The sequence below is a fragment of the Actinoplanes utahensis genome, from assembly GCF_016862455.1.
Classification (GTDB): Bacteria; Actinomycetota; Actinomycetes; order Mycobacteriales; family Micromonosporaceae; genus Actinoplanes; species Actinoplanes utahensis.
This window is the reverse complement of sequence record NZ_BOMZ01000003.1, coordinates 1-57,330: the sequence shown is the minus strand read 5'-3', so window position 1 is coordinate 57,330 and position 57,330 is coordinate 1. Positions and strand designations below refer to the sequence as shown.

General features: G+C 71.0%; 50 protein-coding genes and 2 pseudogenes (1 of these 52 only partly in view). 20 read left to right on the top strand and 32 right to left on the bottom strand.

Annotated elements, in window-relative coordinates; translation table 11 throughout:
* Positions 1-100, bottom strand: the 5' end (the start) of a protein-coding gene (locus tag Aut01nite_RS01550; protein ID WP_173476674.1) for a DoxX family protein. It extends 335 nt beyond the left edge of the window; only the first 100 of its 435 coding nucleotides appear in the window; it begins with the start codon at positions 98-100; its stop codon lies off the left edge, out of view.
* Positions 101-157: 57 nt separating this feature from the next.
* On the opposite strand from Aut01nite_RS01550, the gene Aut01nite_RS01545 reads away from it, so the two are divergent.
* Entirely contained in the window at positions 158-754 is a 597-nt protein-coding gene (locus tag Aut01nite_RS01545) for a TetR/AcrR family transcriptional regulator (protein ID WP_043524855.1), read from the top strand.
* Positions 755-901: 147 nt separating this feature from the next.
* The gene (locus Aut01nite_RS01540; protein WP_043524856.1) at positions 902-1,435 is read left to right on the top strand and encodes a hypothetical protein; all 534 of its coding nucleotides are present in this window, start codon (positions 902-904) and stop codon (positions 1,433-1,435) included.
* Positions 1,436-1,467: 32 nt separating this feature from the next.
* Here the strand turns inward: Aut01nite_RS01540 and Aut01nite_RS01535 are convergent, their stop codons facing one another.
* The 3 genes from Aut01nite_RS01535 to Aut01nite_RS01525 form a co-directional block, all read right to left on the bottom strand.
* Complete coding sequence (locus Aut01nite_RS01535; protein ID WP_043524857.1) at positions 1,468-2,481, bottom strand: sensor histidine kinase; 1,014 nt, start codon at positions 2,479-2,481, stop codon at positions 1,468-1,470.
* Positions 2,478-3,188 (bottom strand): response regulator transcription factor, encoded by a 711-nt coding sequence (locus Aut01nite_RS01530; protein ID WP_043524858.1) that lies wholly within the window; start codon positions 3,186-3,188, stop codon positions 2,478-2,480. Before Aut01nite_RS01530 ends, Aut01nite_RS01535 begins: the two co-directional genes overlap by 4 nt.
* A 381-nt stretch (positions 3,189-3,569) precedes the next feature.
* Positions 3,570-4,085, bottom strand: a complete 516-nt coding sequence (locus tag Aut01nite_RS01525) for an ester cyclase (protein WP_043524859.1) — start codon at positions 4,083-4,085, stop codon at positions 3,570-3,572.
* Positions 4,086-4,146: 61 nt separating this feature from the next.
* Between Aut01nite_RS01525 and Aut01nite_RS01520 the strand changes: the two genes are divergently transcribed.
* Positions 4,147-4,785 carry a TetR/AcrR family transcriptional regulator gene (locus tag Aut01nite_RS01520; protein WP_043524861.1) on the top strand — a complete coding sequence of 213 codons (639 nt, stop codon included), beginning with the start codon at positions 4,147-4,149 and terminating at the stop codon, positions 4,783-4,785.
* 233 nt (positions 4,786-5,018) lie between these two features.
* Here Aut01nite_RS01520 and Aut01nite_RS01515 read toward each other — a convergent pair whose 3' ends face one another.
* The 3 genes from Aut01nite_RS01515 to Aut01nite_RS01505 all read right to left on the bottom strand — a co-directional run bounded on the left by Aut01nite_RS01515 (position 5,019) and on the right by Aut01nite_RS01505 (position 9,052).
* Positions 5,019-7,055, bottom strand: coding sequence for a sensor histidine kinase (locus tag Aut01nite_RS01515; protein ID WP_043524862.1), 2,037 nt, complete (start codon positions 7,053-7,055; stop codon positions 5,019-5,021).
* Between the two features lie 23 nt (positions 7,056-7,078).
* Positions 7,079-7,408 carry a hypothetical protein gene (locus Aut01nite_RS01510; protein ID WP_043524864.1) on the bottom strand — a complete coding sequence of 110 codons (330 nt, stop codon included), beginning with the start codon at positions 7,406-7,408 and terminating at the stop codon, positions 7,079-7,081.
* Between the two features lie 105 nt (positions 7,409-7,513).
* Positions 7,514-9,052, bottom strand: a complete 1,539-nt coding sequence (locus tag Aut01nite_RS01505; protein WP_063958764.1) for a DUF1349 domain-containing protein — start codon at positions 9,050-9,052, stop codon at positions 7,514-7,516.
* 110 nt (positions 9,053-9,162) lie between these two features.
* Between Aut01nite_RS01505 and Aut01nite_RS01500 the strand changes: the two genes are divergently transcribed.
* The 6 genes from Aut01nite_RS01500 to Aut01nite_RS01475 all read left to right on the top strand — a co-directional run bounded on the left by Aut01nite_RS01500 (position 9,163) and on the right by Aut01nite_RS01475 (position 16,453).
* On the top strand, positions 9,163-10,359 hold the full coding sequence (locus tag Aut01nite_RS01500; RefSeq protein ID WP_063958765.1) for a sensor histidine kinase: 1,197 nt from the start codon (positions 9,163-9,165) through the stop codon (positions 10,357-10,359).
* Complete coding sequence (locus Aut01nite_RS01495; RefSeq protein ID WP_043524865.1) at positions 10,356-11,012, top strand: response regulator transcription factor; 657 nt, start codon at positions 10,356-10,358, stop codon at positions 11,010-11,012. The genes Aut01nite_RS01500 and Aut01nite_RS01495 overlap by 4 nt, the downstream gene beginning before the upstream one ends.
* 111 nt (positions 11,013-11,123) lie before the next feature.
* Positions 11,124-14,039 carry a M36 family metallopeptidase gene (locus Aut01nite_RS01490; protein ID WP_043524867.1) on the top strand — a complete coding sequence of 972 codons (2,916 nt, stop codon included), beginning with the start codon at positions 11,124-11,126 and terminating at the stop codon, positions 14,037-14,039.
* 461 nt (positions 14,040-14,500) lie between these two features.
* Entirely contained in the window at positions 14,501-14,914 is a 414-nt protein-coding gene (locus Aut01nite_RS01485) for a RidA family protein (RefSeq protein WP_043524868.1), read from the top strand.
* Positions 14,915-15,008: 94 nt separating this feature from the next.
* Positions 15,009-15,623: a dihydrofolate reductase family protein gene (locus Aut01nite_RS01480; RefSeq protein WP_043524869.1), complete on the top strand. Its 615-nt coding sequence runs from the start codon at positions 15,009-15,011 to the stop codon at positions 15,621-15,623.
* A 101-nt stretch (positions 15,624-15,724) separates the two neighbouring features.
* Entirely contained in the window at positions 15,725-16,453 is a 729-nt protein-coding gene (locus tag Aut01nite_RS01475) for an RlpA-like double-psi beta-barrel domain-containing protein (protein ID WP_043524871.1), read from the top strand.
* A gap of 76 nt (positions 16,454-16,529) precedes the next feature.
* On the opposite strand, the gene Aut01nite_RS01470 is transcribed toward Aut01nite_RS01475, so the two are convergent.
* A complete protein-coding gene (locus tag Aut01nite_RS01470; protein WP_152628677.1) occupies positions 16,530-17,306 on the bottom strand; it encodes a zinc metalloprotease in 777 nt (258 codons plus the stop codon).
* Positions 17,307-17,376: 70 nt separating this feature from the next.
* A complete protein-coding gene (locus tag Aut01nite_RS01465) occupies positions 17,377-18,375 on the bottom strand; it encodes a hypothetical protein (RefSeq protein ID WP_152628678.1) in 999 nt (332 codons plus the stop codon).
* A 389-nt stretch (positions 18,376-18,764) separates the two neighbouring features.
* On the opposite strand from Aut01nite_RS01465, the gene Aut01nite_RS01460 reads away from it, so the two are divergent.
* Both Aut01nite_RS01460 and Aut01nite_RS01455 read left to right on the top strand, forming a co-directional pair.
* A complete protein-coding gene (locus tag Aut01nite_RS01460) occupies positions 18,765-21,227 on the top strand; it encodes an ATP-binding protein (protein WP_152628679.1) in 2,463 nt (820 codons plus the stop codon).
* A 95-nt stretch (positions 21,228-21,322) separates the two neighbouring features.
* Entirely contained in the window at positions 21,323-22,156 is an 834-nt protein-coding gene (locus Aut01nite_RS01455) for a PfkB family carbohydrate kinase (RefSeq protein ID WP_043524874.1), read from the top strand.
* A gap of 6 nt (positions 22,157-22,162) precedes the next feature.
* Here Aut01nite_RS01455 and ctaD read toward each other — a convergent pair whose 3' ends face one another.
* Positions 22,163-23,920: an aa3-type cytochrome oxidase subunit I gene (ctaD, locus tag Aut01nite_RS01450; RefSeq protein WP_043524876.1), complete on the bottom strand. Its 1,758-nt coding sequence runs from the start codon at positions 23,918-23,920 to the stop codon at positions 22,163-22,165.
* 134 nt (positions 23,921-24,054) lie between these two features.
* Here ctaD and Aut01nite_RS01445 point away from each other — a divergent pair, with 134 nt between their 5' ends.
* A complete protein-coding gene (locus Aut01nite_RS01445; RefSeq protein WP_043524877.1) occupies positions 24,055-24,303 on the top strand; it encodes a DUF3040 domain-containing protein in 249 nt (82 codons plus the stop codon).
* A 129-nt stretch (positions 24,304-24,432) separates the two neighbouring features.
* Positions 24,433-25,608 (top strand): endonuclease, encoded by a 1,176-nt coding sequence (locus Aut01nite_RS01440; RefSeq protein WP_043524879.1) that lies wholly within the window; start codon positions 24,433-24,435, stop codon positions 25,606-25,608.
* Positions 25,609-25,632: 24 nt separating this feature from the next.
* Here Aut01nite_RS01440 and Aut01nite_RS01435 read toward each other — a convergent pair whose 3' ends face one another.
* Complete coding sequence (locus Aut01nite_RS01435; protein ID WP_043524881.1) at positions 25,633-25,971, bottom strand: hypothetical protein; 339 nt, start codon at positions 25,969-25,971, stop codon at positions 25,633-25,635.
* A 145-nt stretch (positions 25,972-26,116) separates the two neighbouring features.
* Here Aut01nite_RS01435 and Aut01nite_RS01430 point away from each other — a divergent pair, with 145 nt between their 5' ends.
* The gene (locus tag Aut01nite_RS01430; RefSeq protein WP_043524983.1) at positions 26,117-28,249 is read left to right on the top strand and encodes a transglycosylase domain-containing protein; all 2,133 of its coding nucleotides are present in this window, start codon (positions 26,117-26,119) and stop codon (positions 28,247-28,249) included.
* A 55-nt stretch (positions 28,250-28,304) separates the two neighbouring features.
* Here the strand turns inward: Aut01nite_RS01430 and Aut01nite_RS01425 are convergent, their stop codons facing one another.
* Complete coding sequence (locus Aut01nite_RS01425) at positions 28,305-29,771, bottom strand: MFS transporter (protein ID WP_052163671.1); 1,467 nt, start codon at positions 29,769-29,771, stop codon at positions 28,305-28,307.
* A gap of 73 nt (positions 29,772-29,844) precedes the next feature.
* Positions 29,845-30,333: a MarR family winged helix-turn-helix transcriptional regulator gene (locus tag Aut01nite_RS01420; protein WP_043524882.1), complete on the bottom strand. Its 489-nt coding sequence runs from the start codon at positions 30,331-30,333 to the stop codon at positions 29,845-29,847.
* A gap of 165 nt (positions 30,334-30,498) precedes the next feature.
* Between Aut01nite_RS01420 and Aut01nite_RS01415 the strand changes: the two genes are divergently transcribed.
* On the top strand, positions 30,499-33,654 hold the full coding sequence (locus tag Aut01nite_RS01415; protein WP_043524883.1) for an AfsR/SARP family transcriptional regulator: 3,156 nt from the start codon (positions 30,499-30,501) through the stop codon (positions 33,652-33,654).
* A 53-nt stretch (positions 33,655-33,707) separates the two neighbouring features.
* Here Aut01nite_RS01415 and Aut01nite_RS01410 read toward each other — a convergent pair whose 3' ends face one another.
* Positions 33,708-34,490, bottom strand: coding sequence for an ABC transporter permease (locus tag Aut01nite_RS01410; protein WP_043524884.1), 783 nt, complete (start codon positions 34,488-34,490; stop codon positions 33,708-33,710).
* Between the two features lie 44 nt (positions 34,491-34,534).
* Positions 34,535-35,236, bottom strand: a pseudogene (locus Aut01nite_RS01405) (ABC transporter ATP-binding protein); the annotation flags it as partial.
* 229 nt (positions 35,237-35,465) lie between these two features.
* On the opposite strand from Aut01nite_RS01405, the gene Aut01nite_RS01400 reads away from it, so the two are divergent.
* A complete protein-coding gene (locus Aut01nite_RS01400; RefSeq protein ID WP_052163672.1) occupies positions 35,466-35,813 on the top strand; it encodes an STAS domain-containing protein in 348 nt (115 codons plus the stop codon).
* Positions 35,814-35,819: 6 nt separating this feature from the next.
* Here Aut01nite_RS01400 and Aut01nite_RS01395 read toward each other — a convergent pair whose 3' ends face one another.
* Genes Aut01nite_RS01395 through Aut01nite_RS01380 form a run of 4 tightly spaced genes read right to left on the bottom strand, consistent with a single transcriptional unit; the run spans position 35,820 to position 40,899 of the window.
* Entirely contained in the window at positions 35,820-36,296 is a 477-nt protein-coding gene (locus Aut01nite_RS01395) for a (2Fe-2S)-binding protein (RefSeq protein ID WP_043524885.1), read from the bottom strand.
* Positions 36,289-38,520 carry a molybdopterin cofactor-binding domain-containing protein gene (locus Aut01nite_RS01390; RefSeq protein ID WP_043524886.1) on the bottom strand — a complete coding sequence of 744 codons (2,232 nt, stop codon included), beginning with the start codon at positions 38,518-38,520 and terminating at the stop codon, positions 36,289-36,291. Before Aut01nite_RS01390 ends, Aut01nite_RS01395 begins: the two co-directional genes overlap by 8 nt.
* Positions 38,520-39,692, bottom strand: a complete 1,173-nt coding sequence (locus tag Aut01nite_RS01385; RefSeq protein ID WP_043524887.1) for an oxygenase MpaB family protein — start codon at positions 39,690-39,692, stop codon at positions 38,520-38,522. The genes Aut01nite_RS01390 and Aut01nite_RS01385 overlap by 1 nt, the downstream gene beginning before the upstream one ends.
* Entirely contained in the window at positions 39,685-40,899 is a 1,215-nt protein-coding gene (locus Aut01nite_RS01380) for an oxygenase MpaB family protein (protein ID WP_043524888.1), read from the bottom strand. Before Aut01nite_RS01380 ends, Aut01nite_RS01385 begins: the two co-directional genes overlap by 8 nt.
* Positions 40,900-41,112: 213 nt before the next feature.
* On the opposite strand from Aut01nite_RS01380, the gene Aut01nite_RS01375 reads away from it, so the two are divergent.
* A complete protein-coding gene (locus Aut01nite_RS01375) occupies positions 41,113-41,742 on the top strand; it encodes a TetR/AcrR family transcriptional regulator (protein WP_043524889.1) in 630 nt (209 codons plus the stop codon).
* Between the two features lie 55 nt (positions 41,743-41,797).
* On the opposite strand, the gene Aut01nite_RS01370 is transcribed toward Aut01nite_RS01375, so the two are convergent.
* From Aut01nite_RS01370 to Aut01nite_RS01360, 3 genes are all read right to left on the bottom strand, one after another.
* Positions 41,798-42,241, bottom strand: a complete 444-nt coding sequence (locus Aut01nite_RS01370; RefSeq protein ID WP_043524890.1) for an acyl-CoA thioesterase — start codon at positions 42,239-42,241, stop codon at positions 41,798-41,800.
* Between the two features lie 472 nt (positions 42,242-42,713).
* Complete coding sequence (locus Aut01nite_RS01365) at positions 42,714-43,664, bottom strand: ATP-binding protein (RefSeq protein ID WP_275409667.1); 951 nt, start codon at positions 43,662-43,664, stop codon at positions 42,714-42,716.
* Between the two features lie 44 nt (positions 43,665-43,708).
* Positions 43,709-44,086, bottom strand: coding sequence for an STAS domain-containing protein (locus Aut01nite_RS01360; RefSeq protein WP_161790630.1), 378 nt, complete (start codon positions 44,084-44,086; stop codon positions 43,709-43,711).
* Between the two features lie 203 nt (positions 44,087-44,289).
* Between Aut01nite_RS01360 and Aut01nite_RS01355 the strand changes: the two genes are divergently transcribed.
* Both Aut01nite_RS01355 and Aut01nite_RS01350 read left to right on the top strand, forming a co-directional pair.
* A complete protein-coding gene (locus Aut01nite_RS01355; protein ID WP_043524893.1) occupies positions 44,290-45,126 on the top strand; it encodes an alpha/beta fold hydrolase in 837 nt (278 codons plus the stop codon).
* Complete coding sequence (locus tag Aut01nite_RS01350; RefSeq protein WP_043524894.1) at positions 45,119-45,706, top strand: TetR/AcrR family transcriptional regulator; 588 nt, start codon at positions 45,119-45,121, stop codon at positions 45,704-45,706. The genes Aut01nite_RS01355 and Aut01nite_RS01350 overlap by 8 nt, the downstream gene beginning before the upstream one ends.
* Positions 45,707-46,116: 410 nt before the next feature.
* Here the strand turns inward: Aut01nite_RS01350 and Aut01nite_RS01345 are convergent, their stop codons facing one another.
* The 10 genes from Aut01nite_RS01345 to Aut01nite_RS44720 form a co-directional block, all read right to left on the bottom strand.
* Positions 46,117-46,626, bottom strand: coding sequence for a DUF4240 domain-containing protein (locus tag Aut01nite_RS01345; RefSeq protein ID WP_161790631.1), 510 nt, complete (start codon positions 46,624-46,626; stop codon positions 46,117-46,119).
* Positions 46,627-47,211: 585 nt separating this feature from the next.
* Entirely contained in the window at positions 47,212-48,354 is a 1,143-nt protein-coding gene (locus Aut01nite_RS01340) for an RNA polymerase sigma factor (RefSeq protein WP_043524896.1), read from the bottom strand.
* Positions 48,355-48,357: 3 nt separating this feature from the next.
* Positions 48,358-48,765, bottom strand: a complete 408-nt coding sequence (locus Aut01nite_RS01335) for a YciI family protein (RefSeq protein WP_043524898.1) — start codon at positions 48,763-48,765, stop codon at positions 48,358-48,360.
* Between the two features lie 250 nt (positions 48,766-49,015).
* Complete coding sequence (locus tag Aut01nite_RS01330) at positions 49,016-50,491, bottom strand: serine/threonine-protein kinase (protein WP_052163673.1); 1,476 nt, start codon at positions 50,489-50,491, stop codon at positions 49,016-49,018.
* 51 nt (positions 50,492-50,542) lie between these two features.
* Positions 50,543-51,154 carry a DUF305 domain-containing protein gene (locus Aut01nite_RS01325; protein WP_052163674.1) on the bottom strand — a complete coding sequence of 204 codons (612 nt, stop codon included), beginning with the start codon at positions 51,152-51,154 and terminating at the stop codon, positions 50,543-50,545.
* 65 nt (positions 51,155-51,219) lie between these two features.
* Positions 51,220-52,563, bottom strand: coding sequence for a copper amine oxidase (locus tag Aut01nite_RS01320; RefSeq protein ID WP_063958766.1), 1,344 nt, complete (start codon positions 52,561-52,563; stop codon positions 51,220-51,222).
* A 17-nt stretch (positions 52,564-52,580) separates the two neighbouring features.
* Positions 52,581-53,255, bottom strand: a complete 675-nt coding sequence (locus Aut01nite_RS01315; protein WP_236642685.1) for a hypothetical protein — start codon at positions 53,253-53,255, stop codon at positions 52,581-52,583.
* Positions 53,256-53,613: 358 nt separating this feature from the next.
* Positions 53,614-54,378: a DUF4253 domain-containing protein gene (locus Aut01nite_RS01310; protein WP_052163675.1), complete on the bottom strand. Its 765-nt coding sequence runs from the start codon at positions 54,376-54,378 to the stop codon at positions 53,614-53,616.
* 164 nt (positions 54,379-54,542) lie between these two features.
* Complete coding sequence (locus tag Aut01nite_RS01305; protein ID WP_373871429.1) at positions 54,543-56,573, bottom strand: cellulose binding domain-containing protein; 2,031 nt, start codon at positions 56,571-56,573, stop codon at positions 54,543-54,545.
* Positions 56,574-56,629: 56 nt separating this feature from the next.
* Complete coding sequence (locus Aut01nite_RS44720; RefSeq protein ID WP_373871431.1) at positions 56,630-57,001, bottom strand: GTP-binding protein; 372 nt, start codon at positions 56,999-57,001, stop codon at positions 56,630-56,632.
* A gap of 59 nt (positions 57,002-57,060) precedes the next feature.
* On the opposite strand from Aut01nite_RS44720, the pseudogene Aut01nite_RS44715 reads away from it, so the two are divergent.
* A pseudogene (locus Aut01nite_RS44715) lies at positions 57,061-57,189 on the top strand (hypothetical protein); the annotation flags it as partial.
* Positions 57,190-57,330: the final 141 nt, after the last annotated feature.

The window sequence follows — 57,330 nt, the reverse complement described above, 5'->3', positions numbered from 1 at the left end:
GGGCCAGGAACTCCTGGCGCGCCACGGTCAGGTGGGTGATCCCGGCGAACGCGAGGGTACCGCCGAGAAGTGCCTGTGCCACGGCTTTCACGATTCTCATGGGCGGCATCATAACTGATGGCATCATCAGTTTCAGGGGTCGCCTAAACTGGCCGCCATGACCGTCGGACGACTCGATCGGCGCAAGGCGCAGACCCGCGCCGCGCTCCTCGACGCCGCCCGGACCCTGCTGACCAGCCGGGACCCGGCCGGCGTCAGCATCCAGGAGATCACCGACGCGGCCGACGTCGGGTTCGGCAGCTTCTACAACCACTTCCCGTCGAAACAGGAGCTGTTCGACCTGGCGGTGGCGTCCGCCGCCGAGGAGCACCGGGAGACCGTGCGGCAGGTCACGGCCGAGCTCACCGACCCCGCCGAGGTGCTGGCCGTGGCGGTGCGGCTCACCGCCCGGCTGCCCCGCACCGACCCGGGCCTGGCGCGGATCATCGACCGGGTCGGCGTGCGCTACCCCGGCGCCTACCCGATCGACGACCTGCGGCACGCGCACGCCGTCGGCCGGCTCTGCTTCGACGACGCCGAGGTGGCACACGCGTGCATCGGTGGCGCGCTGCTCGCCGTCCTGCACCGCGGCCTGCGACTCGACGACCCGCACGAGATCGACGAGGCCGCCGACCACCTCGCCTTCAGCCTGCTGCGTATGTTCGGCCTGGTCGACGGGGATGCCCGGAAAGTGGTGTCCCGCCCGCTGCCATGATCTCGCGGAGGCGGGCGCGGGCCCGTTCCCGCCGTTTGCGGGCGCTGGCCGGCGCCGGCGGCGCGACCACGAGCCGGGCTGGCAGGAGCCGCCGGCGTGACAGGTTCCGGTTGACGGCGGTGCGCCGGCGGCTGTCCTGTGAACGGTATGACTGCGATTGTGGGGCTGACACGGGGTGGTTCCGTCTTCATCGGCGGGGACAGCGCCGGGCTGTCCGGGCTGAGCCTGGCGGTGCGCGCCGACACGAAGGTGTTCCGCAACGGCGGATACCTGTTCGGGTTCACCAGCTCGTTCCGGATGGGACAGCTGATCCGCTACTCGCTGAGCCTGCCGGATCCCGGCGACGACCTGGACCGGTTCATGGTCACCACGTTCGTGGACACACTCCGGGACTGCCTCAAGACTGGCGGCTGGGCCCGCAAGGACGAGGAGCAGGAGCTCGGCGGAACCTTCCTGGTCGGGGTACGCGGCCGGTTGTTCACCGTCCACGACGACTACCAGGTGGCGAAGGCCGCCGACGGCTACTCCGCGATCGGCTGCGGGGACCAGGTCGCGCTCGGCGCCCTGTACGCCACATCCGGGCGCGGGATGCGGCCCCGGGCCCGGATCAGGCTCGCACTCGGCGCGGCCGAACGGTTCAGCGCCGGCGTCCGTGGCCCGTTCACCTGCCTGCGGAACTGATGGCACCGCCCGCCACGAGAGGATCGCCGGCGTCAGGCCGCGGGGAGGTGGACCTCGAACCGGCAACCGTGGCCGGTGTTGCGTACGCCGACCCGGCCGCCGTGAGCCTCCACGAGGCCGCGCACGATCGCCAGGCCGAGCCCGCCGCCGCCGGAGCCGTCCGTACCCGGCGTCCGGGCGCGTTCGCCGCGGAACGCGACGTCGAAGACCCGGCCCAAGTCACTGTCGGGGATGCCGCCGCAGGTGTCCGAGACGGCCAGCCACACGCTGTCGTGTTCGTGGCCGGCGGCGATGTGCACGGTTCCGTCCGCCGGCGTGTACCGGACGGAGTTGATCAACAGGTTGCTGACGATGCGGGCGAGCTCGCGTTCACCGGCTCGCACCAGCGGCCAGGTGGTGTCCGCGGGGATCAGCCGGATGCGCCGGCTCGCGGCGAGCGGGGCGACACCGGCGATGGCGTCCGACACGATCTCGCTCAGCGGCACCGTGGTCGGCACCAGATGCAGCGCGCCGGCGTTGATGCGGGACAATTCGAACAGATCGTCGACCAGCTGGGTCATCCGGTCGGTCTCCACCCGGATCCGCCGGTGGTACTCGTCGACGGTGTCCTGGTCCTCGATGATGCGATCCTCGAGGGCTTCGGCCATCGCCCGGAGCCCCGCCAGTGGGGTGCGCAGGTCGTGCGACACCCAGGCGACGAGTTCCCGGCGCCCGGCCTCCAGATGCCGTTCGCGGTCCCGCGCCGCCTGCGCCCAGACCGCGGTGGCGGCCAGCCGGCTGCCGAAGACCGCGCCGACCGCCAGGCTGATCACCGCGGAGGCGGTCACGGTGACGAGGACGACCCAGAGGTCGTGCGCGGACAGGAACATGGCCTGGGCGACCGTGGTGACACCGGCCACCACGGCGAGCACCGTCACGGCCAGGAGGACCAGGACGTGGACGAGGATGGAACGGCCGCGCAGCAGACGCAGCGCACCCGCACCCGCCAGCGCGACGACGCCTCCGGCGGCCAGGGCGTACAACCCGATGAGCAACATGTCGTTCACCGGTCGTGTCCCCCGCCGAGCGGCTCGTAGCTGTACCCGACACCCCACACCGTGCGGATCCGGGCCGGCGCGGCCGGATCGTCCTCGATCTTCTCGCGGAGCCGGCGAACGTGGACGGTGACCGTCGACTGGTCGCCGAACTGCCATCCCCACACCTTGTCCAGCAGGTCGGAGCGGGACCAGGCCCGGCCGGGATGACGCATGAGGAAGACCAGCAGGTCGAACTCCCGGACGGTCAAGGACAGCGGGACGCCGTTGCGTTCGGCGACACGGCGTGCGGTGTCGACGGTCAGATCCGCCTCGCGCAGCGTCGAGGAGGAACCCGGATCCGGCGTCCGCACACCGGTGCGGCGCAACACCGACTGGATCCGCAGAACCAGCTCACGAGGAGAGAACGGTTTCGTCACGTAGTCGTCGGCGCCGACCTCCAGCCCGAGAACGCGGTCGGCCTCCTCACCGAGCGCGGTCAGCATGATCACCGGCAGGCCCGGCAGCTGCCGGCGGATCCGCCGGCACACCTCCAGACCGTCGATGCCGGGCATCATCAGATCGAGGACGACCAGGTCGGGGAGCTGGGCCGCGATCGCCGCGAGCCCGTCGGCGCCGTCGGCGGCCAGCCGCACCGTACATCCGGCCTGCTCCAGATAACGCCGCACGACGTCACTGACCGTAGCGTCGTCGTCCACCACCAGCACCCGATGTCCCATCCCGGCCACGCTACCCAGCACCGGCTCCCCGGTCGTTCCCGCAGGGCCTTGCGGATTTCTTACGGCCTTCCGGCCGCTGCCGCGACAGCGAATTTCCGCCGTACGGCAATAGCAGGGCCTTGGTCGTGTCGGGGTTGGTCAGCGTGGGGGTGAGGCGGCGGCCCGAGCTGGTCGACGCGGCGGTGAGCCGGCCGGATCACCGTCGACCGGCGAGGGACGCGTCGGTGCAGCGGTCCAGGAGCGCCTCATCTCCCACGATGACGTCCTGGCGCCAAGTGTCCGGGGTCGAACCGGATAGCGCCGCCTCCCGCCCTTCGGGCGGTGAAGGCGGGGGGATGCCCGCAGCGGCCCGGTCGGCGCGACGGACGCCCGGAACGCCGGTCACGAGGCCGGATTCCGGCGGGCGTGCCGCTTGGCCCGGGCCATCCGCCACAGGAACACCGGGGTGGGCGGGATCCAGCCGAGCTGCGCGGCCATGCCTTGATCGTCCCGGTTGGCCCAGTGCTCGATGACCTGGCTGTCCTTCATGCGGAACCAGTGGCTGTGCGTGACCGCAAAAGCGCGGCCGGTTGCTGGGAACGCCTGAGCCACCTCACCGTGCTCGTCGTACGCCACGAACGGGCCGACCTGACGCCCGGACATCGTGCAGTGCACGGCGATGAGATCACCGTCGGCGACCGCGTCGTGAACGGTGAACTTCAGATCGGCGAAGGCGGCCCGGAGCCAGTGGGCAGTGGCCGCGAACGCGGCCGGTCCCTGTCCCCGACAGGTCGGCGGCTCGTCCTTGGCCTCACGGTTGACCGCCTGTGGATGAACGACTCCGGTCAACTCGGCGAGATCGCCGGAAGCCATGATCGTCATGGAGTTGACGCAGATGTCGGTGTCGGTGGTGGGCATGACGCCTCCCTGGAGATTCGGAGACACTCCAGCAGTATCGAATGCTGCCGGACGGTTCTCCATGACTCGTCGTGTGTATGACAACAGCCGCCGTGCCGAGCAGGCGCGACTCACCCGCCGTGACATCCTCGCCGCCGCCCGCGACCTGCTGGTCGAACACGGCCCCACCTCGGTCACCATGCGCGATGTGGCCGCGCGTGCCGGAGTCTCGGTCGAGACCGTCTACAAGGCGTTCCGCACCAAGGCGGCGCTGATCAAGGACGTCTATGACGTCACCCTCGCCGGCGACGACGAGCCCATCCCGATGATCGACCGCCCGGAGATCCAGGCGGTGTTCGCCGCGTCCGACCCTCGAGACAAGGTCGCCCGATACGCGTTCGCCGCCCGCCGGATCGGTGAACGGGTGGGGCCGCTGCTCGCCAGACTCCTCGCCGCCGCCCGCGGTGGCGACCCGGCCCTCCTCCGGTTCCGCGAGACCATCGATCAGGAGCGGATGATCGGGGCCGGCGGCATCGTGCGCCACCTCGCCGCGACCGGTGGCCTGCGCGCCGACGTCGATCCGGACCGGGCGTGCGACACGGTGTGGACGCTCATATCGCCGGAGGTCTACGAACTCTTCGTGACCGAACGAGGCTGGTCGCCCGAGGAGTACGAGCAGTGGTTGGCACAAGCGCTCACGGACGCTCTCGTCGCACCCTGACCGGCACCTGCCGCCCCGCGCCCCACACCCCCGCACCCGGCACTCGGCGTCCCGCATCCAGCGTCCCGAACCGTCAACCCCGAACCCTCAACCCCGCGCCCGGCGCCCCGCACCGTGTCCGGCGAACGCGGCGGCAACGTCAGCCCGGCGGCGGTGCTGCGGCCGTGTGTGCCATCGACGTCGCGAGGACTGCCCCGGGCGCCCCCTCGGTGGCCCGTACCACCGGAGGGCTTTCAGCGGGCCGGAACCGGAAGTGCGGCGGCGGTGACCAGGGACGGGCCCGGCGTGCACGGCAGGGACAGTACGAAGGTCGTGCCGTGTGGGTCGGTGGGCTGGTAGGCGATGGTGGCGCCGGAGGCCTGAGCGAGACGGGCGACCAGGTAGAGGCCCAGTCCGGTGCCGGGTTTGGTGGTGGCGACGCCGGTCTCGGCGCGGGTGAAACGCTCGAACAGGTGCGGTATGAAAGCCGCCGGCACACCCTCGCCCTGGTCGCTGACCCGGATCAGGAGACGGTCGCGGTCGGGGGTGACGGTGACCCGGACCGGCGGTGCGCCGTATTTCAGGGCGTTGGTCAGCAGATTGCCCAGCAGTAGATGCAGATGGACCGGGTCGGCGAAGGCGACCGCATGATCAGGAGCGGTCACCGTGATCGTCTGCGGATCGGCGCCCTGGGCGGTGACGACCTCGCGGACGGCGTGGGTGACGTCCAGGCGGGCCGGGCGCGCGGTCAGCGCCCCGGCGTCCAGTTGCGCCAGGGTGAGGATCTCTGAGACCAACTGGTCCGCGCGATGCCCTGCGCTGGTCATCCGGGACACGTAGTGCTGCCGGTCGTCGTCGGACATACCGGACCAGTCGTCGAGCAGCAGCTCACCGGCGGAGACGATGGTGGTGAGCGGCTGGCGGACGTCGTGGCTCAGCATCGCCATGAAGTCGGCCATCTGCTCGTTGGCGTGTTCCAGGCGTTCCGCGTGCCGGGCCAGTTCGGCGGCGGCGTGGCGGCGCTCGCTCTCCAGGGCGTGGCGCTCGGTCATGTCGATGATCTGGGTGGCGATGTACTGCGGGCGGTCCGCCTCGTCGCGCAGCAGGCTCGCGGTCACCGCGGCGTCGACCGTGCGGCCGTCGGCGTGCACGTAGCGTTTGTCGACGTCGAAACCGCCGATCCGGCCGTTGCGGCAGTCCTGGATGATGCGCAGCGACTGCTCGACGTCGTCGGGATGGGTGAGGTCGGCGACGTTGCGGCCGATCAGGTCGTGCTCGGTGCGGCCCAGCATGTGACAGAGGGTCGGATTGACTCGGACCAGGCGACCCTCCAGGTCGGCCAGGGACATGCCGATCCGGGAGTTGTCGAACACCTTGCGCAGCCGCAGCTCGCTGGAGCGAAGCTCGCGCCGGTTGCGGCGGGCCCGGCCGGTGGCGGCGACCACCAGCAGGCCGACCAGCGACGCGGTGAGCAGAGCGGCCCGGCCGGCGGCGCGGCTGCCGGAGGTGGAGGCGAACAGCACGTCCTCGGTGACCGCCGCGGACAGCCGCCACGGCGTGCCCGGGATGGACCGGGACGTGTACCGCCACCACGCGCCGTCCTCGTTGTAGCGGCCCTGCTCGGCGCGGGACAGTGCGGCCGACAATGCGGTCTCCTCGTTGCCGAGTTGACTGACGCCCTGTGGATGGGTGTGGTTGGCGGCCACGATCGAGTCGTCGGTGTCGACCAGGTGCACCTTCACCCCGGACAGCGGGATGGCGGTGGCCAGGTAGGAGGAGAGCGGGCTGTCGCGCACGCCCACGGCGCCGGAGAAGACCCGAAGGCCGTACGGGGTGTCGAACGGCACCGCGAACGCGACCACCGGCATGCCCCGCGCCACCGACGGCACCACCGGCGAGACAGCGGGCCGGCCCTCGGTGACGGCGGTGTGCAGATGTGGATACCGGGCGCTGATCTTCTGGCCTCGCAGCGCCGGGTTCGCCGGAAGGACCTGCAGCAGCCGGCCCTCGGAGTCGAGCAGGACCGCCGCCGGGTAGCCGAAGCCGCCGACCGAGCGGGTGAAGTCGCGCTCGGCCACCGTCTGGTCGGTGAGAAAGGCCGAAGCCTGGGTGCGCTGTCGGCTGATCAGGTCGCCGACGATGGCGGTGACGAAGTCGGCGGCCAGACCGACCCGTAGGTGGTACCGCTGGATGACGGCGTCACGGGTGGCCCGCTCGACGCCCATCAGGACCGTCGCGCCGCCACAGGTCAGAACCAGCCACACCGCGAGTGGCGCGGCGAGGAAACGCATATTGCAAACTATGTCATGTTTTATCAGCTCGAGACGCGGACTGTGGGAGGAGGTGATCCGCATGGCGCCGGGTCGACCCCACCGGGCAGGGTGCACGTCGCCTGTTCCCGCAGGGCCGCGCGGATCCCAGCGTCCCGGCTCAGCGACCCGACCGGGTGCGGGGCGGTGGTGCCGGAGACCACCGGGCCGTGCGTGCTGACCGAAGCGGTGGTGCCGGCGACCACCCGGCCGTGCGTGCTGACCAGGGCGATGAGGCGCCGGCGGCATGCAGCGCCCGGACCGTCGCGGGATGAGTACCGGATCTGCGTGCCACCACTGATGTGCGGAACGCCGGCCGGGCCGAGCATCGTCATACCGACTTCTCGGAGGTGACCGACGATGTACGCCCGGCTGCAGACCGCGCCCACCCGTCCGGCGACGGACGACCCGGACAAGCTCATCCGGCATCGTGTCCTCGCCTACGAATCCGTCGTGCGCTGACTTTTCGGGGTTTCTGCTGCGCTGTGGTTCCGTTCTCCGCCCGGACCGCCGCTCCGTGAACTCGGAATCCCGGCTCGGCGGGGCCGGGCGGTGACGAGACGGACGAAGACGGCGACATAGGCGCCGAGCACGAGCAGTCCGGCCCACCACGGGAGGGGGAAATAGCCGGCCGAGGGCGCATAGTGCGCGGTCACCTGCGGATATTCGACAGCCACCTGCTCGACGGCGAACGCCGCTGCCGGAGTGACCCGCAGCAGCCACTGGGCCACCGGATCCGGTAGCAGTGGCAACGCCGTGACCACATAGGGCACCGCGATCAGCGACACCGCGACACCTGCCGCCGCCCACGCCCGGCGCATGCGTGTCCCGAGCAGGTAGGCCAGGACCGCGCAGAGAGCCAGCACCACCGCGATGCCGACCGTCATCCGGATGCCGGTGACCAGCGGGAGTGTCTCCAGTGGAAGGTGCCTGCTCCTGGCGATCGCCGAGCTGAGCGGCAGGACGGTCCCGACGGCGATCAGTCCGGTGACGAGGGTGGCGGCCCCGACAGCGATCGCCCGGCGTGGACTCCACCCACCCGTGCCGTAGCGGGCTGCGACCACCAGCACGACGATCAACGCGACCACGAGCCCGAGCAGCAACTGGTCGGCTCGCCGGGGCGCGTCGTCGTCGGCCGGGCCGATGTCACCGGTCCCGCTGACCCGGATGACGCCGTCACTCTGCACGGCGCCGGACCGGTGGTGGAACCTCTCCCAGTCGGTGTGGTTCATCTCGCCGACGGAGTCGCTGGCCCAGCCGCCCTCGCCGCTCGCGCCGTTTCCGCCGGTCGCGCCGCCCACGACGGTGACGTTGTCGAAGACGCCGACCGCCTGGGTGAAGCGGGCCTGCGGGATCACCCCGCCGAGGGCCACCCGGCGGAGCGTCAGATCGCCGGGGGACGCGGCGAAGAGGCCGACCTGAACGGTATCGGGCAAGCCGTCCAGGCGCGCCGTGCCGACCGTGTGCCACCGGGCGCCGTCGGCCGACTCGGCGCCGGTGACGGTGTCACCGGACCGGGTCAGCCGCAGCCAGCGTGGGGACTCCGCGGAGACGCCACCCTCCCGGCCCGCGACGTCATGGCGATAGTCGTGCTGGAACCGGACGCCGTGGCTGCCGGTCATCATCATCGCGGCGTAGCGGGAGCCCTGGCGCAGGCCGTCCTTGACGATGATGCCGGACTTGGCCCACGGGACCAGACCCGGGACGATCTCGTCGTGACCGGGCGGGGGATAGGTGATGGTCCCGGTCATCGAAGTCATCCGGACCGTGATGCTGCCTTGCGGCCCGAGATCGCGGTGCAGGAACCAGAAACGGTCGCCGACGGTGCCGCCGTCGGCTGCCACCGGCGTGGTGGGACAGGCGCCGGGACACTCGGCGTGCGTGCCCAGAGCGGTCAGGACGCCGGCCGCGACGACGGACAGAGCGGCCGTGACGAGAGCGAGGATCCGGCCCGGCCGGAGGAAATCCGTATCGAACATGGCCGAAGTTCTACGGACCGGCCCCTAACACCGGCCGAACCGGCGCTGTCATTCCGGTGTTAGGTCGGGCCGGGCATGCTGGGGCGATGTTTCGGTCGGGTCCTCGCACCGTGGGCACGCGGATCACGCTCCTCTATGCCGGCGTGTTCCTCGCCTCCGGTGCCGTGCTGCTGGTCATCACCTTCGCCCTGTCCCGCTTCGGTCAGAGCGTGTCGTCCCCGGCCGATGCGCCACCGACGATCGCAGACGCCCAGGAGCGCCTCGCCGTGCTCCAGGAGCAGATCACCAGGGTGCAGGAGGAACAGTCCAACCGCACGGCGTATGTGTTCGCGGCCGCGCTGGTCGTGATGGCCCTGTTCTCCATGGTCCTCGGCCGGCTCATGGCCGGGCACGCCCTGGCGCCGCTGCGCCGGATCACCGAGGTGACCCGGCGGATCTCCGCCGACAACCTCGACCGGCGCCTCGGAGTCGAGGCGCCACACGACGAGGTCAAGGATCTGGCCGACACCATCGACGGACTGCTGGCGCGGCTGGAGGCGTCGTTCATCGCGCAGCGTCGTTTCGTGGCCAACGCCTCGCACGAGTTGCGCACCCCGCTCGCCACGATGCGCGCCGCACTGGACGTGGCGAGCGCCAAGCCCGACCCCGCCGCGTCGACACTGGCGCTGGCCACCCGCCTGCGCGCGCAGCTGGACCGGGTCGACCACCTGATCGACGGGCTGCTCGTGCTCGCCCGGGCGCAGCACGGCAGACCGGCCGGCGGCTCCGCGGTGGACCTGTCGGAGCTGGTCGCCACCGCGCTGCGGGAGAGGGCCGCCGACATCGGGTCCGGGCGGTTGACGGTGACGCCCCACGTGCCCGGCGGTGTCGTGGCGTGGGGCAGTCCCGCCCTGCTCGCCCGGCTGGTGGACAACCTCGTCGACAACGCGGTCACCCACAACGAGCCGGACGGCCGGATCGGCATCACCGTCCGGTCCGCCGGCCGGTTCACCGAGCTGACCGTCGAGACCGATGGCCGGATCTTCGACCAGGCCGAGGTCGCCCGGCTGGGCCGGCCTTTCGAACGGCTCGGTGGCGATCGGATCGGCTCGTCCGGTCTGGGTCTGTCCATCGTGTCCGCTGTGGTGGCCGCCCATCAGGGCCGCCTGAGGTTCACCGCTCGGCCGGCCGGCGGCTTGACGGTGATGGTCAGTCTTCCGGCGGACCCCGTCGAAGCCGCAGGGAGGACGGCCGAGGCGGCTGCGGCTGCGGCTGCTTCGGCGGGCACGGCGACGAGCGCGAATGGAGAGGAGGGCCGGCGGACATGAGGATCCTGGTCGTGGAGGACGACCGTGCTCTCGCCGAGGTGGTCGTGGAGGGGCTGACCGACGCCGGGATGGCCGTCGACGCCGCCCATGACGGGCTGGTGGCGGTGGAGAAAATCGACCTGGCCGCCTACGACGTGGTGGTGCTCGATCGGGATCTGCCCCGTCTGCACGGTGACACGCTCTGCCAGATGATCACCGAGCGGGAGGAGCGACCGATGGTCCTGATGCTCACGGCCGCGGGTGAGCCCGGCGATCGGGTCAGCGGGCTGACCCTGGGTGCCGACGACTATCTGGCCAAGCCGTTCCACTTCCCTGAGCTGATCCTGCGGATCCGTGCCCTGGCCCGGCGGAAACCGGACGTCCGGCCGCGCACGTTGCGTGTCGCCGGGATCGAGCTGGATCCGCTGCGCCGGACGGTCGTGCGGGACGGCCGGCCGGTTCCCGTCTCGGTGAAGGAGTTCGCCGTGCTGGAGGCCCTGCTGCGGGCCAGCCCCGGATTCCTCAGCGCCGAGACGCTGCTCGACAACGTGTGGGATGAGAACGCCGACCGGTTCACCAACACCGTCACCGTGACGGTCGGCCGGTTGCGCCGGAAACTCGGCGAGCCACCGGTCATCACGACGATGCCGAGCGTCGGTTACCGCATCGAATGACGCGTCAATCGGCAAGATTCGATTTTGTGACCGTTTGGCCCATGCCGCCGGGCCGCATCGATGTTGTCGGATGCGAAGAGACCGGTAACGACCGTCCATTAAGGAGGTACCGTGCGCACACCATCCCGTGCGTTGGCGGGCACCACCACAGCATTGGTAGCAGCCGTGCTCGTGCTCGCCCCAGGATCCGGCGGCATCGCGGCACCAGGCACCCCGGCCCAGGCCGGACCAGCAGAGGTGCAGGGTGACCACGACCATGCCGAGACCGTAGACAACCGCAAGGGTAAGGTAGCGCCGACCTCGGCGCAGCGCACCCTCGCCGCGGAGGCCAGCGCCTCCGCCCGGTGGAACATCTTCGGCACTCCGGCCAGCCTCACCGCGACCAGCGTGGCCGAGCCGCTCGCCACCGGCCTGCCGGCCGACCCCGTGGCCGCGGCCCGAGCGTATGTCGCCGGCCACCGGGACGTCCTCGGCATCACCGCCGCCGCGGCCGAGTCCCTCGAGGTCCTCACCACGCAGAAGGTCGGCGAGGGCGCCATCGTGCTGCTGCGGCAGAAGTTCGGCGAGCTCGAGGCCGGGCGGGACGGCCTGCTCTCGGTCGGCCTCCGCGGCGGCAAGGCGTGGTACGTGAGCTCGTCGCTCGCCCGCGACGCCGCCACCCCGCAGCCCGCCACCCTGACCGCCGCCGACGCCGAGCGCATCGCCGCCGCCGACGCGGGCATCGCCAGCCCCACCGTGCTCGGGACGAAACTGGTCGCCGTCCCGACGCCCGACCGGGGTGCGCGCGCGGCGTACCAGGTCGCCTTCGGCACCGCCCTCAACAGCGCCGACCCCCTCGCCTACACCACCTGGGTCGACGCCCGTGACGGCGCCGTCCTGGTCCGCGACAGCATCGTCGACCACGACTCCGACAACCCCGAGTGGGACGTCTTCCCGAACTCGCCGCGCACCGACTACTCCACCAGGGACACACGCGAGCGCTGGTGCTGGCAGCGGGCGCGGGGCTGCGACGAGACCGTCGCCGGCCCGGCGTCGCCGCAGGCCTGGGACATCGACCCGGCCACCGGTACGCCGTCGTTCACCACCAAGGGCAACAACGCGTTCGCGGTGCACAACTGGTACTCGAACGACCCCTACACGGTCGGCACCGAGCTGGCCACGCCCAGCCCCACCCGGGAGTACACGTACCCGTGGACGAACCAGTGGCACAGGGAGAAGTGCGCCCCGACGACCTTCGACTCGCCCGCCCGTAACGACATCGACGCGGCCCGGGCCAACCTGTTCGTCCAGCACAACCGGATGCACGACTGGTCGTACCTGCTCGGCTTCACCGAGGCCACCTGGAACATGGAAGGCGACGGCGGCGACCCCGAGCAGGGCAACGCGCAGGCCGGCGGTGTCAGCGGTGGTCCGCCGGACTTCCTGGCCCGCAACAACGCCAACCAGATCACCCCGCCGGACGGCCAGGCGCCGATCACCAACATGTACCTGTGGCAGCCCATCGCCGGCGCCTTCTACGCCCCGTGCGTCGACGGCGACTACGACATGTCGGTGATCGGGCACGAGTACACCCACGCCATCACCAACCGCATGATCGCCGGGCCGGACGCCGGCCTCAGCTCGCCGCAGGGCATGAGCGAGAGCTGGTCCGACCTGCTCGCCGTGGAGTACCTCGCCGAGCACGGCTACGCCCCCAAGGGCGCCCGTGGCTTCACCGTCGGGGAGTACGTCACCAGTGACCCGGTCGCCGGTATCCGCAACTACAACATGAGCAACAACCGGCTCAACTACAGCTCCGTCGACTACGACTTCGTCGGGCTGCAGGTCCACGCCTCCGGTGAGGTGTGGAGCGCCACCAACTACGACATCCGCGCGGCGTTCATCAAGCGCTACGGCTACGGCTCCGACGCCCTGCAGAAGGCCTGCGCCGAGGGGAAGAAGCCGGCCACCGCGTGTCCCGGCAACCGGCGGTGGATCCAGCTGGTCCTCGACTCGTTCCTGCTGATGGCCAACAGCGCCAACAGCCAGGTCGACGCCCGGGACGCGCTGATCGGCGCGGACCTGGTCCGGTTCGGCGGCGCCAACCAGGACATCCTGTGGAACTCGTTCGCCAAGCGCGGCCTGGGCCAGGGTGCGGCGAGCGCCGGAGCCGCCGACGCCGACCCGACGCCGAGCTTCAGCTCGCCGTACGCCAAGGAGGCCACGGTCGCCTTCCGCCCCCTCGACGAGAAGGGCAAGCCCGTCGCCGGAGCGAAGCTGTTCGTGGGTGACTACCAGGCGCGGGCCGTCGCGGTCGCCGACACCGACCCGGCCACCGCCCTGCCGGACACGGTCAGTCTGGTGCCGGGTTCGTACGCGTTCGTCGCGCAGGCCCCCGGCTACGGCCACGCCCGTGTGTCGCCGCAGTCGTTCCGGTCCGGTGGCAAGGACCGGCTCACCGTCCGGCTGCCCCGCAACATCGCCTCGGCGACCAGCGGCGCCGCCGTCAGCGGTGACGGTGTCAACCTGACCAAGCTGATCGACGACGACGAGGCGACCAACTGGGCGTCGCTCGGCAGCGCCGTCGCCGGCAAGGGTGTCACCGTCGACCTGTCCGGCGAGGCCCAGCGGGTGCGCCGGGTCCAGGTCAGCGCCATGCTGCGCCCGGCCATCACCGGTGACATCGACGCCGGCGGGCAGAACCGGTACACGGCCCTGCGCCAGTTCCGGGTCACCGCCTGCTCGGCCACGGCCACCATCACGTGCTCGGCTCCGGCCGACTTCAAGACGGTGTACACCAGCCGGCCGGACGCGTTCCCGGCAGTGGCCCCGCGGCCCCGTGCCCCGCAGTTGCTCGTGAAGTCCTTCGACATCCCGGACGTCACGGCCACGCACCTGCGGATCGAAGCGGTCACCAACCAGTGCACCGGCGCGCCTGACTACGCCGGTGAGCAGGACCTGGACCCGCGCGCCAACACGGATTGCGCCACGGCCAGCCCGCAGGCGTTGAACGTCCGCATCGCGGAGTTCCAAGCCTTCACCCGATAACCACCGGAAGCGGTGAGCAGGCTTGCCGGCCTGCTCACCGCTTTCATCTTCGAGACCCTTTCCGGGTACGGGGTGCGAGCGACGCCACCATGAGGGCTGGACGGCCGTCGTCGGTGGCGTGGCACGGGAGTGTCCGCGCAGCAGCGGATCTTGTCCGGCTGCTCGCCACTGCTGTCTCGCCCGCCCCGAGACAGCAGTGAGGACCAGCCGGAAGTGACCGGCGCCGGGCTTGCCCGCCCGTGAACAGACAGTCCCGTGGCGCCGGACGCGGCGGTAGCGCGCCGCCCTCTGCAGGTGCCTGTCCGGGGACAGGGCCGGCATCGGGCCTTCGGCGAGCGGCGGCCGTTGAGTCGACAACTCATACCGGTACTGCGTCCTGTCGTCGGTGATGACGAGGGCGGCTCGGTACGGCCACACAGTCGGGCCGGAAATGCGGTGGCGGTTGCTGGGAGAATGCCGAGGTGATCGAGCGTTTCAATCCGCCGGCCGTGCACGAGCCGGCCGGATACAGTCATGTGACCATCTCGTCGGCCGGGCGTCTCGCCCATCTGGCCGGTCAGTGCCCGCTCGACCGGTCCGGTACGGTCGTCGGCGAGCCCGGGGACTTCGCCGCCCAGACCGACCAGGTGATCGCGAACTGTCTGACGGTCCTGGAGGCCGCCGGCGCGACTCCCGCCGACGTGGTCCGGTCGATCGTCTACGTGGTGAGCCCGGACAGTCAGGTCCTGGCCACGGTGTGGCGCCGGCTGGAGGCGTCGCCGTTGGGGCCGGCGTTCACCTCGGCGAGCACGCTCCTCGGTGTGGCGTCGCTCGGTTACGAGGGGCAACTCGTCGAGATCGACCTGACCGCCGCGCTGGAGGACGGCGTGCGGTGAGGCCGTGGGAGAGAAAGTTCGTGACGGTCCGATGAGTTTCCGGGACGGGGCCGGTCTACCTGTCGTAAGCACCTGACACGAAGGGAACGTCATCATGGCGAAGGTCGTCTCCACACTGTTCATCTCGGCTGACGGGGTCGCCGAGATCGACCCGGACTGGCACTTCCCGTACTTCGACGAGAACATGGGGCGGGCCGTCGCCGAAGACTACGAGACCGCTGACGTGCTGCTGCTGGGCCGGGAGACGTACGACAGCTTCGCGGGGGCGTGGCCGGAGCGGGAGGCGGCCGGTGGAGAGGACGCGCCGTTCGCCAAGCAGCTCGGGGACGTCCGCAAGGTCGTCGCCTCGCGGCAGGACCTCACCTTCACCTGGCGCAGCTCGGAGTTGATCCAGGGCGACCTGGTCGGCGCGGTGACCACGCTCAAGGCGGATCCGGGTGTCAAGGGCATCCTGATCCCCGGATCGATCTCGGTGGTGCAGCAGCTGCTGGCGGCCGGTCTGGTCGACGAGCTGCGGCTGCTCGTGCACCCGGTGGCGGCACGCAAGGGCCGGAAGTTGTTCGACGAGGGTGACGCGCCGTACCACCTGAAGGTGACGGCGACCGAGGCGTTCCCGAGCGGGGTGATCCGGGTGATCTACGCGCCGGGTGAGGCGCCGGTTCCGGCGGGCTACGACGACGTCAAGGACCAGGTTCCCGAGGGCCGGTAGGCTCATGGTGGCGACCGGGGCCATACCAGCCGGACGGGCGACCGCCCGGCTGCTCCGCGAACCCGGCCCGCGAAGCCGCCGTCTCGTCGCATGCTCGACGGGTGTGTGTTCGCCGCGTCATCGCCAGCGCCGTGATCGCCGTCGTGGCGAGCGGCTGCGGCACGGCCCCCGAGACGCCGCCGTCCGCGTCGCCGCCACCGGCCGCCTCCCCGTCGCCGCGACCGGCCGCGATGGCGTCCTCGGCGGTTCCGGTCATGACCACGCCGGTGACCGCGCGGACCGTACCGAGCCCGGCCGTGCGGTTCAGCGACGGGTGGGAGATCACCGTCTACTACACGGCGGTCGAGCGGTTCCACGACGGCGAACCGGTTCCGGTGACCGGCTGCCCGAGCCTGGTCTGTACGTCGGGCGGCCGGGATCTGGGCGAGTTCCCGGCGGACTTCGTCAACGCGGTACGCGAGGAAGGCACCGGGCTGACCGTGTCCGGCCGCTACCTGAACTGGTCGTACGATGTCGGCTTCTGGCTGGACTCGGCGCCGCGGGCCAGTGACGGCGGGGTGCTCGTACCGTTCGTGTCGGCGGCCGCCGACACGGATGTCCTGCCGGCCGGGACCGCGTTCACGATCGCGGACTGCGGCCGGCCGGAGGACGTGACGCCGGCGGTCTGCGCCCGATTGCGGGCGGCGGCCTGGCGGATCAGCGACGAGTTCACTCCGGGGCTCGGCGGCGCCCGGCACATCGACGCCTACATCGGGCCGGAGACGGGGCCCGGCTTCACCGATTCCGAGTGGTTCACGACGCTCGCCGGCGCCCGTCTGCTTCTCGGCTGAGGTCCGGACCGCTGACCGCTGACCGCCGCCGCCGTGAGACGGCGGCCGCCAGGCTCGGGCCGGGGGCGGAGAGGAGCTATTTCGGGTACAGCCGGGCGACGAAGCGCGCGTCCTGGGGGCTGACGTCCGAACCGCCTTGGACATCCAGGCCGTCTTTCATGATGTTGCCGGGCAGCCAGTAGCACATGATCGAATGTGGATCCGGCTCGGCGGTGGCCATCAGATTCGACCGTCGCAGCGGTGTCAGAACGTTGTGGATCACCCGTTCCGGGCTCCATCTCATTTTCTCCCCGAACCAGGCGATGGCCATGTCCCGGTCGATGCGGTCGATGATCTCCTTGCGCAGATGCTCGTGCGGGAAACCGAGGGTGTGGCCGGTCTCGTGGCGTACCACGCGTACGAACAGCGGCTCGGGGGTCTTGATGGTGAAGCCTTCGAAGTTCATCGTGGGCTGGCCGGGGGCGATGCTGAGGATGTCGGTGCCGAGATATGACCAGAAGCCGCCGTGTTTCGGGCCGGTCATCCTGGCGATCCGCACCTGCGGATCGGTCGCGCTCTCGACGAAGCTGATGTCGGCCCACCGGCCCCAGGCGTTCATGTGGGACAGGATGCGCCTGCGGAGTTCCGGTTCGGGGTTGTCCAGGAACCCGACGGTGAGGTGGGCGCCACGCGGCCCCCAGTAACTGGCGGTCAGGATAGCGAGGTCCTGCGGGTCGATCACCGTATCGGGGGCGGCCTGGCGCAGCATGTCGAGCGACGGCGCGTTCGCCGGATTGATCTCCGACGCTTGCTCGGCGGCTGCCACCCATTCCTCTGCCGGCAGCATCTTGATCGAACAGGTTGGCGTTTGCATGAGCCCTCCAGGGAGTCATGTGACGAGTTCCGGCTTCGGTGTCCCGAGCCGGGCCGATCCGGTGGAGGCTCTACGCCGGGGAGACGGCGACGTCGGCCGTGCCCGGCATGGCGGCCACCCCGATCATCGCCGTGCCGGGATCGGTGCCGGGAGGGTTCCCGGAGTCGGCGGCGCGGTGCCGTCCGGGCTGCCGGGCGAGGGTGTTGTACGTCGTGAGGGCCTGGTTGGTGGGCACCTCGTCGTAACCGCCCATCGGGTCGATGGTCCGCCCGTCCCGTGTCAGCGGCTTCGCGTTGTGCCGCCGGTCCAGCTGGAACCAGCGCCGCCTGCCGATGCCGGTGACCGGGGCGCCGCTGGTGCCTTCGGTGTTCCACCAGATCCAGCCCAGGAAGGACCAGCCGGTGGTGCCCGGGTTCCAGCCGGACACCTCGTCGTGCACGTCGCGCAGGAAGGCGGCCCGTGCGCTGCCGTCGCGGTCCCATGCCGGCTGGATCGCGCCGAGTTCGGCGAGGATCCGGGGCCGGGTGTCGGAGGGGCCGAACCGGTACGCCTTGATCTTCCCCAGCCAGGTGGCGGCGTGCGGGAACTCGGTGAAGACGGTGCCGGCGTTGCCGGGCGCCCACGAGTTGACGTATGCGTCCACGCCGTAGAAGTCGCCCGTTCCCGGATCCCACTGGTGGTAGCCGCGGCCGGCCTTGTTCTCGGTCCACTGTTTGGTCATCACCGGTCCGCAGCGGATCCGCGAGCGGATCGGCGGCGGCAGCTTGTTCACCATGGCCAGGAGGGCGTTGAAGTTCTCCTTGTACCGGGCCGCGGTGAGCGTGTCGCCGTTCGGCAGGGTGTCGTCCTCCGGCTCGTGGCGATCGGTCAGATAGAGCTGCCGCACCCACGGCTCCATGGTGAGCAGCAGGGTCCGCAGCTGCCGCAACCGCTCCGGGTCGCCGTCGATCTTGGTGGAGATGAACGGGATGGCGCCGACCGCCCGGCAGTACTGGTAACGCTTGTCGGTCCAGGCGGGCGGCAGTCCGTCGGAGTTGGGAAAGATGCGGAAGATATCGTTCTTCGTCAACCTGTTCTGCCAGTGTGAGATCTCGGCTTGACTGAAGGTCGTCCCGATGAGCATTGCTGTTCACCCCCGGGCGGTCGGATCGAACCGCCTCGTAGTAGGCGTACTGGTCGCTCTCATGGTGGATTCGCCCTGGGTGTTAAACCGATTAAACCCGTTTTATTCCGCTATAAGGGGAAGCCGCTAACGTTTCAATCTGGGAGAAGACTTCGCCACGGACCAGTCCGACGCTGTCCGGCGCCCCCTGGCGGGCGAGGGGTCCCGGAGCGCGGAGGAGTCGATGAGGGCGGGCCGGGCGGGGCGCTCATCCGTACCAGGACGGCGCTGGACCACATTGGACAGACGCAAGTAAGCTTCGCTCCAGCGACGCGGGGGACGGTAGGGGCCGGAGCTTGACCACGGAAGTGAACACTCTCGCCGATCTCGGTCAGGTGCTGCGCCGGCTGCGGCGGCGCCAAGCGCGGCGCGACGGTGGCAAACAGCTGACCTATCGCGAGATCGCCGACCGGGCCGGCTGGTCGCACGGTGTCGTAGGGGAGTATTTCGCCGGGCGGGTGCTGCCGCCGACGGACCGCTTCGACACCCTGGTCATGATTCTCGGCGCCACCCCGGCCGAGCAGGGCGCCCTCGCCACCATCCGGGACCGGTTGGAGGAGGAGCGCCGGCGGGACCGGTTGGAGGAGGAGCGCCGGCGGGACCGGTTGGAGGAGGAGCGCCGGCGGGACCGGGCGGAGCAGGAACGCCGGCGGGACCGGGCGGAGCAGGAACGCCGGGGGACACGCCCGGCCGGCGAGAGCGAGGCCGGGAGTGTCCCCCGGGAACTGCCGTCCCGGCAGCCGGCTTTCGTGGCCCGGGCGGCGGAGGTCTCCCGGCTGGACGCTCTGCTGGCCGGCGGCTGCCCCATCGTCATCAGCGGCATGGCCGGTGTCGGCAAGACGAGCCTGGCCCTGCACTGGGCGCACCGGGTGAGCGACCGGTTCCCGGACGGCCAGCTGTACCTGAACCTGCGTGGGTTCCACCCGGGGCGGATCATGTCGCCCGGCGAGGCGTTGCGGCAGCTGCTCGGCTCGCTGGGGGTGCCGGGCGAGCACATCCCGGCCGAGCCCGAGGCCGCCGAACGGCTCTACCGCACCACGTTGCACGGCAGGCGCGTGCTGGTCGTGCTGGACAACGCCGCCGACGCCGAACAGGTCCGGCCGTTGCTGCCGCCGGACGGCTGCCTGGGTGTGGTGACCAGCCGGCGGCAGCTGACCGGCCTGGTCGTGGCGGACAGCGCGGACCTGCTGACGCTGCGCCCGCTCGGCGACGGCGACGCCCGCGACCTGCTCGCCGGCCGGCTCGGCGCGGACCGGATCGCCGGGGAGAGCACGGCGGCGGGCCGCATCATCGCCGCCTGCGGCGGGCTGCCGCTGGCCCTGGCCGTGGTCGCCGCCCGCAGCGCCGTCCATCCGGATTTCGCCCTGGCCGACATCGCCGCCGACCTCGGCCGGACGCCCGGCGGCCTGGACATGTTGCGCACCGGCGACACCGGCACCGACGTCCGGGCCGCCTTCTCCTGGTCCTATCGTGCGCTCGCCGAGCCGGCTCAGCACTTGTTCCGGCTGCTGGGGCCGCATCCCGGTCCGGACGTCACGGTGCGCGCCGCCGCCGCGCTCGCCGGCACGACGCCGGCCGCCGCCCAGCGGGAGCTCGCCGTGCTCACCGGCGCGCAACTGCTGATCGAGAAGCGTCCCGGCCGGTACGTGCTGCACGACCTGGTGCGGGCCTACGCCACCGAGCTGGCGGAGGAGGCGCGCGGCCCGGGGGAGCAGGAGGCGGCACGGGAACGGCTGATCGCCCATTTCGTCCACGAGACGCACACGGCGGCCACCACCCTGAACCCGTTCCGGGCGCCGATGGAGCTGCCGGCCGGTGACCGTCCCGCGACGGCCGGGCGCCCCGACGGCGAAGCGGGCGCCCTGGCCTGGTTCGCCGCCGAACGGCACTGCCTGCTCGCCGTCTTCGAGCTCGCCGCCCGTACCGGTGCGGATCGTGCGGTCTGGCAGTTGGCCTGGGGGATGGGGGAGTTCCTGGACCGGGACGGCGACCGGCGGGAGTGTGTGTCGGTGCAGGAGACCGCGCTGGCGGCGGCGGAGCGGATCGGTGACCGGGCCGCGCAGGCTTTCTCGCACCGGGTCGTCGCGAACGGGTGCCTGCAGCAGGGGCGGGCGGCCGACGCGTTCCGCCGTCTGGAACGGGCCCACGACCTCTATCACGAGCTGGGCGACCTGTCCCGGGCCGCCAACTGCCTGTACCTGCTGGCCTGGGCGTGCGGGTTGCAGGACCGCCGACCGGAGGCGCTCGCCCACAGCGACCGGGCGATCGACCTGGCCAGGCGGGCCGGTGATCCGGTGGTGCTGGGCTTCTCGCTGAACATGGCGGGCTATCTGCTGACCGGGCTCGGCGAGCACGAGCAGGCCGTGGAACGGTGCCGGGAGGCGGTGCGCCTGCAACGCGAGATCGGCCACCGGATCGGCCTGTCGGCCACCCTCGACACGCTCGGCGTCGCCTTCCACAGCCTGGGCCGCCACGACCTGGCGGTGGAACACTTCCGGGAGAGCATCGACCTGCACGTCGAGCTCGGCGACCGGCACAGCGAGGCGGAGATCGCGGTCCGGCTCGGCGCCACCCACCTCGCGATGGGGGACACCGGCGCGGCCCGCGACGCCTGGCAGCGGGGGCTCGCCTTCTTCGAGTCGCGTGGGCTGTCCGAGGCGGCGGCGGTCCGCGAACGGCTGGCGGCCCTGCCGGCGGACCCCGGGGCACGAGCCGTCCCACCCTGTCCGGATCCGCCCCATCCCGGGGCCACGCCGTGACGGCGCCCCGCGGACCTCTACCGGCCGGGTGCGCAAACCGGCGGGCGAGCCGCCGTGGCGGTTGGAGGAGCGCCTTGCGGGGGTACGCACCATCCGTGACGGGACGACGAGTAGTGGTGGTCGGGCAGCTGGCCCGGGATGTGGTGCTCGGTATCGACGAGCTGCCGGAGGCGGGGACCTCGGGCGACGTGTCGCAGCGACGCGAGACCCTGGGCGGCAAGGGCGCCAATCAGGCGGTGGCGGTGGCTCAGCTGGGCCTGCCGGTGAGCCTGGTGGCGGTGGCCGGTGACGACGTGATCGGCGATCAGCTGCTCGCGCAGGCGGCTGCCGACGGCATCGACGTCACCCCCGTGGTGCGCCGGGCCGGCACGCTGACCGGCCTGATCGTGGAGGTTCTGGAGTCCGGCGGGCAGTGGCGCTACCTGCAGCATCTGCCGGAGGAGGTGCTGCTGAGCGTGGCCGACGTGGAGGCGGCGGCCGGGGTGCTGGGCGCGGCCGACGCCGTACTCGTGCAACTGCAGCAGCCGCCGGCGGCCGCGCTGGCCGCCGCTCGTCTCGCCCGTGCCGCGGACGCCCTGGTCGTGCTGGACGGTGTCGCCGACCGGGAGATCATCGCGCTGGCCGACGTGGTCCGCGCCGACGAGAACGAGGCGGAACAGATCGGCGACGCCCGGGAGCTGCTGTCGGCGGGGCCGCGGCTGGTGGCGTTCGGTGTCCCGGACGGCGACCGGTTCGTCTGGGAGGGCGGTGACCTGGTGATCCCGCATCCGGAGGGCCGGGTGGTCGACACGACCGGGGCGGGTGACGCGTTCACCGCCGCCCTGACCGTCGCCCTGCTGGACGGGGCGACGCCGGAGGAGGCGGCCCACCGGGCGGTGGAGGCGGCCGGAAAGACGGTGGGCCGCCCCGGAGGGCGGCCCCGTCTGTAGAAGCTGTCAGCGATCGCGGTCGGAGGCGATGTCCTCGGGGTAGGTGGCGCCGCCGTCGGACTCCTTGCGGAGCGGGCGGGCGCCACCCTCCGGCGGCCCGGCCAGGGACTGCTCGCCGGCTGCCAGGTGCGGGAACTTCTCGTCGAAGGCGGGCCGCTCGGAACGGATCCGCGGCATCCGGTCGAAGTTGCGCAGCGGGGGCGGGCTGCTGGTCGCCCATTCCAGGGAGTTGCCGTGGCCCCACGGGTCGTTCACGGTGACCAGCTTGCCGACCTTGTACGACTTCCACACGTTGTAGACGAACGGCAGGGTCGCGATCCCGAGGATGAACGAGCCGATCGTGGAGAACGTGTTCAGGAAGGTGAACTCGTCGGCGGGCAGGTAGTCGGCGTACCGCCGCGGCATGCCCTTGGTGCCCAGCCAGTGCTGCACCAGGAAGGTGCCGTGGAAGCCGATCATCGTGAGCCAGAAGTGAATCTTGGCGAGGCGTTCGTCGAGCATCCGGCCGTACATCTTCGGGAACCAGTAGTAGATGCCGGCGAACACCGCGAACACGATCGTGCCGAAGAGCACGTAGTGGAAGTGGGCGATCACGAAGTACGAGTCGGAGACGTGGAAGTCGATCGGCGGGGCGGCGAGCAGCACACCGGACAGGCCGCCGAACAGGAACGTGACCATGAAGCCGACCGCCCACAGCATCGGCGACTCGAAGCTGATCTGGCCGCGCCACATGGTGCCGATCCAGACGAAGAACTTCATGCCGGTCGGGACCGCGATCAGGAAGCTCAGGAGGCTGAAGAACGGCAGCAGCACCTGGCCGGTGGCGAACATGTGGTGCGCCCACACGCTCATCGACAGCGCGCCGATCAGCAGGGTCGCGGCGACCAGGCCCTTGTAGCCGAAGACCGGCTTGCGGCTGAACACCGGGACGACCTCGGTGATGATGCCGAAGAACGGGAGCGCGATGACGTACACCTCGGGGTGCCCGAAGAACCAGAACAGATGCTGCCACAGCATCGGCCCGCCGGTGTCCACGTCGAAGACGTGCGCGCCGAGCACCCGGTCGGCGGCCAGCGCGAACAGCGCGGCCGCCAGGAACGGGAAGATCAGGATCACCAGGAGGCTGGTGACCAGCATGTTCCAGGTGAGGATCGGCATCCGGAACATGGTCATGCCGGGGGCGCGCAGGGTCAGGATCGTGGTGATCAGGTTGACCGCGCCGAGGATCGAGCCGAGACCACCGATCGCCAGGCCGACGACCCAGGCGTTGCCGCCGACGCCGGGGGAGTGCAGGCTGTTGCTCAGCGGGGTGTAGGCGAACCAGCCGAAGTCGGCCGCGCCGCCGGGCGTGATGAAGCCGCTCATCGCGGTGATCGTGCCGAACAGGTACAGCCAGTACGCGAACGCGTTGAGCCGCGGGAACGCCACGTCCGGGGCGCCGATCTGGATCGGCACCACGTAGTTGGCGAACGCGAACACGATCGGGGTGGCGAAGAACAGCAGCATCGCCGTGCCGTGCATGGTGAACAGCTGGTTGAACTGCTCCGGCGACAGCATCTGCATCCCGGGACGGGCCAGCTCCGCCCGCATGAGCAGGGCCATGACACCGCCGACCATGTAGAACACGATCGACGTGATCATGTACATGATCCCGATCTGCTTCGCGTCGGTGGTACGCAGGATCCGGGCCAGTGCCGAACCTTTCACCTGCCGGCGGACCGGATGTGGCCGGACCGGGGTCGGCCTGGGGGCGACGGTGGTCATGCGCTCAAGCACCTCAGCTTCACATATGGAGAACTCCTGCTCACACTCCGTTATAGGCTTCTACCGCAGTAATCAGTGCCAGATCAGCGCATCAGCCACATTTCTCTTTGCCGGCGCCGGCCGGGAGGTGACCCATGCTCGAGGAGAGGGACCGCCGGGCGCTCGCGGACATCGAGCAGCGGCTGGCCGCCGAAGATCCCGATTTCGTACGCCGTATGCAGGGCGACCGCCCCATCCCGCTGATCCCGTTCCTGTGCCTGGCCGGTTTCCTGGCGCTGCCGTTCGTGGCGACGTTCCTGGGCCCGACCGCCGCCCTGATCCTCGCCGACGTGGTGGGCGTTGCCGTGGTCGCGCTGCTGGCCTACCGCCACCTGCGCGACTAGAGCCGGACCGCGCGCGGAGCATGCACGGCGTGTGCCAGAAGTTAACGCGTATGACCCTCTTGAGATGGTCCGCGCCACTAGTTTTCTGCTGACACTTGTCTATACAGCCGCTCTGCGAATGGAGCCCCCATGTCCGTTCCGGCACGACGACGGCGCCTCCTGGCGCTGACCCTCCCCGCGCTCGCCGGCCTGCTGGCCGGATTCATCGCCGTGCTCACCGCGCCACCGGCCACGGCCGCCGCAGCCCTCACGGTCGCGCAGGCGATCAGCGGCCAGAGCGGCACCGGCACCGTCACCGGCTACGTCGTCGGCGAGCCCACCGCCACGAACACCGTCCGGTTCAGCGCGTTCACCGGCGACACCGCGATCGCCCTCGCCGACAGCAGGACCGAGACGACCACGAGCCGGATGCTGTACGTGCAGGTCACCAGCGCGTACCGGTCGTCGTTCGGGCTGCTCGCCAACCCGTCCCTGCTCGGCCGGCCGGTGACCGTGACCGGGACGCTCACGGCGTACTTCACGCACCCGGGCCTCAAGTCACCGACCGCGATGACCCTCGGGACGTCCGCCACCGGCTCGCCGACCGCCACGGTCTCGCCCACCGCGTCCAGCGGCGCCGGCGCCTACTACGCGGCGGCGGCCGGGAAGTCCGGGGCGAGCCTCAAGGCGGCGCTGCACACCATCATCACGACCGGGGACACCGCGATCTCGTACGACGCGGTCTGGAACGCCCTCAAGGTGACCGACCAGGATCCGGCGAACGCGTCGAACGTCATCCTGCTCTACTCCGGGGTCAGCCGGGCCAAGACGCTCAACGGCGGCGCCACCGGCGACTGGAACCGCGAGCACGTCTGGCCGCAGTCGCACGGCGACTTCGGCACCGCCACCGGTCCCGGCACCGACCTGCACCACCTGCGCCCCGAGGACGTCACGGTCAATGCGCGCCGCGGCAACCTCGACTTCGACGCCGGCGGCAGCGCGGTCTCCGGCGTCTCCGGCAACTACGCCGACGCCGACTCGTGGGAGCCCCGCAACGCGGTCAAGGGCGACGTCGCCCGGATGATCCTCTACATGGCCGTCCGGTACGAGGGCGACGACAGCTTCCCCGACCTGGAGGCCAACAACACGACGGGCAACGGCGCCCGCCCGTACGTCGGCAAGCTCTCCACCCTGCTGGCCTGGCACACCCAGGACCCGCCGGACTCCTTCGAGAAGAACCGCAACCAGGTCATCTACAGCAGCTACCAGCGCAACCGGAACCCGTTCATCGACCACCCGGAGTACGCCGCGTCGATCTTCGGCTGACCCCGGCCCGTCACCCCCGGCGCCTCAGGATCCGGCCGGGGGTGCCGGGGCGGAGGTGACGGCGCCGGCGAGGGCCTCGTCGCGGGTGGCGCCGAAGTGCACGGGGAGGAAACGGCCCTCCTCGTCGCGGCCGCAGCGGACCAGGCCGCCCGGCGCGGCGCCGCCGCGCGGCGGGTCCCAGGTGACCAGCGGGGAGAAGCGGGCGTCGGCACCGGTGGCGGCGGTCGCGTCGGCGACCTTCTCGGCGGCGGCGGCCTCGGGCAGTGGCCGGTCCGACATCCAGCCGAACACCCGGCCGACGCGTACGTCCCGGCCGTCGCGGGCCGCACACCACAGCGGGTACGCCTGTGAAATGACCGCCATCGGACACCTCCCCGTGTCTATTCCGTCATTGTCGGCCAACCGGGCAGGTCGGCGGGCCGGGACCGGAAACTCGACTTCGGTGACCGCGTGTGACGGATTTCGCTTACCCTGCATGGCGCGGATCCAGCTGGGTAGCTTGGTGCGGGTGACTGTCGGCAACACCTCTCCCGAGCCCCGGACCCGTTCCTTCCGCAGCGCCGCGATCCTGCTGATATGCGGCGTCTTCGCTGCTCTGGCGGTCGCGGCCGCGTCGTTCCCGGCGGTGGCGATAGCCGGTCTGGCCGCGAAGGCCGGCGCCGAGGAGCTGGGGGAGATGCCGTCCGAGCTGATCCAGCAGTCGTCGCCGCAGGTGTCGCGGATCTACGCCTCGGACGGCAGGACGCAGATCGCGATCATGTACGACGAGTTCCGCAGCGACGTGCCGCTCGCCAGGATCTCGCAGAACATGCAGGACGCGATCGTGGCGGCCGAGGACCACAAGTTCTACGACCACAACGGCGTCGACCTGAAAGGTGTGGCCCGCGCGTTCGTCAGCAACAAGCAGGGCGGCAGCAAGCAGGGCGCCTCGACGCTGACCATGCAGTACGTGCGGATGGCCCTCGCCTATTCGGCCACCGACCCGCAGGCGGTGGTGGACGCGACCAAGGACACGGTCGAGCGCAAGGTCACCGAGATGAAGTACGCGATCCAGGTCGAGAAGGATCTCACCAAGCAGCAGATCCTGGAGCGCTATCTGAACATGGCCCCGTTCGGCAACGGGGCGTACGGCATCAACGCGGCCAGCCAGGTCTACTTCGGGAAGAAGGCGGCCGACCTGACCGTCGCCGAGTCGGCGCTGCTGGCCGGCATGGTGAAGGCGCCGACCGCGTTCGACCCGACGACCACGACGGGTTACCCGCAGGCGCTGGCCCGCCGCGACTACATCGTCGCCAACATGCTCGACATGAAGCTGATCACCGAGGCCGAGGCGGCCACGGCGAAGAAGGCGGCGCTGCCGAAGAAGACGAAGCGGCCGAGCAGCGGCTGCGTCTCGGTGGCGAAGAACCACTGGGGCTTCTTCTGCGACTACTTCTACCGCTGGTGGCTGAGCCAGGACGCCTTCGGCGCGACGACGTACGACCGGGAGCGCGTGCTCAAGGAGGGCGGCTACCGGATCGTCACCACCCTGGACCTGCAGGCGCAGGCGTCGGCCCGGGCGGAGATCAGCGACCGTCAGGACGACGACGACCCGAACGCGCTGATGCTGGCCGCGGTCCAGCCGGGCACCGGCGCGGTGCGGGCGCTCGCGACGAACCGCAAGTTCAAGATCGACGCCGAGGCGCACCCGCAGAACAGGCTGTCGTCCAACCCGGATCTGGCCGAGAAGGGCATCCGCGGCACCTTCCCGAACACCACGAACCCGATCATCACCGGCAGCTCGGGTGTCCCCGGCTACCAGGCCGGCTCGGTGTTCAAGATGTTCACCATGGTCGCGGCGCTGGAGGCCGGGATGGGCCTGGACACCACGATCGACTCGCCGGCGAAGTACCGATCCGGCTACCTGGACTCGGGACCGGAGTCGTGCGGCGGCTACTACTGCCCGAGCAACGCGTCGGCCGGCGAGGCCGGGAACTTCAACATGTGGACGGCGTTCGGCAAGTCGGTGAACACGTACTTCGTGCCGTTGCAGGAGCAGGTCGGCGCGGAGAAGGTGGTCGACGTGGCGAAACGGTTCGGCATCCAGTTCCGGTCGTCGGAGGACGCGCGCCTGGCGAACAACAAGGACTACGCGCACGAGTGGGGCGCGTTCACCCTCGGGGTGTCGGCGTCGACGCCGCTGGACATCGCGAACGCGTACGCCACCCTGGCCGCCGACGGCATGTACTGCAAGGCTACCCCGATCCAGCAGATCACCACCGCCGACGGCAAGAGGATCGACGCCGGGAAGCCGGAGTGCACCCGCGCCACCACCAAGGACGCGGCGCGCAAGGCCCTCGACGCGGCCCGCTGCCCGGTCGGTGACCGCGCCCAGCTCGGCGACTGCGCGGGCTCGACCGCGCCGCAGGTCCGCGACGTCGTCGGCCACCCGGTCTTCGGCAAGACCGGCACCACCGACAACGACAAGACCGCGGCCCTGGTGGCCGGGACGCGGTCGCTGGTCGTCGCCGGTTACCTGGCGAACCCGGACTGGGCGGGGCACCGGGACCGGATGTCGCACGGCATCGTCAACCCCGCGGTGTACGAGACCCTCGCCGACTACATGGACGGCAAGGAGATCCAGGAGTTCCCGGCCCCATGACGTTCTGAACGCCGCGAAGCCCTCCGGAAGTGAGCTTCCGGAGGGCTTCGGCGGTTCAGGCAGTCGCTGCGGGGCTCGGCGACTCCGGTCTCTCCGCCGCCGCCGCGGAAAGGGCGGATCCCGGGGAAGGGGTGGGCCCGGCGCCGGTGGATCCGGCCGGCCGGCGGAGGACGGCGACGCCGACCAGGAAGGCGGCGAGCAGCAGCCCGGCCGAGACGGTGAAGGCGAGCCGGTACCCGCCGGTCAGCGCCGCCGCCTCGGACCACCCCGCCGCCACCAGCTCCGACGTACGGGAGGCGGCGAGCGTGGACAGCACCGCCACCCCGATCGCCATGCCGGCCTGCTGGGTGGTGTTGAACAGCCCGGAAGCCAGCCCGGCGTCGCTCTCCCGGGCCCCGGACATGCCGAGCGCGGCCAGCGCCGGCAGCACCAGCCCGCCACCGGAGATCAGCAGCATCACCGGCAGGAGGTCGGTGACGTAGTCGGCCCGCACCGGGATCCGGCTGAGCCACGCCATCGCCGCGACCAGCAGAACCAGCCCGGCGAGCAGCACCGCCCGGCTCCCGAACCGGTTGCTGAGCGGCGCGGACACGAACAGCGAGACCGCGCCGATGCCGACCGCCGCGGGCAGCATGGCCAGGCCGGTCGCCAGGGCGCCGTAGCCGAGCACGTTCTGCATGTAGAGCGCCACCAGCACCTGGAAGGCGAACATCCCGGCGACGGTCAGCATCTGCGCCACGTTGGCTCCGGACACGGCGCGTGACCGCAGGATGCGCAGCGGCATCAGCGGGTTCGCCGCGGTGGCCTGGCGCACGAAGAACAGCACCAGCAGCAGCACCGCGACGGTGCCGAGGACGAGGGTGTGCGCCTCGGTGACGATCGTGGAGATGCCGAGCATCAGACCGGCGGTGACCAGCACGGCGCCGATCACGTCGGCGCCCGCGGAGAGCCCGGCGCCCCGGTCGCGGGGGAGCGCGGTGAGGGCGAGCGCCACCGTCGCGATGCCGATCGGCACGTTGATGAAGAAGATCCACGGCCAGTCGAGGGCGTCGGTGAGGACGCCGCCGAGCACCTGCCCGATGGACGCGCCGGCCGCCCCGGTGAAGCTGAAGATCGCGATCGCCCTCGTGCGCTCGGCCGGGTCGGTGAAGAGCGTGACGAGGATGCCGAGGACCACGGCCGCGGCCATCGCGCTGCCGACGCCCTGGAGGAACCGGGCGGCGATCAGGGTCGCGGGGTCCGCGGCGAGGCCGGCGAGCAGCGACGCGGCGGTGAAGACGACGGTGCCGGCGAGGAACACGGCGCGGCGGCCGATCAGGTCGCCGAGGCGCCCGGCGAGCAGCAGCAGACCGCCGAACGGGATCAGGTAGGCGTTGACCATCCAGCTCAGCCCCGCCGGGGAGAACCCGACGTCCTGCTGGATCGCGGGCATGGCGACGGTGACGATGCTGCCGTCCAGGATCGTCATCAGCCCGGCGGCCGAGAGCACGGCGAGAGCGGTCCAGCGTTTCGGGTACGGCATGGTGTTCCTCCCCATCGAGCGCGACAGGTAGGAACGTACCAGATAGTTTTGTTATAGACGATCCTTGTCGGATCTATTTGCTGCGCTCCCGGGCGCGGCGCGCCGGCTGCGGGTTCTCCACGGGGTCGGCGAGATGGTCGGTGACCAGCCGGTTCAAGGCGCGGACCAGGATTTCGCGCTCGTCGTCCGGAATCGACCGCAGAGCATCACGGTGCACGCCGTCGACGATCGCCTGACTACGCCGGGCGATCTCCGCGCCGGCCTCGGTCACCGCGATGATCCGGGCACGGCGGTCGGTCCTGCTCGGGCGGCGTACCGCGTACCCCGCCTTCTCCAGGGCATCGACCGTGACCACCATCGTTGTCTTGTCCATGTCGCCGAGCTCGGCCAGCTGGATCTGCGTCCGCTCCTGCTCGCACGCGTGCACCAGGACACAATGCATGCGCGCGGTGAGCCCGATCTCGCTGAGTGCCGCCGCCATCCGGGTACGCAGCACATGGCTGGTCCGGTCGAGCAGGAACGACAGGTCGGTCTCGGTACGGGTGGGCGCCATCGCGGTCATGCGGCCAAGAGTAGTTCCGCTCCGGATGATCCGTCTCGGAACACTCGGCTGGTCGTCGGTGCCGTCTCACCGCCGCCGAGACGGCGCCGACGGCCGGCCGGGGTGTGCGGCCGTATTCCGGGGCGGCGGAGGCCGGCCGGTGACGGACGTCGATACGCTGGGCGGGTGACCGTCGATCTGGTCCTGTTGTCGCGCGTCTGTTTCCGGGATCGGGAGATCTCCGGTGCCCGGCTCCGCGGCCTGATCGCCCTGCTCGCCGGCGATCTGCGGACCGGCTGCGGCACCAGGCGACTGATCGAGGCGCTGTGGCCCGGCGACCAGCCCGAGCATCCGGCGAAAGCGTTGCAGATCCTCGTCTCCCGGGCCCGGTCACAGTTCGGCGCGGACGTCATCGTGCGTACCCCCACGGGCTATCGGCTGACCCTCACCGAGGACCGGGTGGACAGCGCGGCCGTCCTGGTCCGGGCGGCGGCCGCGGCCCGGTGCGCCCGCGCCGGGGATCACGCCGCCGCGCTGGCGCACGCCGACGCCGGCCTGGCCTTCTGGCCGGATCAGAAACCCCGGGCCGGCGACGGTTCCGGTGATCCGCTCGCCGTGCTGCGGGCCGAGCGCCAGGCCACCCACCGTGATCTGGTACGGCTACGCGCACTCGCCCTGGCCCGCCTCGGCCGGGCCGCCGAGGCCGTGGAACCGCTCACCGCCCTGGCCGACGGCCTGCCCCGCGACGAGGAACTGCTGCTCGAACTGCTCCGCTGCGAGGCGGCCACCGCCGGGCCCGCCGCGGCGCTCGCCCGCTACGACGCCCATCGCCGGGCGCTGCGCGACGACCTCGGCGCCGACCCCGGCCCCGCTCTGCAGGAGGAACACCGCCGCCTGCTCCAGGGCGCCGTCCCCACCATCCGCCACGGCGTCGTGCACGAACCCAACCCGCTGCTCGGCCGGGACGCCGACCTCGCCACCGTCGAGTCCCTGCTGCGCACCTCCCGCGTCGTCTCCGTCGTCGGCCCCGGCGGCCTCGGCAAGACCCGTCTCGCCCACACCGTCGCCCGCCGCGCCGAGACACCCGCCGTCACGTTCGTCGCCCTCGCCGGCATCAGCGCCGCCGCCGAGGTGAGCGCGGAGGTCGCCGCCGCCCTCGGCGCCGGCGACTCGCCGCGCGGGCACCTCACCCCGCTCGCTGGCGCCGCGGCGGTCCTGGCGAAGGGGCCGCATCTCCTCGTCCTGGACAACTGCGAGCATGTCGTCGAGGCCGTCGCCGAACTCGTCGCGAATCTGGTCGCGATGACGGGTGAGCCGCGGATCCTGATCACCAGCCGGACCCCGCTGGGGTTGTCGTCGGAGGTGGTGCACCACCTGCCGGAGCTGAGCCCGGCGACCAGCGCCGAGCTGTTCGCCCAGCGGGCCCGGGCCGCCCGCCCCGGCGCCGACCTGCCCCCGGCGGCCGTCGCTGAGCTGTGCCGCCACCTGGACGGGCTACCACTCGCGATCGAGCTGGCCGCCGCCCGGGTGCGGATCATGTCGGTGCCCGAGCTGGCCCGGCGGCTGAACGACCGGTTCGGGCTGTTGCGCGGCGGCGCCCGGGACGCGCCCGCCCGCCACCACACGCTGCACGCGGTCGTCGACTGGAGCTGGAATCTCCTGGACCCGGCGGGGCAGGCGGCGATGCGCGCCCTGTCGGTGTTCCCGGACGGGTTCACCGTGGCCGCCGCCGGCTGGATCCTCGGCACGGGCCCGCCGGCCCTGGACGGTTCCGCTGCCGGATGGGCGGACCGGGTGGAGCCGCTGCTGGTGCTGGAACGGCTGGTGGACCACTCGCTGCTGAAGGTCTTCGACACGCCGTCCGGGAGCCGGTTGCGGATGCTGGAGACGGTTCGGGAGTTCAGCGCGGCGCGGCTGGCGGAGTCGGGGCAGACCGAGGAGGCGACGGCCGCGTTCCTCGTCTGGGTGCGGGCGTTCGGGCTGGAGCACCACGCGACGATGTTCGGCCCGGAGCCGTACCAGGCGGCGGCCGCGGTCCAGGCGGAGCAGGAGAACCTGCTGCACGCGCTGCGGCTGGCCGTCGGGCGGGACGACCGGGCGACGATCGCGGCGGTGACCGCGGTGCTCGGCGGGCTCTGGCTGATCGACTCGGACTACGCGCGGCTCGCGGGCCTGGTACGACAGGTGTCCTGGCCGTTGTCGCACTTCCGGCCGGAACCGGGCTTCGCCGAGATCACCCGGGGCGCGCTGGTCGTGTCGCTGGCGTCGGCGTTCGGTTCGGACGGGCCGCGGCCGGTCCGGGCAGTCGTCGCGCTGCGCAGGCTCGGCCCGGCGCCGGTGGATTCGGTGGTCGGGGTGGTCGGCCGGGTGATGGGCGCGCTGGGGGATCCGGTCGAGCTGGAGCGGCTGTGCGCCGGCCCGGACCCGCTGCCGGCCGGTGCCGCCGGCATTCTCGCGGCCTACCACTGGGAGGGCGCCGGGGACCTCGACGCGGCGCTGACGGCGGCCCGGCGCGCGCTCGGCCGTTTCACCGGCCTGAAGGTGCCCTGGCTGCTGGCGGTCGGGCACTGCCGCATCGCCGAGTTGTGTCTGCAGCGGGAGCAGGGCGCGGAGGCTCGGGCGCATCTGCTCGCGGCGATACCGATCACCGACCGGCTCGGGGCCCGCAAGACCGCGGCCGGCATCCGGGCCTGGCTGATCCTGGCCAACCTGCAGACCGGCGACACGGTCGAGGCCGAACGGTGGCTCGACGCTCTCGCGCGGATCACCTTCGACGAGGAGCCGGACGCCTGGTCGGTCGGCTATGAGCTGGGGATCCGGGCCGAGCTGCACCTGGCCCGTGGTGAGGTCGAGGCCGGTCTGCGGCTGTGGCGCCGCGTCGCCGACCGGGTCCGCGACGACATCCTGGACCCGTGGGTGATCGAGGCGCGGGCGGTCACGGTGGTCGCGCACGCCCGCCACGGCCGCCTCGACCGGGTCGCCGATCTCGCTGCCGCACTGCCCGCCCGCCTCACCCGGCTGCTCACCCACCCGCTCGTCGACCCGCCGCCCTACCTGGTCGAGCAGGCCCTCTGCGGAACCCTCCTGCTGGCCGTCGGCGCCACGCGACTCACCACTTCGGGTGCGAACGACGGCGGTGCCGCACCCCGCGCCGGGGTGCGGATGATCGCGCTGGCGGAGCGGTTCCGGTTCCTCCGGAACTTCCAGCCGACGATGTCGGCAGCGGCGGCGCGAGCGGATGCCGAGCGTGCGGACCGGGCGGCGTACGAGGAAGCCGTCTCCTCCTACGCCACCCTGGACGCCGGCGGGCTCCGCGCGGCGGCGCTGGCACTCCTGGACTGATCAGCGCGCGCCGCCGGGCGGGCCGGCGCGTGCCCTGAGTGGTGCAGGGACGGTCAGCGCGTACGGTCGCGGTCGTAGTTGCGCTTCGCCCAGGCGTACCCCGCAAGGGTTATCGCCGTGCACCAACCGCCCGCGACCCAGCCGCTGACCCCGACCCCCGTCCCCATCAAGAGGCCGCGCAGCGTCTCCATGATCGGTGTGAACGGCTGGTGCTCGGCGAACAGCCGCAACGCGGTGGGCATCGACTCGGTCGGCACGAATCCGCTGCCGAACAGCGGCAGCAGGGTCAGCGGCATCGGCATGTTGCTCGCCCCGGCCACCGTCTTCGCCGCCAGGCCCATCCCGACGGCCAGCCAGATCAGCGCGAACGCGGTCGCCGTGAGCAGCCCGCCGGCGGCGAGCCATTCGATCGCGGTGGCGTTCGGTCGGAACCCGATCAGGAGCGCCACCGCGAGCACCACGGTCAGCTGGAAGAGGATCATCAGCAGGCTGCCGAGCACGTGCCCGGTGAGTACGGACGACCGGGCGATCGCCATGGTCCGGAACCGGGCGACGATGCCTTCGGTCATGTCCATCGCCACCCCGATCGCGGTGCCCTGCACCGCGCTCGCGACGGTGATCAGCAGAATGCCGGGAACCACGTAGTCGACGTAGGCGGCCCGGCCCCCGTCACCGTCGTCGAGACCGTCACCGAGGGTGCCGCCGAGCACGTAGACGAAGAGCAGCAGGAAGATGATCGGCACCGCCAGCAGGATCAGCGACGTGGACAGGTCACGGCGCATGTGCCGCAGCTGCCGGCCGAGCATGGTGACGGAGTCCCGCACCACGAGGGTCATCACGCCTCCACCTCGGTCAGCGCGAGGAACACGTCGTCGAGGGTTCCGCCCGGCACCCGCTGTTTGAGTTCGGCCGGGGTGCCCTCGGCGACGATCCGGCCGTGGTGCAGCAGCGCGACCCGGTCGGCGAGCTGGTCGGCCTCCTCCAGATACTGGGTGGTCAGGAAGATGGTCACCCCGCGGCCGACCAGGCCCCGGACGATGTCCCACATGTCGCGGCGGCTGCGCGGGTCGAGCCCGGTGGTCGGCTCGTCGAGGAACACCACCCGCGGATCGCCCATCAGCCCCATGGCCAGGTCGAGCCGCCGCCGCATGCCCCCGGAGTACGCCGCGGCGCCCTTGCCGGCCGCCTCGACGAGATCGAACCGCTTCAGCAGGTCGGCGGCCCGGCGCCGCGCCGCAGCCCGTCCGAGATGGTGGAGGCGGCCCATGAGCAGCAGGTTCTCCTCGCCGGTGAGATAGCTGTCGACGGCCGAGAACTGCCCGGTCACCCCGATCGCCGCACGTACCCGGTCCGGTTCGCGGCGCACGTCGTGACCGCAGATCCGGGCGACACCGCCGTCGGCCCGGATCAGGGTGGACAGGATCTGCACCATCGTCGTCTTGCCGGCGCCGTTCGGGCCGAGCAGCGAGAACACGGTGCCCTCCGGCACTCGCAGGCCGATGCCGTCGAGCACCACCTGACCGCCGTAGGACCTGCGCAGACCCGTGACCTCGATGGCCGGCACGCTGGAATCGTTCGTCATGCGCCGAAGGGTGCCGCCGCCCCGGATCACCGCGGTTCCACCGCGGTTTCACACTTTCGATGGCACGTGAAAGCCACCCGGGCCGCGAAACGGCGGTAGCGTCACAGGGACAGGCGCCACGTCGGGTTGCCGGTCTCCGCGTCACAGGGTCTCCATCTCGGCATCGTCCGCTGGCGCGGGCGCTCAGCAGGATCTCCGCACGACTCCCACGCTGTCCAGGGATGAGACCATGCCCTCCGAACTGTCGACCGGCTCCGCCGGGCTCTCCGTCGACATCACGCTTCCCACGGATTCCACCGCCGTCGTCACGTTCGCCGGCGAGATCGACAGGACCAACTGCGTTGAGGTGGTCCGGGTGGTCGACGAGGTTCTGCGCTGCCACGGCCCGCGCCGCGTCAGTCTGGACATGGGCGAGGTGCGGTTCATCGACTCGGGTGGCGTCCGGGCGCTGGTCATCTCCCAAGAGGAGGCCCGGCGACAGGGCGGTGACCTGGAGATCGGGCGGGCACACCTGATCGTCCACCAGGTCCTGACCATCACCGGCCTCCTCGAGGACTTCAACCTCGGCCCGGCCTGAGACCCCTCACATCCGGTCGGCGGCCGCCCGGATCGCCTCGCGGATCCGTGAGTACGTGCCGCACCGGCAGATGTTGCGCAGCCCGTCCAGGTCGGCGTCGGTGATCTCCCGGCCCTCGGCGGCGGCCTCGCGGACCAGCGCCACCGCGGCCATGATCTGCCCCGGCTGGCAGTACCCGCACTGTGCCACGTCATGATCGAGCCACGCCTGCTGCATCGGATGCAGGTCGCGGCCGACCGTCGCGGGCAGACCCTCGATGGTGACGACCTCGTCGGACGGCTGCAGATCCCCGACCGGAACGGTGCACGGGGTGACGGCCCGCCCGTTGAGGTGGCTGGTGCAGGCTTTGCAGACGCTGATGCCGCAGCCGTACTTCGGCCCGGTGATGCCGAGGATGTCGCGCAGCACCCACAGCAGCCGCACCTCGGCGGCGATGGTGACGGTGACCTGTTCACCGTTGACCCGGAAGGTGTGCTCAGGCACGGTCGGCTCCGTCGGTCGGGGAGGCGGGAATCGGGGGGATCGTCGGTTTCGGGGTGAACGACAGAGTGCCGTGGTTGATCGGGAAGACCGTCGGCATCGTGCCGGTCGCCCGGGCGTAGGCGCAGGCCACCGCAGCCATCGCCGCCGACACTCCGAGCTCCCCGGCGCCGCCGGGCTGGTCGGAGTCGCCGGGCATCACGATGATCCGCAGGTCCGGCGGGGTGTTCCACTGCCGGGTGTAGAAGTAGTCGTCCCAGCTCGCCTCCAGGAAATGCCCGTCGCGCAGGTGCAGGCTGGAGGTCAGGGCCAGAGCGATGCCGTCCATGACGCAGCCCATCATCTGCGCCTCCAGGCCGCGCGGGTTGACGGCGAGCCCGACGTCCACGACGAAGACCACCTTGGTGACGCGCGGCCCGCCGACCCCGTCCCGGATCGGCCGGCCGACGGTCTCCGGCCGGCAGTCGATCTCGACGAGGCAGGCGCTGACCGCCTTGTACTCGGAGTGGAACGCGATGCCCTGCGCGGTTCCGGCGGGCATCGCGCGTCCCCATCCGCCCTCCCCGGCGACCTTCTCCAGTACGGCCCTCGAGCGCTCGTCACGCAGGAACTCGCGCCGGAACCGGTACGGCTCCCTCCCCATCCGCGCCGCCAGCTGGTCGATCATCAGCTCCCGCGCGCACGTGGTGTCGGGGGAGTAGACGTTGCGCATGCTGCCGGTGTTGAACCCTTTCCCGGTCTCGCTCAGCAGCCGGCTGTGCACCCCGAACCGGTACGGCGACGTGTGGCTGAACTGGAAGAACGTCTGCGCGAACGCGGCGTCCCCGATGGGCAGTTTCGCGGCCATCGCGGTGAGCAGCTCACCCAGCCCGTGCCCGAGATCGGTGGTGACGCTGGTGTGCCGCTGCTCGAAACCGAGCACCGTGTTCCCGGCGTAGGCGATCCGCACCCGGGACGTGGCCATCGGATGGGTGCGCCCCTGCCGGGAGTCGTCGGCCCGGTGCCACATCAGCTTGACCGGCTTGCCGATCCGCTGGGACACCTCGGCGGCCTCCAGAGCGGCGTCGAAGAACAGTTTCCGGCCGAACGACCCGCCGCCCTCGGTGACGTGCACGGTCACCTTCGACGACGGCAGCCCGAGGCGGGCGGCGATGGTCTGCTTGGCCACGATCGGCGACTTCAGCGCCGACCAGATCTCGGCGCTGCCGGGCTGTACGTCCGCGATCGCGCAGTTGGTCTCCAGGGCGCTGTTGCTGCGGAAGTGGAAGGTGAACCTGCCTTCCACCACGGGCGTGAGCGGCCGCGGCCCGAGCGGCAGTTCGGCGGCGGCCAGCTCCTTGAGCACCGTCTCGTCGCTCTTGCCGTCGACCGGGCCGGGCCGCCAGGTGACCTTCAGCGCCCGTACCGCGTCGATGCACTGCCCGAAGGTGTCCGCCCGGACCGCCACCCCGGTGGAGATCGGCACCACGTCGGTGACGCCGGGCATGGCGAGGACCTCGGCGAGGTTCCCCACCGGGCCGGGTCTGCCGTTGATGGTCGGCGCCCGGCACACCATCGTCGGCTTGGCGCCGGGTACGTCCAGGTCCATCGCGAACTTCTTGCGCCCGGTGACCGCGGCCGGCCCGTCGATCCGGTTGTGCGGCCTGCCGATGACGGTGAAACTCTCCCGCGGGGCGAGCTCCACACCCACCGCCAGGGTCCTCGGGCTGGCCGCTGCCGTGGCCAGCTCACCGATGCCGATCCGGCGGCCGCCGTCCCGGTCGAGGACCATGCCGTCGCGCAGCCGCAGGTCGGTGGTGCCGAGCTTCTCCGCGGCGGCGGCCAGCAGCCGGATCCGGGCCACGGCGGCGGCGACCCGGATCGGGGTGAACGTGGCGATGGTGGTGTTCGAGGCGCCGGTCAGCTGGTTGAACAGCAGCTCCGGGCGGGCGTCGGCGAGGGTCACCCGCACCCGGTCCACCGGCACCGACAGTTCCTCGGCGATCAGCATGGCCGACGAGGTGGTGATGCCCTGCCCGACCTCGGCCCGGGGCAGCGCGAACGACACCGTACCGTCCGGGTTGATCTCGACCGAGATCAACCCGGATGTGGGCAGGGCCGCCGCCGTCATGATGTCGTTGAGGTCGAGCAGGTCGGCGGCGGCCTCCGCGCCGGTGGGGGTGGCGGCGGCCACCAGGACGGGGGCCGCCAGCACGTAACCCAGGAACGCCCGCCGGGATGTCGCCATCACTCCGGCCGGTTCGTCGTCGGGATCTCGATCTTCGTCTCCCGGGCCTTCGTCAGGAACAGGAGGATGTACTGCCGGACGGCCTCGTCCAGCAGCCACGCGGTCTCCGGCACCAGCGGCAGCGGGATCAGCTTCTCCCGGAACCTCACCAGGGCCGGCCACGCCACCGCGACCAGCGGCTCCCAGATCGGCTCCCGTCTGATGCCGTCCCAGTCGGCGACCTGGTCACCGACCAGGTAGCGGGCCAGGGCGTTGCACAGCGGCCGGCTGACGCTGAGCGGGCTGGTCTGCTCGGCGAGCTGGCTCAGCAGGATGTCGGTGAGCTCGACACCCTCCCGGGTCGGCCCCATGTTCGGCGGCAGCACCTGATCGGACTGGGTGTTCGCGGCCGCCCAGGTCGCCGGGATGTACTCGTCGCGAACCCCGAGCAGGTGCGCGGTCACCTGCCACACGTGCAGGTAGGCCTGCGAGTCGGCGGCGGTGATCGGCACGTTCCACTCGCGGAGCTTGCGCATCGCGTACGTGGGCAGCGTGTGCCAGGTGACCAGGATGTCCTCCTGGCTGATCGGCACACCCCACCGCCAGTGCGGCGACTGCTTCAGCAGGTGCCGCACCGCGGCGTGCACGAGGCGGGTCTTCACCGCCTGCACGACACAGTCGCCGTCCGGCCGGTACGCGTTCAGCGACCCCACCGAGAACCCGAGGAGGCTGGTCTTGGCGACCCGGTCCTCCATGTCGGCGCCGCCCTTGGAGTAGTAGACCGACCACGCCTCCTTCGGGATCGCGGTGCTCAACATGCCGCCGCCGACCCCGTTGAGCAGGTTCAGGTACAGCCCGCGGGACTTGTTGAACTGCGCGGCCCGTTCCAGCTTGGCGGTGTCCGCCCAGGACGGCAGCCGCCGGGCCTTCTCGATGAAGTCGTGCAGGTAGCCGGGCAGCCCGGCGGGCAGCGGCTGGTCGTTGCGGGTCCAGTTCCACAGCAGCTTGTTGACCGCCGGCACCGCCCCGGTGTCCAGCAGTTCCGCCGACACCGGGTCGGCCTCGTCGTCCCACTGGGTGCTCCACGGCTGCGCCGCCCGGGCCTGCGCCGGGGCGCTGATCCCCAGCGCGCCGAGCGTCCCGAGGGCGGCCCCGCCGGTCATCAGCATCTTGCGCCTGCTCAGCTCAGCCATGACTGGTCTCCGGGCGGTTCGTGACCGGGATCTCGATACTGATCGGCCGGGCCTGCGAGAGGTACAGCAGCGCGAACTTGCGCAGGAACTCGTCGAACAGCCAATACGCCTTCGGCGCCAGCGGGAAGGGCAACAATCCTTCGCGTACGGCCACGAAGGGTCCCCACGCCGTCCGCAGCAGCGGGTCCCACACCGGCTCGCGCGGGATCCGCAGCCAGCCGGCGATCTCGTCCCCGAGCATGAACCGGGTGAACGCCCCGAGAATCGGCTTGGTGAGGATCCCCGCGTCGATCGCCGCACCCAGGTGCAGCAGGATGTCGGCCAGCTTGACGCCCTCCGGAGTGGCCCGCAGGACCGGGTCGAGGACCTGCTCGGCCTGGGAGTTCGCCTGCGCCCACGAGTTCGGGATGTACTCGTCCTTCACGCCGAGCAGGTGCGCGCCGACCTGCCACGAGTGCAGGAACGCCTGCGACTCGTCCGCCGGGATCGGCACCTTCCAGTCGGTGAGCTTGCGCATGACGGTGGTCGGCAGACTGTGCCAGGTGACCATGATGTCGGCCTGGCTGATCGGGATGTCCTCCTCGGCGACCGGCGTCCAGTGCGGCGACTGGGGCAGCAGATGCCGCACCGCCGCGTGGACGAGACGGGTCTTCACCGCCGTCACGATCATCTCGCCGTCCGGCTGGTAGGCGTTGACGCTGCCGATGTCGTACCCCAGCTTGGCGGTCTTGGAGATGCGGTCCTTCATGTCCGCACCACCCTGGGAGTAGTAGACGGCGAGCGCCTCCTTCGGGATGACGGTGCTCATCATGCCGCTGGCGAGCCCGTAGAGGACGCCGAGGTAGAGCCCGCGCTTCTCGTTGAACCGCACCGCGGTGGCGAGTTGCTCCTGGTCGGCCCAGGACGGGAGACGCCGGGCGTACTCCATGAAGTCGCGCAGGTCGGCCGGCAGGCCGTCGGGCAGCGCCTGCCCGTTCTTCTTCCAGGTCCGCAGCAACGCGTTGACCTGCGGGACGTCGCCGCGCTCGATGAGGTCGGCGACCAGCGCGTCGGCCTCCGGATCCCACACCCACCGGGGATCCGCGCCCACGCCCTGCCCCGCCACCGACCCCTGGGGCGACCAGGTCCACGTTCGTGCCGGAACCGCCGCGCCGAGAGCGCCGATGGTGCCGGCTTTCAAGATGTTCCGCCTGCTCAGTGGTTCCACGCTTCGCCTCCTGTGCCGTGAAGGCCCGTGATGAGCGTGTCGACTTCGGGTGCGTGTGCCGTCCGAAGTCCACACGCCTCGGGATTGGTCCCCGTGCCTGGTACGGTGAAACACGAAGTGCTTCGATGTATCAGCAAGGACAGCACAAGTTAACCGGAATTCACAAGCCGGAAATCGAGAATCGCTGATGAGTGTGGTCGCGGGAGGGTGCTCATGGAGTCGATGCTGCAGAGGGCCCTCGCGGAAGCGCTCACGCCGGCGCCGGTCGAGGACGAGGTCGCCGTCCGGCTCCTCGACGCCGCCCACGACCAGTTCTGCCGGCTGGGCATCCGCCGTTCCACCATGGAGGACGTGGCCCGCCGCGCCGGCGTCTCCCGGATCACCGCGTACCGCCGGTTCGCCACCAAGGACGTGCTGGTCGAGCACGTGGTCCGGCGCGAGTTCCGGCGCTATTTCGAGCGGTTCAGCGTCGAGATCAGGCAGGCCCGCACCGCCGCGGACCGGGTGGTGCTCGGCTTCGCCGCCTCGATGCAGGCGTTCCGCGACAACGAACTGATCGGCGGTCTGATGACCGCCGAGCCCGACCTGCTGGTCCCCTCGATGATCACCGACGGCGGGCGGACACTGTCCACCGTGCAGCGGTTCGTCGCCGGGCAGTTGCGCGCCGAGCAGCGCTCCGGCCACATCTCCGAGCACGTCGACGTGGACCTGGTGGCCGAGCTGTGGGTGCGGCTCTCCGCGTCGTTCCTGGCCATCCCCAGCCGGGTCGTCGACCTCGACGACCCGGAGGCGCTGCGCGCCGTCGCCCGCCGCTACCTGGTGCCGATGCTGTCAGTCGGCTGAGTGATCGATGGGTCGCCGGCTTGAGGTGTTCCGGAGGCTCTCGTACCGCTGGAATTCAGGCGCGCTGATGCCCGTCTCGGAGTGAGTGCTCCGCACCGAGCGCCTTCACCAGCGGGGCGGGCAGCGCGATGGTGCCGTGTCCGAGGGTGGAGACCGTGGCGTAGACGACGCCGCCGGTGCAGACGGTCTCGCCGTCCCGGCGGAAGGCGAAGTCCAGCGTGAAGCTCTTTCCACCGATCCGGGACGTGCTGACCAGGACCTCGATTCGCTCGTGGCGCCTGACGCCTGCGGCGAAGTCCAGGTCGATGTGCACGACATGCACGTCGAATCCCCGATCGTGCCATTGCGCGTACGGGAGCCCCCGGTCCATGAAGAACACGTCGACAGCCTCGTCGACATGGCTGAGGTACCACATGTTGAACATGACGCCTTGGCCATCGATCTCGTGGAAGCGAGGGACGAACGAGTAGACGGGCCCGGTTTCGTTCTGTGCCGTCAAGACTTCTCCTCACCACGAGTGTCACCTGTGGAAACGGGGTTCTTCCGAGCGATGCGGTGCACGGGGCAGGCGGCAACCCGGATGGTCGGAGCTGGGTCCGCCGAGGGAGCAGGGGGCCCGGTGACTCCAAAGCCTGGCGACGTGGCCTCGGCTCGGCGTGCAGTGTCGACCCATTCCGCGGCGTCGAGCGGCTGCACCTGGAGCGAGAAATCGATCATCGCGTCATTCTCATCGATGCCCACGAGTTCCGCTCGCCCTCATCCGCCTTTCGGCCACCCGTCTACCGGTCGTACGACCGCGGCCCGGCCACGCTGATCCTGATCCCCGGTTCGACCCCCGGCCAGGGCGGTCGGCGAAGCCGGCGACTGAGTGGCGGCGGCACGCTCCGCGTCCCGGCCGGACGGTCCGGTGCGAATGCTCGACGGGTCCGGACGCGGCCCGTCATGCCGGGGTGATCGGGGTGCCGCGGTGCTCATGGGGGAATGTCGAGGGTGTGGTGGGTCACCGCGTGTGGGAAGTACATCCGCACGGTGGTCCGGCCGCCGTGGGTGTGGGTGAGCAGGACGTCGGCGAGTTGCCGGGCGGTCCAGAGGCCCGCGGGCCCGGTGGGGGCGGCCGGGGGCCGGTAGCCGGCGTCGGCGGCGATGGGCCGCCCGCCGTGGTCCTCGATGTGCACGATCAGGGTGTCGTCCTGGTGCCAGCCGTTCACCCGTACCGGTGGGTGGCCGTGGTGCAGGCCGTTGGTGACGACTTCGCTGGTCGCCAGGACGACCTGCCGGACGGCGGCGGGAACGAAGTGGTGCCGTGCGGCCCAGTCGGCGACGACGGCGCGGCAGCCGGCCAGTTCGGCGAGATCGGCGAGGGTGAGGCTGAGGTCGGTGATCGGTGGGGCCGGGGACAGGCGGGTCTGCGCGTGCGCGGTCAGGTAGGCGCCGGGCGTGACGTACCCGGGGTTGTCGTATCCGCCGCCGGCGGTCAGTTCGTGGCTGTGGACGCTGCGGACGTCGTCGATGATGGATGCGCGATGGTGCCGGCGATGCCAGATGCAGGTGATCGGGCTGCCGTAGCCGGCGTACCGGTGGTTGGTCATCGCCTCGTAGTTCAGATACGCGGCGGTACGGTCCACCGGCGCCCGTGCGTCGCTGATGAGGTCGGGTTCGGCGACGACATGGATCGGCTGTCGCCGGGCGTGCTGCCGGCGCAGGTAGTGGTCGAAGGTGCGGTAGGTGAATCCGAGTCGCTGGTAGAAGCCGTCAGCCGGCGCCCATTGCAGGGCGTCGGCGTCCGGGCCCAGCCGGTCGCGAACGATTTCCGCGGTCGCGGCGCCGACCACCATCAGCACCGCTTGCCCGGCGGTGATGTCGCGGCGCAGCGCGGGCACGAGCCGCCGCTCGATCGTGTCGTCGTCGTCCACGAGGAGCACCCCGTGCCGGAACCGGCCCCGGTCGCGATGATTGACCGCCCCGGTCACTCCGGGGTCTCCGGCCCGTCGCCGTCGTGACCGTCCACTACCGGGTCGTCGCCCTGCAGCACCATGCCCAGAGGATTCCTCGATTCGCACAACTGAAACGTCAGCAGTACCGCGGGGGAGCATCGCAGTCGCACGATCGTGTCGGCCGCGGCCGCCGCCACACCCGTCCGCACGAGCATCCGCAGCCCGGCGACGTCCAGGAAGGTGACGGCGGCGCAGTTCACCGTCACGACCGGCGCGCCCAGCAGAGCGTGGATCCGCGCTCCGATCAGCGCCGCGTTACTCGCATCGATCTCACCGGACAGAGCGATCTCGTCAGCCGACCACATCAGTTCACAGCCGGTCATCACCTCGACGTGGCGGTCCACAGCCATCACACCCATCGGCGAATCGGCGATCGGCTTCCCACTTCCGTTCGGTCTCAGCGTCCACCGCTATCCCGCGCACCGCAACGCCGCCCTCGAAAGAGTCCCGGAACGAGACGCTGAGTGGCGGTCCGAGGGGGAAGGACTTGACACCGCTGGCTAATGAGATTAGCTTTTTGGGCAACGCAGTTAGCCAATCCCTGGAGGGCCCCATGGCCGAGTACCTGAGCATCGCCGGCAACGAGATCGCCTACGACGTGACCGGCGAAGGGCCGCTGGTGGTGCTCGCGCACGGCATGGGCGACAGCCGCCACTCCTACCGCTTCGTCGCCCCGGCCCTGATCGCCGCCGGCTACCGGGTCGCCGCCATGGACATCCGGGGCTGCGGGGACTCCAGCCCCGGATGGGACGGCTACAGCCGTACCGACATCGCCGGTGACCTGATCGCGCTCGTCCGTCACCTGGGCGGCCCGGCCGTCCTCATGGGGCAGTCGATCAGTGGCGGCGCCGCGACGATCGCCGCCGCCACGGCGCCGGAGCTGATCAGTGGGGTCATCGAGCTGGCGCCGTTCACCCGTGGACAGGCCATCTCGCTGGGCGAGCTGATCCGCGCGAAACGCTACCGTGCGGGATTCACCCGACTCGGCATGACGATGGCCCTGGGCAGCCTGTCGAGCTGGAAGAAGTACCTCGACCTGGCCTACCCGACCAAGCCCGCCGACTGGGCCGGCGAACTCGCGCGGATCGAGACCACCATGAGCGAGCCCGGTCGCATGAAGGCTCTTCAGGCCATGTGCAGGACCAACCCGGCCGACGCCGGAGCGCAACTACCCAACGTCACGTGCCCGGTCCTGATCATTCAAGGCAGCCTCGACCCCGACTGGGCCGACCCCCGCGCCGAAGGCGAGAAGATCATCGCCGACCTGCCCGCCGGGCTCGGGCAGCTGGCGATGATCGACGGCGCCGGCCACTACCCGCACGCCCAGACCCCGGACCAGGTCGTCGCCCTGTCGCTGCCCTTCCTCGCCAGGACTCTGACCCGTGCCTAGGGCCGGACTCGACCAGGCCACGGTCACCGCCGCCGGCGCCGCCCTGGCCGACGAGGTCGGCTTCGGCGCGCTCAGCATGGGTCTGCTCGCCGAACGGCTCGGTGTCCGCACGCCCTCGCTCTACAAGCACGTCACCAGTCAGGCCGACCTCGCCCACCGGATCGCCGTCCTCGCCCTGAACGAGTTCGCGGACGCCATCCGCGACGCCATCCAGGGGCGCGCCGGCAGGGAGGCCCTCGTCTCCGGCGCCCACGCGATGCGCCGGTGGGTGCTGGCACACCCCGGCCGGTACGCGGCAGGCAACGCCGCCGTCGTGACCGGGCCCGACGACCCGCTGCTCCCGGCCGTCCAGCGGGTACTCGCCTCCTGGACGGCCATGCTCCACGGGTACCGCCTGGACCGGGGTCAGGACATCCATGCCCTGCGGATGCTGCGCAGCATGCTGCACGGATTCGCGACCCTGGAGGCGGCCGGCAGCTTCCGGATCGCCACCGACATCGACGACAGCTTCACCTGGATGCTCGACTTCATCGACCACGGCCTCGCCGGGAACCAGCCCGACTCACGCACCGCCCCCTGACAGCGCTGCACGTGCCATGTCGCGGCTTTCCCCGGGTGGCGGCGGCGGTGCGGAATGCCGCTCGGTCTCGCGCGGCGCCGGCCGCTCGGGCAAGGGGATCTCGAAGTGCACTGAACACAGCCGCGGGTGGACCGTGGGTGCCGGTCACCATCACCCTGCAAGAATCCGATGCGTTCGCATCAGAGGGCGCCCCGGAGATCGAGCCCGGCGACTGAGGCTCGAGCAGATTCCTTCATACGAATCCACACCCGGTCAGAACGGCACCTACGCCATCGATTCGACTGGTTCGCGAATCGTGCGGGCGACGAGTGAACCACGGCCGTCGAGGTCATATGCACAATGGATGATCGATCGATTCCGAGTCCAAGGGATGGCAATCGAAAGGATGTGCGCGGAGGACGTCCGAGCCCTTATCCGCGGAGGCGCTCAGTAAGATCCGGCATGCTCCGGCGGATGGCTCGGCGGTCGGTCACCCGCTCTCCCGTGGGCGACTCGATCGGCTCAAGGATGGGGAAGGTCTCGTCCGCGTAGCCGTGACGCTCGAAGAAGATTCCGCTGACGGTGGCGCCGAAGATTTCGGCTCCCCCCTCACAACCCGCCGACAGATCCGCGACATCGGCAAGGTCGTCGGGGTCTTCGGCCACACGGGTGAACGTCTCCCGGCCCAGCGTGATGACCCAGGACCGCCAGTCCGTGAACACATCGTCGGAAACGTACCCGCACATCATTTCAGCGGCAGTCCAGTGCCGCCAGGTGTACAGCCGACGGCTGGCGTCGACGAGCTCGCGCTGAAAGGCACGTAGCGTCTCGTCGTCAGCTTCGGCGAATTCAGCTTCCAGAACTTCCGCCATCGCATCCGGGTCACCTCCGGCGCGTGCCCGTGCAGCCTCGACAGCCGGCCAGAACGTCGACTCGCCCACGGTCTTCACGTTCCCCGGCGTCATGGCGAGAGGAGGCCGGGTCGGACCGGCAGCAGTTTGCTCCGCGACGGTAGCGGGGTTCCTCGCCTCATCCGTATCGCGCACGCAAGCGGATAGGAAGAGAAGCACAGCGAGGAGAGGCGTTACGCGAACCAGCACGGGCGGATGATACGGCAGCACGGCCGAAATCGTCACCGATAGGAGCGGCCACCACCGACTCCCGAAAGTGGGTACGGCGAGTCCGACCAGTCCCTGCCCGTCGGCCGTACGGCTGAGCTCCTATGACGAACGGGCGGGGCCCCTCATTCCGTCCAACCGGCGGGGTCTTCGGCTCGCCAGAGCAAGCCGGCCGAGGTCCACCATCGCATTGCAGGCCCGCGCCAGGGACGGGATGAAGTGACCAGGTGGCGCATTCTCTGATCGCTACCCACCGACGAGAACTCGGCCGTTCCCTACCAAGGCTTCAACTGGTCGACTGGGTCGCCCCCCGCCCTGGAGCCCTATCGCGTTCCGCCCAGGTATGGGGCTCCCGGTGCGGCGGAAGCGCGCTCCGAGAGATTCGAACCCTGACCTTCTGATTCGTGGTCAGGAGGGTGGGTTGTTGAGGCGGGCGGCCTGGCGGGTCAGGTGGTCGCGTTCCGGCAGGCTGGTGGCGCAGCGGGCGGCGTCGGCGTAGAGGCGGGCGGCGGTGGCCGTGTCGCCCTCGCGTTCGTGCAGGTAGGCGGCGACCGCCGAGTAGCGGGGGAGTGTCGGGTCGAGGGCCTCCAGGGCGGCCAGGCCGGCGCGCGGGCCGTCCGCCTCGCCGACCGCGACGGCACGGTTCAAGCGGGCGACCGGGCTGCCGGTGAGACGGATCAGCTCGTCGTACCACTCGACGATCTGGACCCAGTCGGTCTCGCCGGCGGTTCGCGCGTCGGCGTGCAGGGCGGCGATCGCCGCCTGCGCCTGGAACTCGCCCAGCCGGTCCCGGGCGAGCGCGGCCTGCAGGACGCCGACCCCCTCGGCGATCATCCGGGTGTCCCAGCGGCCGCGGTCCTGCTCGGCGAGCGGGACCAGGCTGCCGTCCGGGCGGATGCGCGCCGGACGGCGGGCGTGGTGCAGCAGCATCAGCGCGAGCAGGCCGTCCACCTCCTCGTGCCGGAACGCGGCGGCCAGTTGCCGGGTGAGCCGGATGGCCTCGGCCGCGAGATCGACGTCGCCGGAGTAGCCCTCGTTGAACACCAGGTAGAGCACGCGCAGCACGGTCGCCACGTCGCCGGGCTGGTCGAACCGCACGTCGGCGACGGTCCGCTTGGCCCGGCTGATCCGCTGCGCCATCGTCGCCTCCGGCACCAGGTAGGCCTGCGCGATCTGCCTGGTGGTCAGCCCACCGACGGCCCGCAGCGTGAGCGCGACCGCCGACGCCGGAGCGAGCGACGGATGCGCGCACAGGAAGTAGAGCCGCAGCGTGTCGTCGGTGGACGCGGCCGGGCCCGGCTCCGGTTCGGCGTCCACCAGGTCCTCGCGCCGCCGCCGTGACGTGTCGGCCCGTACCGCGTCGAGGAACCGGCGCCACGCCACCGCGACCAGCCAGCCCGACGGATCCCGCGGCGGATCCCGCGGCCACACCCGGACCGCCTCGACCAGGGCGTCCTGTACGGCGTCCTCGGCCGCCGCGAAGCCTGCTCCGCGACGGACGAGGATGCCGATCACCCTGGGCGTGAGGGTCCGCAGGAGAACCTCGTCCACGTGCTATTCCGTGACCGTCAGCGGTGTCCCGAACACCGGGCGCAGTTCGAGCCATTCGTGGATCGGCCGGCCACCCGCACCCGGAGCGGCGGAGAGTTCGGCGGCCAGTTCGAGAGCCCGCTCGTGCGAGTCGACGTCGATCACCATGAACCCGGCGATCAGGTCCTTCGTCTCCGCGAACGGCCCGTCGGTCACCGGCGGACGGCCGTCCCCGTCGTATCGCACCCAGGTCCCCTCCGGCGCGAGAGCGGTCTCCCCGACGAACTCCCCGGTCTTCACCAGACGGTCCGCGAAGTCCCGCATGTACTGGATGTGCGCGTCGATCTCCTCGGGCGTCCACTTCTCCATCGGCACGTCGTTCACGGCCGCCGGAGCGCCCCGGTAGTGCTTCAGCATCAGGTACTTGGCCATCGTCGTTCTCCCTCGATGCGGTACGGCCATTCTCGCCGTGTGCATCCCTGGGTCGGAGCCCCACCCGGCTTCTCGACACGATCCGGCGCCCGGTTTCCGACTTTCTTCGGCGACATGCCGTTCGAGCGGAACGGGATGTGCCTTTCGGCGGTGCGGACCACCCTGACGTACGAGCTCAGCTTCCTGCGCCGGCTGACCGGGCGGCGCTGAAGGCGTCCGTGGAGAGCGCGAGCCGGGGACGATGGCCGTGTCAGCGTGGGGCGGAGGATGTCCGCGGGGGTGTGGCTGCCGCGACGGACAGGGTCACCCGGCATGTCGTTCCGTTCAGGCGGAAGTCTCTCGGCGTGGCGTTGCCGCCCTGGTAGGTGCCGCTGATCGTCGCGGTGTGCCGGCCGCCCGGCGCGACCGTCACCCGTGTGGTGACCGTCCGGCCGTCCTGCCGCCACGTTCCCGGCGCTCCCTCGCCCAGCGAAGCCTCGCCCAGCGAAGAATCGCTCAGGGAACCTGAAGTTGAAGCCTCGCCCGGCAGGACGAAGGTGAACGGCACGTCCGTGACCGGAGCGGTCCCGGTGTTGGTGACGCCGACCTCGGTGGTGAAGTGTCCGGCCCCGGCCCGGACGACGTATCCCACCGTGCACCCTGGGCCGGTCGGTGCCGTCACGACCGGCGGCGCCGACGGGGTGACGGGTGGCCCGGCCTGTGCCCGCAGGCCGCCGAGCGCCCCGGGACCCATCGCCGCCAGGAAGGCCCCGGCCACCAGTATCCCGGCGGCACCCGTCCCGGCCCGGTCGCGCCGCCGTGGCCGCGGTGACCGGAGCCGCCCGGCGACGACGGCCCCCTCGATGATCACCCGGGTCGGCGTGATCCGGCGCCGGACCGGACCGGTCACCCGCCGCGCGACCCCGGCGTCGGTTCCACCGGACGGCGCCGCCACCCCGGCCAGCACCGATGCCGCCTCCGCGGCGGTCGGTCGTTCGGCGGGACTCTCGGCCAGGCATCGCCGGCACAGATCCGCCACCTCCGCGGGCAGCCCGGCGATCGGTGGCAGCGGAGACGGCTCCTGATAGCGGTGTGCGTTCAGCATTCGCGTGGTGGCCGGCGCCTCCCAGGGAAGCCGCCCGGCCAGGGCTCGATACAGCAGCAGTCCCCACGCGTACACGTCGGCCGCCGGGCGTACCACCCCGCCCTTCCAGCGTTCCGGCGCCAGGTAGGCCGGAGTCCCGAGCAGCAGGCCGGCGGGGCGGTCATCGTCACCCGAGACGGCTGCGATGCCGAAGTCGACCAGTTTCACCCTGTCGCCGGCGACGACCACGTTGGCCGGCTTCACGTCCCGGTGCACCACGCCCCGGTCATGGGCGGCCGCCAGCGCCGCCGCCACCTGCGCGCCGATCAGCACGGCCAGGCGCCACGGCAGCGCCCCGCCGGCGAGCAGGTCCTCGAGCGTCCGTCCTTCGACGACCTCCATCACCACGTAGGGCAGCGGGCCCGGCGCCTCGCCGTAGTCGTACACCTCCACGATGCCGGGATGCCGCAGCCGGGCGATCGCCCGGGCCTCGTCGCGGATCCGTGCCATCAGCGCCGTGTCGTGCCCGGCCGACATGACCTTGACGGCGACGTCGCGGCCGAGCACCTCGTCACGTGCCCGCCACACCACCGACATGCCGCCGGCGCCCAGGCGTTCCCGCAGGTGGAAGCGTCCGTCGAGCAGGTCTCCGCGATTCAGCACGGCCTGGCGATGCCCAGTCGCCACGGCGGGGAAACGGGCCGCCGGGCAACGTCACGTCGCCGGTACGGTCCCGAGCATGGCGGTCATGGCGTCGTTCTCGGCGGTCTGCTCGTTGATGACGTGTCGGGCCATGCCACGGATGTAGGCGTTGCCGTCCGGCAGGTCGAGGACCGCCCGGGACATGGTGATGGCCCCGCGATGGTGCTCGATCATCAGCCGCAGGAAGATCGTGGGCGCCGCCGCCGGGTCCGCACGGTCCAGTTCCGCCAGCTGAGCGGCGGTGAGCATGCCGTGGGCGGCCGCGTCCGGCCCGGTGGTGGGCGCCGCCGAGCCGGCCGGCGGCCGGTCCCAGGCGGCCAGCCAGGCGTCGGTCTGGTCGATCTCGCGCTGCTGGTCGTGCTCGATGAACTCGGCGATCAGGCGGATCCGTTCCGGCACGTCGCCCTTCGCCAGCAGGGTTCGGCTCATCCGGACCGCCTGCTCGTGGTGCGTCACCATCATCCGCGCGTAGTGCTCGTCCGCGCCGCTCGGCGTCCCGGCGGGCGCGGCGACGGGGGCGGCGGAGGCTGCGGGCAGCCGCGCGGGTCCGCCGGTGTCACGCAGCAGGAACACCGCCATGCCGGCGAGCGCCACGCTGAGCAGGGCGGCGAATCGGCGGATCATCAGGGGACTCCCTCCGGAGGCAGGGGCCGGCACGGCCCTCCGGGGAGGACCGTGCCGGCGATCACTCAGCCCTGCGAAGGCTGCGGGTTGGACGGCTGGACCCCTGACGGCTCCGGCTCCGGCGCGGGCTCGGGGTTGCCGTTCTGCCCGATACGGCCGTCCGGCGTCAGCGGGTTCATCGCGGTGAAGTCACGGGGCACCAGGTCGAAGCCCTGCCAGTGCATCGGCATCGGGCTCTGGTCCTCGTCGCGCGGCACGTGGTGGAAACCCACCCGTACCCACATCACCGGGTCGGTGAGTTTCTGCTTGTCCTTGACGAAGTCGAGAACGGTACGGCTGTTCGGCGGGCACTCCGGGTCGGAGGCGTTGCCGCTGGCGTACTTCTCGCAGGCGTTCTTCTCGGTGAACGTGACGTCCGGCTTGGTCTCCGGGTGCCCCTGATAACGGTCGTTGCCGCCGGTGACCAGTTCGTACGACCGCTGGTGGCCGTCGGTGTTCTTGCTCGCCTGGCTCGCCAGCCGCCACCAGCGCTGATCCACCTTGGTGAAGGTGCCCTCGGTGGCGATGTCGGTTCTGGTGGTCTTCAGCTTGGCGGCCATTTCGCCACGGCCGTCGAGGGCGGTGTCGTACTGCTGGACCTTCTCGCCGCCCTTCCCGGCGATGTTGAAGTCCACCCGCCAGAACGCGTTGTGGTAGTGCATCGTCGCCTTGAACGCGTCACCCTTGCCGATCGGCCAGCCCCGGGCGGCGTCCGCCTCGCTGCCGGGAGCCAGGTCGCCGGTCGCGCCGAGACGGGCCGAGATCTGGCCGTCGTCACGCAGCCGGAACTCGGTGACGTACTCGTACCAGGACAGCTTGCTGATCGTCCGCAGCACCAGGTCGTGACCCTGCCGGGAGTACAGCGTGCCGGCCTCCGGCCCGTTCTCGCCCCAGCTCTCCTCGCGGGCCCGGTAGGCCAGACCGGCCGGCTCGGCGCTGACGCAGAGCACCTTGCGCTGGGCCGGCTCCGCGGAACCGTCGGAGCCGAGACGTGCCGAGCCGCCCTTGCAGTCGTCGCCGTCCAGCGTCTCCAGGGCGTAACCGCCCATGCCGATGTCGGTGAGGTCGTCGAACTCCATGTCACCGGTGTCGTACGGCACGTGCAGCTGGGCGAGGCGGATCGAGTCCAGCACCTGCACCGGCTGCGGGTTGCGCTTGGTCGAGACGTAGACCTGGGTGAGCACCAGCCCGGCCTTGTCGTGGATGCGCCAGCAGAGCTGCCACGTCGTCCCGTTCGGCAGCGTCTCCTTCACCGTCGACGAGCCGCTGCACGGGGCCGGTGCGGCCGCCCGGGCCGCCGACGGAACGGAGGCGCCCAGCGCCGCCGCCGTCAGCAGCGCGAGGGTGCCGGCGATCTTTCGGTTCGTCATGCTGCCGGAATCCTCGCTCACTTGAGGCGGGCGACCGTGCGCCCGGAGAGGTCGATGATGAACTCGCTGACGCTGAGGAACTGCCCGTCGTCGGTCGCCACGATGAGCTGCACGCAACGGTTCTTTCCGCACTGGCCGGCGCCCTTGTCGGCCGGTTTGGCCGTGTAGATGTGGGCGGTGGGAACCAGTCCTTCGGCGCCGTTCAGCTGTTTGCCGGTGGCGGCGCGATAAGCCTCCTTGAGCCCGTTTCCGGCCGGGTCGGCGAGCAGGAGATCGAGAGCGGTACGGGCCTCCTGCTCGGACGCCGGCGGCTGCATTCCCGCCGCGGAGAAGGAGCCGACCAGCTTGCCGGCGCCCAGGTCGACGACCTGCTTGACCAGCTTCTCCGACTTGTAGTCGTAGTAGTACAGCTCGGCCTGCCGACCGCCCGCCTCCGCGTCGATCTCGGCCGACAGGTACTCCGGACCCGCCTTGCCGGTCACGTCCTCGGCATTCGCGGCGAGCTGCGGGGTCAGCGCGATGGTCCGGGCCTTCTGCACCTCACCGCTGGTCAGCGCGTCGTTCCCGCTGCCGGCGGCGGCCTCGGGAACCGGTTTGGGATCGGTCACCCGCGCCTGTTCCGCGGTGACCGTCGGGGTCGGTGTGGACGGTGCGGCGTGCGCCTGCCACGAGGCGACCCCGAAGGCTGTCACCGCTGAAATCGTCGCGACGCCGAGGCCCCAGCCCCATTTTCGGTATTGAGTCACGTTCCGCCTTTCTCTGTAGGTTGCCGGCCCGTCCGGGGACCCTACGGAAAGGAGGTGAGATTCCTGTGAAGCCGAAAGTGGTGGCCATCGATATTTCGTCGAGCGCTCCGATGAATCCGCTGGCTGTCATGCCTGTCGATGCCGAGCCGGAAACAAAAATTTCATTTCGTCGACGCTGGATGTGAAGCGTCGAATCCTTTCTCCCCTATTCGTGCCACATGGCAGAGAAAAGAGAAACAGAGACTTCCGCCGTACGGTAGACCCTGGGCGGGGGCGGAGGGTGTACGCGGGAGGAGCGGCTCCGTCAGTCCCACCAGAACGACCAGTGGGTGCCGCGCGCCTGCTTGCGGGCGATGTCCTCCGGCTCGCCGAGGATCTGGAGGATCAGGTCGAAGCAGTAGACCGCCTGTTCGACAGCGCAGCGGGCCACGTCCTCGGTGGTGACCGGCGGCCGGGCGACGTCGAGTTCCAGAGTGGAGCCGGCCGGGTGGTACAGCTCCGCGCCGTACCGCTGATGCCAGTGCCGCAGCACCGCCAGGTGGTCCACCGGGCGCAGGTCGGTGTTGTTCGCGCGGATCAGGGCGGGCACCAGGACCGGCACCTCGTACCCGGCGGTGGCCGGCACCAGCAGGACCGACGTGGGCGGATAGTTCCGGCTGATCCGATAGACGCCGGGGCCGGGACCGGTGAGGCCGTCGAGCCTGGCCGCGAGGCGGGCCGGGTCGTACGTGGCCTCCCAGCAGGCGGCGGCGCCCTCATAGCCGTCGGACGCACCTTCGGCGATCGCGGCCCGGCGCAGCTGCTCGAACCGGGCAGCCGGGTCGACGGTCAGGGCCTCGGCCAGCGCGGCCGGGCCCTGCACGTCAGTGGGATAGCGGCCGGCCAGTTCGGCGGCGTAGGCGGCGTCCGGCCCGAGGACCGGGTACAGGCCGGTTGCCGGGTGCTGTTCGAGCAGCTCGCGCCAGATCTCGTCCGCCCGGTCCGGGGGCACGTCGGCGCTGAGCAGGCGTACCCCGCCCGGGGTCACCGCTTCGCCGGCCCAGGACAGGCCGGCCAGTGACCCGGCCATCAGGCCCGGCCCTCGTCGATCGACGCCACCACCGGCATGCCCCCTGTCGCATCGTGGACGGCCTCGAGCCGGTTCCGGATCCGAACCTACCCTCCATGATCGACCGCTCGTGGGCCTGGTGCACCGGTGGGTGGATCGGGGCGATCCACCCACCGGAAAACCGGTCAGACGCTCGTGCAGACGGTGCCGTTGAGGGTGAAGACGGACGGCGGGACGTTGGGGCCGCTGTAGGAGCCGACGAAACCGGCGCCGGTGGTGGCGCCGGAAGCCAGAGCGGTGTCGCTCGTCACGCGGACGGTGCGGGCGGACTCGGTCCAGGTGGCGTTCCAGCCGCTGTTCAGGCTCTGCCAGCCGGTGGGCCAGGTGAAGGCCAGCGTCCAGCCGCTGACGGCGGGGCCGTTGTTGGTGATGTCGATCTGGCCGACGTAGCCGTTGCCCCAGTCGTTGGTGTTGCGGAACTCGACCGTGCAGGACGAACCGCCGGGGGTGGCGGTGGTGAAGGTCAGCGGCGGGGACGGCGGGGAGATCCGGCCGGCGCCGTCCCGGGCCACCACGTTGATCGTGTAGCGGCGGCCGGGGTCCAGGTTGCGGGCGGTCAGGGACGTGCCGGTGGTCTCGCCGAGGAGTTCGGCGGCGCCCCCGTTCTGGCGGTAGACCTCGTATTTCAGGTTCGCGCCGGCGGACGGCCAGGAGATCGTCGCGGTGCGGTCGGTCACGGTCGCGGACGGCTGGGCCGGGGCCGGCGGGGCTGCGGCGGTGGCGGCGGTGTCGAGGGTGACGAGGGTGATCGAGTACGGGGCGAGGGTCTGCTCGGTGCCGCTGCCGGTCCGGGCGGTCGTCACCGCGTCGGCGCCGTTGGTGAAGGTCGCGACCGTGGGCGTACCCGCGGAAGGGGTGTAGCCGTGATGGGCCAGGGAGACCGTGTGGGCCGCATCAGGGTCCTTGTTGATCAGCAGAACCGCGACGTCACCGTCGGCCTTGCGCACCGCATGCGCGCTGACCAGCGGATCGTCCGTCCCCGCGGCGACGAAACGGTCCCCCGGCTGGGCGAAGGAGCCGATCAGAGACAGGGCATGGTACGGGGCGAACGGCGTGTTCAGCGGCGGCTGGCACACACTGTTGTCGGCGTTGCAGTTGCCGCTGGAGAGCAGGCCGTAGTCGCCGTAGTCGGTCTGCCCGGCGATGGTGGAGACGGTGCCGAGGCCGTTGTGGACGTTCCACCAGTGCACCGTGAAGACGCCCTGGGCGAGCAGTCCGCTGTAGACGTCGGCCAGATACAGCGCGCCCGGCTGGGTGTTGCGGCCGACGTCGACGTTCGTCTCGGTCATGCTGATGCCGATCCGGGCGGCGTTCGCGCCCGCGTACCGGTCGATCTGCCGGCGCAGCAGGTGGACGGCGTCGGTGATCTGGGCGGGTTTGGTCAGGGCCTCGGCGGGCGTGGCGCCGCCGGGGTACCAGTGGACGTCGACGAAGTCGATGGCCGAGCCCGCGCGGCTGAGCACCTCCTGGTTCCAGGAGCCCTGGTCGCCGGGGCCGACGATGGCGTCCGGCCAGTTGCCGGGCATGGTGAGCACGGCGCCGACCTTGATGCTCGGGTCGACGGCCTTCATCGCCTGGGAGTAGGCGACGACGTGGGCCGCGTACTCCTTCGGGCTCTTGTCGGCGTGCTCGTCGGCCTCCCAGTTCGAGCCGTAGTGGCCGTTGCCGTAGTTCTCGTTGCCGATCGTCCAGTACGTCGCGTCGTACCCCTTGGTGATGTTGGCGTAACGCACCCAGTCGGCGGCCTCCTGCGCGGTGCCGGTGCCGTAGTTCGCGATGATCATCGGCTCGGCGCCGGTGGCCCGCGCGCCGGCCATGAACGTGTCGAAGTCGGTGTTCGGGGCGACGTAACCGCCGGGGGCGGTGTGGTCGCGCCAGTGGTAGATGTCGGCGTACGAGCCGCCGGGGTAGCGGACCATCGTCACGCCGGCGTCCTTGAGCAGGCCGGACACCGCGGGGGTGCCGAGCTGGGAGTCCCAGATGGCGTGGTTGACGCCGATGGCGACGTCACCGACGGCGGCCAGGCCGGCCCGGATGTCGATGTCGACGCGGGTGTCTTTCTCCGCGGCGCCGGCGCGGGCGCCGGTGGGGGCGGTGACGACGGCCGCGAGCAGGACGATGCTCGCGGCCGTGCGCCATGGGGATGAGATGGGCACGAAAGCCTCCGAAATGTTGGGAGCGCTCCCATGTTCATCTCAGGGAAACATGGATGTCAATGTTCGATGATGGCGTCGCTCAGCGGAAGCAACCGGCGAACGGAGCGGGCAGGCTCGCCCACGACGCGAAACCGTCGGCGAGCTCGGCGTCGGTCAGCAGGCGGGACCGCAGCAACGAGAGTCGACGTGTGATCCAGGTGCAGGCCGATCAGTAGCAGGACGGTCTGCCGGTCCCCGTGATACGGATCCCGGTCCAGGTCGGCCGCGAGCCGCCGCTGGTCACTCGTCTCGGTCCAGCGCTCCGCCGGCAGCGCCGCCAGCCAGCGCCCGAGGCGCACCCCGCCACCGGCGAACTCGAACGCGACCGCCTCGTCCGGCTGGCTGGTGATCCACAGCTGCCCGCGTCCGCGCAGCGCATCCTCGGTCAGCTCCTCCAGATCCTCGTGCAGACGCTGCGGATGAAACGGCCGCCGGGTCCGGAAACCACGGCCGCCCGCGCGGCGTACTGACCCGTTTCGGTCTGCCCCGGGTCCGGTTCCCCGAGCTGGCGTTGCGTGGCGAGTTGCCGGGAGTGCGGAAGGCCTCCTGGCGGGTCCTATGGCCCGCCGCTGCATGACCTATGGCAGCGGCGGGCCCACCGCCGGACGGGCAGGCTTGCCGATGTGGGTTCCGGCCGACCGGCTTGCAGCGGGCCGACCGGCTTGCAGCGGGCCGACCGGCTTGCAGCGGGCCGACCGGCTTGCAGCGGGCCGACCGG

Excerpts from the sequence above, each read along its gene's own strand:
- Aut01nite_RS01505 (WP_063958764.1), bottom strand. The coding sequence starts at position 9,052 with ATGTTCGATACGGATTTCCTCCGGCCGGGCCGGATCCTCGCTCTCGTC.
- Aut01nite_RS01525 (WP_043524859.1), bottom strand. The coding sequence starts at position 4,085 with ATGCCCACCACCGACACCGACATCTGCGTCAACTCCATGACGATCATG.
- Aut01nite_RS01510 (WP_043524864.1), bottom strand. The coding sequence starts at position 7,408 with ATGACGATGCTCGGCCCGGCCGGCGTTCCGCACATCAGTGGTGGCACG.
- Aut01nite_RS01425 (WP_052163671.1), bottom strand. The coding sequence starts at position 29,771 with ATGCCGTACCCGAAACGCTGGACCGCTCTCGCCGTGCTCTCGGCCGCC.
- Aut01nite_RS01540 (WP_043524856.1), top strand. The coding sequence starts at position 902 with ATGACTGCGATTGTGGGGCTGACACGGGGTGGTTCCGTCTTCATCGGC.
- Aut01nite_RS01310 (WP_052163675.1), bottom strand. The coding sequence starts at position 54,378 with ATGGCCGGGTCACTGGCCGGCCTGTCCTGGGCCGGCGAAGCGGTGACC.
- Aut01nite_RS01420 (WP_043524882.1), bottom strand. The coding sequence starts at position 30,333 with ATGACCGCGATGGCGCCCACCCGTACCGAGACCGACCTGTCGTTCCTG.
- Aut01nite_RS01320 (WP_063958766.1), bottom strand. The coding sequence starts at position 52,563 with ATGACGAACCGAAAGATCGCCGGCACCCTCGCGCTGCTGACGGCGGCG.
- Aut01nite_RS01375 (WP_043524889.1), top strand. The coding sequence starts at position 41,113 with ATGGAGTCGATGCTGCAGAGGGCCCTCGCGGAAGCGCTCACGCCGGCG.
- Aut01nite_RS01385 (WP_043524887.1), bottom strand. The coding sequence starts at position 39,692 with ATGGCTGAGCTGAGCAGGCGCAAGATGCTGATGACCGGCGGGGCCGCC.
- Aut01nite_RS01470 (WP_152628677.1), bottom strand. The coding sequence starts at position 17,306 with ATGCAAACGCCAACCTGTTCGATCAAGATGCTGCCGGCAGAGGAATGG.
- Aut01nite_RS01335 (WP_043524898.1), bottom strand. The coding sequence starts at position 48,765 with ATGGCCAAGTACCTGATGCTGAAGCACTACCGGGGCGCTCCGGCGGCC.
- Aut01nite_RS01435 (WP_043524881.1), bottom strand. The coding sequence starts at position 25,971 with ATGGCGGTCATTTCACAGGCGTACCCGCTGTGGTGTGCGGCCCGCGAC.
- Aut01nite_RS01410 (WP_043524884.1), bottom strand. The coding sequence starts at position 34,490 with ATGACCCTCGTGGTGCGGGACTCCGTCACCATGCTCGGCCGGCAGCTG.
- Aut01nite_RS01355 (WP_043524893.1), top strand. The coding sequence starts at position 44,290 with ATGGCCGAGTACCTGAGCATCGCCGGCAACGAGATCGCCTACGACGTG.
- Aut01nite_RS01515 (WP_043524862.1), bottom strand. The coding sequence starts at position 7,055 with ATGCGTTTCCTCGCCGCGCCACTCGCGGTGTGGCTGGTTCTGACCTGT.
- Aut01nite_RS01325 (WP_052163674.1), bottom strand. The coding sequence starts at position 51,154 with ATGATCCGCCGATTCGCCGCCCTGCTCAGCGTGGCGCTCGCCGGCATG.
- Aut01nite_RS01495 (WP_043524865.1), top strand. The coding sequence starts at position 10,356 with ATGAGGATCCTGGTCGTGGAGGACGACCGTGCTCTCGCCGAGGTGGTC.
- Aut01nite_RS01520 (WP_043524861.1), top strand. The coding sequence starts at position 4,147 with ATGACTCGTCGTGTGTATGACAACAGCCGCCGTGCCGAGCAGGCGCGA.
- Aut01nite_RS01530 (WP_043524858.1), bottom strand. The coding sequence starts at position 3,188 with ATGGGACATCGGGTGCTGGTGGTGGACGACGACGCTACGGTCAGTGAC.
- Aut01nite_RS01440 (WP_043524879.1), top strand. The coding sequence starts at position 24,433 with ATGTCCGTTCCGGCACGACGACGGCGCCTCCTGGCGCTGACCCTCCCC.
- Aut01nite_RS01390 (WP_043524886.1), bottom strand. The coding sequence starts at position 38,520 with ATGGCGACATCCCGGCGGGCGTTCCTGGGTTACGTGCTGGCGGCCCCC.
- Aut01nite_RS01545 (WP_043524855.1), top strand. The coding sequence starts at position 158 with ATGACCGTCGGACGACTCGATCGGCGCAAGGCGCAGACCCGCGCCGCG.
- Aut01nite_RS01480 (WP_043524869.1), top strand. The coding sequence starts at position 15,009 with ATGGCGAAGGTCGTCTCCACACTGTTCATCTCGGCTGACGGGGTCGCC.
- Aut01nite_RS01360 (WP_161790630.1), bottom strand. The coding sequence starts at position 44,086 with ATGGCTGTGGACCGCCACGTCGAGGTGATGACCGGCTGTGAACTGATG.
- ctaD (WP_043524876.1), bottom strand. The coding sequence starts at position 23,920 with ATGACCACCGTCGCCCCCAGGCCGACCCCGGTCCGGCCACATCCGGTC.
- Aut01nite_RS01445 (WP_043524877.1), top strand. The coding sequence starts at position 24,055 with ATGCTCGAGGAGAGGGACCGCCGGGCGCTCGCGGACATCGAGCAGCGG.
- Aut01nite_RS01400 (WP_052163672.1), top strand. The coding sequence starts at position 35,466 with ATGCCCTCCGAACTGTCGACCGGCTCCGCCGGGCTCTCCGTCGACATC.